The sequence below is a fragment of the Streptomyces galbus genome (assembly GCF_005280195.1).
Classification (GTDB): Bacteria; Actinomycetota; Actinomycetes; order Streptomycetales; family Streptomycetaceae; genus Streptomyces; species Streptomyces galbus.
On record NZ_SZPR01000010.1, the window covers coordinates 477,177 to 532,075 of the forward strand.

The 54,899-nt window shown below is 74.8% G+C and carries 54 protein-coding genes, 3 pseudogenes and 1 riboswitch (2 of these 58 cut by a window edge); of the genes and pseudogenes, 33 read left to right on the forward strand and 24 right to left on the reverse strand.

The window, feature by feature from the left end; translation table 11 throughout:
- Nucleotides 1-283: the 5' portion of an urease subunit gamma gene (locus tag E4U92_RS10460; RefSeq protein ID WP_137300028.1), read on the reverse strand. Its footprint begins 20 nt before the window's first position; 283 of the gene's 303 nt are visible here — the first part of the coding sequence; its start codon is at nt 281-283; the stop codon falls past the left edge of the window.
- Between the two features lie 255 nt (nt 284-538).
- Nucleotides 539-817: a type II toxin-antitoxin system Phd/YefM family antitoxin gene (locus tag E4U92_RS10465; protein WP_137300029.1), complete on the reverse strand. Its 279-nt coding sequence runs from the start codon at nt 815-817 to the stop codon at nt 539-541.
- A gap of 72 nt (nt 818-889) precedes the next feature.
- On the opposite strand from E4U92_RS10465, the gene E4U92_RS10470 reads away from it, so the two are divergent.
- The 3 genes from E4U92_RS10470 (at nt 890) to E4U92_RS10480 (ending at nt 2,847) form a co-directional block, all read left to right on the forward strand.
- Nucleotides 890-1,525: an ATP-dependent Clp protease proteolytic subunit gene (locus tag E4U92_RS10470; RefSeq protein WP_137300030.1), complete on the forward strand. Its 636-nt coding sequence runs from the start codon at nt 890-892 to the stop codon at nt 1,523-1,525.
- An 8-nt stretch (nt 1,526-1,533) separates the two neighbouring features.
- Entirely contained in the window at nt 1,534-1,842 is a 309-nt protein-coding gene (locus E4U92_RS10475) for a hypothetical protein (RefSeq protein WP_137300031.1), read from the forward strand.
- Nucleotides 1,843-2,229: 387 nt separating this feature from the next.
- Nucleotides 2,230-2,370: riboswitch (cyclic di-AMP (ydaO/yuaA leader) on the forward strand.
- Between the two features lie 3 nt (nt 2,371-2,373).
- Nucleotides 2,374-2,847, forward strand: coding sequence for a C40 family peptidase (locus E4U92_RS10480; protein ID WP_137300032.1), 474 nt, complete (start codon nt 2,374-2,376; stop codon nt 2,845-2,847).
- A 304-nt stretch (nt 2,848-3,151) separates the two neighbouring features.
- On the opposite strand, the gene E4U92_RS10485 is transcribed toward E4U92_RS10480, so the two are convergent.
- Complete coding sequence (locus E4U92_RS10485) at nt 3,152-3,655, reverse strand: ATP-binding protein (protein ID WP_137300033.1); 504 nt, start codon at nt 3,653-3,655, stop codon at nt 3,152-3,154.
- A 214-nt stretch (nt 3,656-3,869) separates the two neighbouring features.
- On the opposite strand from E4U92_RS10485, the gene E4U92_RS10490 reads away from it, so the two are divergent.
- Together E4U92_RS10490 and E4U92_RS10495 are read left to right on the forward strand one after the other, a co-directional pair.
- Complete coding sequence (locus tag E4U92_RS10490) at nt 3,870-4,730, forward strand: helix-turn-helix domain-containing protein (RefSeq protein ID WP_137300034.1); 861 nt, start codon at nt 3,870-3,872, stop codon at nt 4,728-4,730.
- A 9-nt stretch (nt 4,731-4,739) separates the two neighbouring features.
- The gene (locus E4U92_RS10495) at nt 4,740-4,964 is read left to right on the forward strand and encodes a DUF397 domain-containing protein (protein WP_137300035.1); all 225 of its coding nucleotides are present in this window, start codon (nt 4,740-4,742) and stop codon (nt 4,962-4,964) included.
- A gap of 39 nt (nt 4,965-5,003) precedes the next feature.
- On the opposite strand, the gene E4U92_RS10500 is transcribed toward E4U92_RS10495, so the two are convergent.
- Nucleotides 5,004-6,131, reverse strand: coding sequence for an 8-amino-7-oxononanoate synthase (locus E4U92_RS10500; protein WP_137300036.1), 1,128 nt, complete (start codon nt 6,129-6,131; stop codon nt 5,004-5,006).
- Between the two features lie 148 nt (nt 6,132-6,279).
- Here E4U92_RS10500 and bioB point away from each other — a divergent pair, with 148 nt between their 5' ends.
- From bioB to mug, 12 genes are all read left to right on the forward strand, one after another.
- Nucleotides 6,280-7,512 carry a biotin synthase BioB gene (gene bioB, locus E4U92_RS10505; RefSeq protein WP_137300037.1) on the forward strand — a complete coding sequence of 411 codons (1,233 nt, stop codon included), beginning with the start codon at nt 6,280-6,282 and terminating at the stop codon, nt 7,510-7,512.
- Nucleotides 7,505-8,785, forward strand: a complete 1,281-nt coding sequence (locus E4U92_RS10510; protein ID WP_137300038.1) for an adenosylmethionine--8-amino-7-oxononanoate transaminase — start codon at nt 7,505-7,507, stop codon at nt 8,783-8,785. Before bioB ends, E4U92_RS10510 begins: the two co-directional genes overlap by 8 nt.
- Nucleotides 8,786-8,787: 2 nt before the next feature.
- Nucleotides 8,788-9,504: a dethiobiotin synthase gene (gene bioD / locus E4U92_RS10515; RefSeq protein ID WP_168725083.1), complete on the forward strand. Its 717-nt coding sequence runs from the start codon at nt 8,788-8,790 to the stop codon at nt 9,502-9,504.
- Nucleotides 9,505-9,628: 124 nt separating this feature from the next.
- Nucleotides 9,629-10,291, forward strand: coding sequence for a class I SAM-dependent methyltransferase (locus E4U92_RS10520; protein ID WP_137300040.1), 663 nt, complete (start codon nt 9,629-9,631; stop codon nt 10,289-10,291).
- A 104-nt stretch (nt 10,292-10,395) separates the two neighbouring features.
- The gene (locus E4U92_RS10525; RefSeq protein WP_229862386.1) at nt 10,396-11,259 is read left to right on the forward strand and encodes an ABC transporter ATP-binding protein; all 864 of its coding nucleotides are present in this window, start codon (nt 10,396-10,398) and stop codon (nt 11,257-11,259) included.
- Between the two features lie 4 nt (nt 11,260-11,263).
- Entirely contained in the window at nt 11,264-13,831 is a 2,568-nt protein-coding gene (locus E4U92_RS10530) for an ABC transporter permease (protein ID WP_137300041.1), read from the forward strand.
- A gap of 66 nt (nt 13,832-13,897) precedes the next feature.
- Nucleotides 13,898-14,320, forward strand: coding sequence for a GNAT family N-acetyltransferase (locus E4U92_RS10535; protein WP_137300042.1), 423 nt, complete (start codon nt 13,898-13,900; stop codon nt 14,318-14,320).
- Between the two features lie 177 nt (nt 14,321-14,497).
- A complete protein-coding gene (locus tag E4U92_RS10540; RefSeq protein WP_137300043.1) occupies nt 14,498-15,832 on the forward strand; it encodes a hemolysin family protein in 1,335 nt (444 codons plus the stop codon).
- Nucleotides 15,829-16,842 carry a hemolysin family protein gene (locus tag E4U92_RS10545; protein WP_137300044.1) on the forward strand — a complete coding sequence of 338 codons (1,014 nt, stop codon included), beginning with the start codon at nt 15,829-15,831 and terminating at the stop codon, nt 16,840-16,842. Before E4U92_RS10540 ends, E4U92_RS10545 begins: the two co-directional genes overlap by 4 nt.
- Before the next feature lie 93 nt (nt 16,843-16,935).
- Nucleotides 16,936-17,757, forward strand: coding sequence for an SGNH/GDSL hydrolase family protein (locus tag E4U92_RS10550; RefSeq protein WP_137300045.1), 822 nt, complete (start codon nt 16,936-16,938; stop codon nt 17,755-17,757).
- 73 nt (nt 17,758-17,830) lie between these two features.
- A complete protein-coding gene (purB, locus tag E4U92_RS10555; protein ID WP_137300046.1) occupies nt 17,831-19,273 on the forward strand; it encodes an adenylosuccinate lyase in 1,443 nt (480 codons plus the stop codon).
- A gap of 30 nt (nt 19,274-19,303) precedes the next feature.
- On the forward strand, nt 19,304-19,930 hold the full coding sequence (mug, locus tag E4U92_RS10560) for a G/U mismatch-specific DNA glycosylase (RefSeq protein WP_229862382.1): 627 nt from the start codon (nt 19,304-19,306) through the stop codon (nt 19,928-19,930).
- On the opposite strand, the gene E4U92_RS10565 is transcribed toward mug, so the two are convergent.
- On the reverse strand, nt 19,908-20,348 hold the full coding sequence (locus tag E4U92_RS10565; RefSeq protein WP_168373698.1) for a hypothetical protein: 441 nt from the start codon (nt 20,346-20,348) through the stop codon (nt 19,908-19,910). The two genes, mug and E4U92_RS10565, sit on opposite strands and share 23 nt — an antisense overlap.
- A gap of 79 nt (nt 20,349-20,427) precedes the next feature.
- A pseudogene (locus E4U92_RS10570) lies at nt 20,428-20,790 on the reverse strand (ABC transporter permease); the annotation flags it as partial.
- A gap of 5 nt (nt 20,791-20,795) precedes the next feature.
- Here E4U92_RS10570 and E4U92_RS10575 point away from each other — a divergent pair.
- From E4U92_RS10575 to E4U92_RS10585, 3 genes and pseudogenes are all read left to right on the forward strand, one after another.
- Nucleotides 20,796-21,514 (forward strand): annotated as a pseudogene (locus E4U92_RS10575) (sensor histidine kinase).
- Nucleotides 21,515-21,609: 95 nt separating this feature from the next.
- Nucleotides 21,610-21,807 (forward strand): annotated as a pseudogene (locus E4U92_RS10580) (response regulator); the annotation flags it as partial.
- Nucleotides 21,808-21,910: 103 nt separating this feature from the next.
- The gene (locus tag E4U92_RS10585; protein WP_137300047.1) at nt 21,911-23,068 is read left to right on the forward strand and encodes an ROK family transcriptional regulator; all 1,158 of its coding nucleotides are present in this window, start codon (nt 21,911-21,913) and stop codon (nt 23,066-23,068) included.
- Between the two features lie 180 nt (nt 23,069-23,248).
- Here the strand turns inward: E4U92_RS10585 and E4U92_RS10590 are convergent, their stop codons facing one another.
- Entirely contained in the window at nt 23,249-24,010 is a 762-nt protein-coding gene (locus tag E4U92_RS10590; protein ID WP_137300048.1) for a GntR family transcriptional regulator, read from the reverse strand.
- 243 nt (nt 24,011-24,253) lie between these two features.
- Nucleotides 24,254-25,135, reverse strand: a complete 882-nt coding sequence (locus E4U92_RS10595; RefSeq protein WP_137300049.1) for an RNA polymerase sigma-70 factor — start codon at nt 25,133-25,135, stop codon at nt 24,254-24,256.
- Nucleotides 25,136-25,305: 170 nt separating this feature from the next.
- On the opposite strand from E4U92_RS10595, the gene E4U92_RS10600 reads away from it, so the two are divergent.
- From E4U92_RS10600 to E4U92_RS10615, 4 genes are all read left to right on the forward strand, one after another.
- On the forward strand, nt 25,306-25,959 hold the full coding sequence (locus tag E4U92_RS10600; protein WP_137300050.1) for an NADPH-dependent F420 reductase: 654 nt from the start codon (nt 25,306-25,308) through the stop codon (nt 25,957-25,959).
- Between the two features lie 181 nt (nt 25,960-26,140).
- Complete coding sequence (locus E4U92_RS10605; protein ID WP_137300051.1) at nt 26,141-26,971, forward strand: alpha/beta fold hydrolase; 831 nt, start codon at nt 26,141-26,143, stop codon at nt 26,969-26,971.
- A 163-nt stretch (nt 26,972-27,134) separates the two neighbouring features.
- Nucleotides 27,135-28,721: an alkaline phosphatase D family protein gene (locus E4U92_RS10610; RefSeq protein ID WP_137300052.1), complete on the forward strand. Its 1,587-nt coding sequence runs from the start codon at nt 27,135-27,137 to the stop codon at nt 28,719-28,721.
- 140 nt (nt 28,722-28,861) lie between these two features.
- Nucleotides 28,862-30,271: a GNAT family N-acetyltransferase gene (locus E4U92_RS10615; RefSeq protein WP_174863777.1), complete on the forward strand. Its 1,410-nt coding sequence runs from the start codon at nt 28,862-28,864 to the stop codon at nt 30,269-30,271.
- 67 nt (nt 30,272-30,338) lie between these two features.
- Here E4U92_RS10615 and E4U92_RS10620 read toward each other — a convergent pair whose 3' ends face one another.
- Complete coding sequence (locus tag E4U92_RS10620) at nt 30,339-31,559, reverse strand: trans-sulfuration enzyme family protein (RefSeq protein ID WP_137300053.1); 1,221 nt, start codon at nt 31,557-31,559, stop codon at nt 30,339-30,341.
- A 60-nt stretch (nt 31,560-31,619) separates the two neighbouring features.
- Between E4U92_RS10620 and E4U92_RS10625 the strand changes: the two genes are divergently transcribed.
- Complete coding sequence (locus E4U92_RS10625) at nt 31,620-32,114, forward strand: Lrp/AsnC family transcriptional regulator (protein WP_137300054.1); 495 nt, start codon at nt 31,620-31,622, stop codon at nt 32,112-32,114.
- 47 nt (nt 32,115-32,161) lie between these two features.
- Nucleotides 32,162-33,856 (forward strand): DUF885 domain-containing protein, encoded by a 1,695-nt coding sequence (locus E4U92_RS10630; protein WP_137300055.1) that lies wholly within the window; start codon nt 32,162-32,164, stop codon nt 33,854-33,856.
- 69 nt (nt 33,857-33,925) lie between these two features.
- On the opposite strand, the gene E4U92_RS10635 is transcribed toward E4U92_RS10630, so the two are convergent.
- Complete coding sequence (locus tag E4U92_RS10635; RefSeq protein ID WP_137300056.1) at nt 33,926-34,453, reverse strand: rhodanese-like domain-containing protein; 528 nt, start codon at nt 34,451-34,453, stop codon at nt 33,926-33,928.
- Between the two features lie 169 nt (nt 34,454-34,622).
- Here E4U92_RS10635 and E4U92_RS10640 point away from each other — a divergent pair, with 169 nt between their 5' ends.
- The gene (locus tag E4U92_RS10640) at nt 34,623-35,069 is read left to right on the forward strand and encodes an Lrp/AsnC family transcriptional regulator (protein WP_137300057.1); all 447 of its coding nucleotides are present in this window, start codon (nt 34,623-34,625) and stop codon (nt 35,067-35,069) included.
- 10 nt (nt 35,070-35,079) lie between these two features.
- Here the strand turns inward: E4U92_RS10640 and E4U92_RS10645 are convergent, their stop codons facing one another.
- From E4U92_RS10645 to E4U92_RS10665, 5 genes are all read right to left on the reverse strand, one after another.
- Nucleotides 35,080-38,070, reverse strand: coding sequence for an AAA family ATPase (locus tag E4U92_RS10645; RefSeq protein ID WP_137300058.1), 2,991 nt, complete (start codon nt 38,068-38,070; stop codon nt 35,080-35,082).
- A complete protein-coding gene (locus E4U92_RS10650; RefSeq protein ID WP_137300059.1) occupies nt 38,067-39,230 on the reverse strand; it encodes an exonuclease SbcCD subunit D in 1,164 nt (387 codons plus the stop codon). The genes E4U92_RS10645 and E4U92_RS10650 overlap by 4 nt, the downstream gene beginning before the upstream one ends.
- Before the next feature lie 130 nt (nt 39,231-39,360).
- A complete protein-coding gene (locus tag E4U92_RS10655) occupies nt 39,361-39,987 on the reverse strand; it encodes a YigZ family protein (RefSeq protein ID WP_137300060.1) in 627 nt (208 codons plus the stop codon).
- A 9-nt stretch (nt 39,988-39,996) separates the two neighbouring features.
- The gene (locus tag E4U92_RS10660) at nt 39,997-40,566 is read right to left on the reverse strand and encodes a SixA phosphatase family protein (RefSeq protein WP_137300061.1); all 570 of its coding nucleotides are present in this window, start codon (nt 40,564-40,566) and stop codon (nt 39,997-39,999) included.
- Nucleotides 40,567-40,623: 57 nt separating this feature from the next.
- Nucleotides 40,624-41,406, reverse strand: coding sequence for a hypothetical protein (locus E4U92_RS10665; protein ID WP_137300062.1), 783 nt, complete (start codon nt 41,404-41,406; stop codon nt 40,624-40,626).
- Nucleotides 41,407-41,598: 192 nt separating this feature from the next.
- Here E4U92_RS10665 and E4U92_RS10670 point away from each other — a divergent pair, with 192 nt between their 5' ends.
- Nucleotides 41,599-42,009, forward strand: a complete 411-nt coding sequence (locus E4U92_RS10670; RefSeq protein ID WP_137300063.1) for a CoA-binding protein — start codon at nt 41,599-41,601, stop codon at nt 42,007-42,009.
- A 16-nt stretch (nt 42,010-42,025) separates the two neighbouring features.
- On the opposite strand, the gene E4U92_RS10675 is transcribed toward E4U92_RS10670, so the two are convergent.
- Nucleotides 42,026-42,385, reverse strand: a complete 360-nt coding sequence (locus tag E4U92_RS10675) for an ArsR/SmtB family transcription factor (RefSeq protein WP_137300064.1) — start codon at nt 42,383-42,385, stop codon at nt 42,026-42,028.
- A gap of 64 nt (nt 42,386-42,449) precedes the next feature.
- Between E4U92_RS10675 and E4U92_RS10680 the strand changes: the two genes are divergently transcribed.
- Nucleotides 42,450-43,544: a cation diffusion facilitator family transporter gene (locus E4U92_RS10680; RefSeq protein ID WP_137300065.1), complete on the forward strand. Its 1,095-nt coding sequence runs from the start codon at nt 42,450-42,452 to the stop codon at nt 43,542-43,544.
- Between the two features lie 32 nt (nt 43,545-43,576).
- Here the strand turns inward: E4U92_RS10680 and E4U92_RS10685 are convergent, their stop codons facing one another.
- Nucleotides 43,577-44,137 (reverse strand): YbaK/EbsC family protein, encoded by a 561-nt coding sequence (locus E4U92_RS10685; protein WP_137300066.1) that lies wholly within the window; start codon nt 44,135-44,137, stop codon nt 43,577-43,579.
- Nucleotides 44,138-44,206: 69 nt separating this feature from the next.
- Nucleotides 44,207-44,779: a helix-turn-helix domain-containing protein gene (locus E4U92_RS10690; RefSeq protein ID WP_137300067.1), complete on the reverse strand. Its 573-nt coding sequence runs from the start codon at nt 44,777-44,779 to the stop codon at nt 44,207-44,209.
- A 106-nt stretch (nt 44,780-44,885) separates the two neighbouring features.
- Here E4U92_RS10690 and E4U92_RS10695 point away from each other — a divergent pair, with 106 nt between their 5' ends.
- A complete protein-coding gene (locus E4U92_RS10695) occupies nt 44,886-45,743 on the forward strand; it encodes a DMT family transporter (protein ID WP_137300068.1) in 858 nt (285 codons plus the stop codon).
- Nucleotides 45,744-45,826: 83 nt separating this feature from the next.
- On the opposite strand, the gene E4U92_RS10700 is transcribed toward E4U92_RS10695, so the two are convergent.
- On the reverse strand, nt 45,827-46,711 hold the full coding sequence (locus E4U92_RS10700; protein WP_229862377.1) for an acyltransferase: 885 nt from the start codon (nt 46,709-46,711) through the stop codon (nt 45,827-45,829).
- Nucleotides 46,712-46,819: 108 nt separating this feature from the next.
- Between E4U92_RS10700 and E4U92_RS10705 the strand changes: the two genes are divergently transcribed.
- Nucleotides 46,820-47,347, forward strand: coding sequence for a gamma carbonic anhydrase family protein (locus E4U92_RS10705; RefSeq protein ID WP_137300069.1), 528 nt, complete (start codon nt 46,820-46,822; stop codon nt 47,345-47,347).
- A gap of 28 nt (nt 47,348-47,375) precedes the next feature.
- Here the strand turns inward: E4U92_RS10705 and E4U92_RS10710 are convergent, their stop codons facing one another.
- The 3 genes from E4U92_RS10710 to E4U92_RS10720 form a co-directional block, all read right to left on the reverse strand.
- Nucleotides 47,376-48,035: a DedA family protein gene (locus E4U92_RS10710; RefSeq protein ID WP_137300070.1), complete on the reverse strand. Its 660-nt coding sequence runs from the start codon at nt 48,033-48,035 to the stop codon at nt 47,376-47,378.
- A 137-nt stretch (nt 48,036-48,172) separates the two neighbouring features.
- Nucleotides 48,173-50,137 carry an RICIN domain-containing protein gene (locus E4U92_RS10715; RefSeq protein WP_137300071.1) on the reverse strand — a complete coding sequence of 655 codons (1,965 nt, stop codon included), beginning with the start codon at nt 50,135-50,137 and terminating at the stop codon, nt 48,173-48,175.
- A 235-nt stretch (nt 50,138-50,372) separates the two neighbouring features.
- A complete protein-coding gene (locus E4U92_RS10720) occupies nt 50,373-50,810 on the reverse strand; it encodes a DUF4442 domain-containing protein (protein ID WP_137300156.1) in 438 nt (145 codons plus the stop codon).
- 158 nt (nt 50,811-50,968) lie between these two features.
- Between E4U92_RS10720 and E4U92_RS10725 the strand changes: the two genes are divergently transcribed.
- Nucleotides 50,969-52,027, forward strand: a complete 1,059-nt coding sequence (locus tag E4U92_RS10725) for a DUF8017 domain-containing protein (protein ID WP_137300072.1) — start codon at nt 50,969-50,971, stop codon at nt 52,025-52,027.
- 126 nt (nt 52,028-52,153) lie between these two features.
- A complete protein-coding gene (locus E4U92_RS10730; RefSeq protein WP_137300073.1) occupies nt 52,154-53,533 on the forward strand; it encodes an MFS transporter in 1,380 nt (459 codons plus the stop codon).
- Here E4U92_RS10730 and E4U92_RS10735 read toward each other — a convergent pair.
- Both E4U92_RS10735 and E4U92_RS10740 read right to left on the reverse strand, forming a co-directional pair.
- Nucleotides 53,495-54,340: a spermidine synthase gene (locus tag E4U92_RS10735; protein ID WP_137300074.1), complete on the reverse strand. Its 846-nt coding sequence runs from the start codon at nt 54,338-54,340 to the stop codon at nt 53,495-53,497. The genes E4U92_RS10730 and E4U92_RS10735 overlap by 39 nt on opposite strands.
- A gap of 43 nt (nt 54,341-54,383) precedes the next feature.
- On the reverse strand, nt 54,384-54,899 hold the 3' portion of the coding sequence (locus E4U92_RS10740) for a DNA alkylation repair protein (protein WP_137300075.1). 225 nt of this gene lie beyond the right edge of the window; the window shows 516 of its 741 coding nt (coding positions 226-741); the start codon falls outside the window, past its right edge; the stop codon is at nt 54,384-54,386.

A 54,899-nucleotide genomic window follows, 5' to 3' on the forward strand; every position in this document is an offset into this window, starting at 1 on the left:
CGGTGACGAGCTTGGTGCCGTCCGGGAAGGTCGCCTCGACCTGCACGTCGGGGATCATCTCGGGCACGCCCTCCATGACGTCGTCCCGGCTGAGCAGCGTGCGCCCCGAGGCCATCAGCTCCGCGACGCTGCGCCCGTCACGGGCGCCCTCGAGGAGGTGCGAGGTGATGAGGGCCACGGCCTCCGGGTGGTTCAGCCTGAGTCCCCGGGCCCGGCGCTTCTCGGCGACGTCGGCCGCCACGTGGATGAGCAGCCTCTCCTGCTCGTGCGGGGTCAGTTGCACGTCCCACCTCACCTCCTCGCGGCGGGCCGTGCGGGGCCCGCCTGCCGCGGTCACCGGGAAAACGCCCTGGTGACGTGGAGGGGCAGGCTAGTTGGGACGCGTTTCCGGCGCGTTAACCGGCGGCGCCGGCGCGCGGGCCGCACCCGCTCACCGGCGCCCGCGGCCCGCGCTCCAGGACGCCGTCGGGAACGGGGCCCGGGACCGCGGCCGGGACCGCCGCGGCGTCCGGCGCCGACGTGCGGGCGCTCGCCGGGGCTAGCGGGGCTCCGGGCCCCGGTGTTCCGCCGCGATGCCGAAGCGGCCGCGTTCGCGGGGAGCGGACGCGGCCTCGTGGACGCGGGAGACGGCGCTGATCACCCGCTCGTCGTCCGGGGCGTCGAGGGCGTCGAGTCGCTCCAGGTCAGCGGCGGAGACCAGGGCGACGAGGGGCTTGCCGTGCCGCGTCACGACGACGCGCTCACCGCCGTAGACCACGCGGTTGATCAGCTCGGCGAGTTCAGCCCTGGCTTGCGTCACCGGAATCTCGTAGGCCATGCTCCCCACATTACGTCATGTACGTCCTGTACATTTTTTACAGCGGCAGTCCTGCCCAGGGAGGCGTGAGCCATGACCCGACCGACCGCCCGTCATGTCCTGCCGGAGTTCACCGAGCGCACGAGCTCCGGTCACCGGTCGACGGACCCGTACTCCAAGCTGCTGGAGGAGCGGATCGTGTTCCTCGGCACCCCGGTGGACGACACGTCCGCCAACGACGTGATGGCCCAGCTCCTGCACCTCGAGCACCAGGACCCCGACCGGGAGATCTCGCTGTACATCAACTCCCCCGGCGGCTCCTTCACCGCAATGGCGGCCGTCCACGACACGATGGACTACGTCGGCTGCGACGTGGAGACCATCTGCCTGGGCCAGGCCGGCACGGTCGCGGCGGTACTGCTCGCGGCGGGCACGCCGGGCAGGCGGCTCGTGCTGCCGGGGGCCCGCGTGGTGCTGCACCAGCCGGCACTGCCCGAGCCGGTGGAAGGACAGGCCAGTGATCTCGCCGTCCAGGCCGAGGAGCTGTCCAGGACGCGGGCCCGCCTGGAGGAGATGCTCGCCCGGCACACCGGCCGCCCACGCGAACAGGTGGGCGAGGACCTGGAGCGGCACCGGTTCCTGGACGCCCGGGCGGCGGTGGAGTACGGCCTCGCGGACGGGATCGTCCCCGCCCGCCGGGCCGGCCGGCCCCCGCTCGCCGGGAAGTGAGGCGGCCGATGCTGCCTCCCGAGCTGCCGCCGCTGCCCGCGCTGACGCGCGCCGAGGCCGAGCTGATCGACCGTTACCTGGAGGTGGTCGACCTCCTCGGCCGGATCAACCCCGCCCACGACGGGGACACCTACCGCGGACTGCGCGCCGCCCAGGCCCTGGTCGGCCGGGCGACCGCGCTGCGGGACGCGCTGGTCCTGATGCACCAGCGGGGCGAGAGCGAACTGCACGCGCCGACGCTCGCGCGGGCCCTGCGCGTGCTGGACGGCGAGCGCCGCACGGCACGGGTCACCGTCCCGCCGCCCGCCGAGAGTTGAGCCACGCCGGCGCGGCGCGCGGCGGGCCCCGGACGGACCAAACGGGGTACCGCCGTTCGATGTAGACGCGACTGCCGTTACTGGCGGGTTCGGGTTGCGCATCCGGCGTGGACAGGACGTGGAATCGGGTGTTCCCTGCCTGGTCCGGGGGCATTTCCGGGGGTGGACGGCTGACCGGACATCAGCCCGGCCACTCGAACGGGTGAGTGGTGAGTAACAACACAAATCCCAGGTTCCGTTGGGATTTTCGGACATGTGTGAGCCAAGATCCCTGTCTGACGACAAGACCCCGCCGAAGCGGCGGGGCGATCCGGGCGGACGCCGAGTCCTGCCGCCGCCCGGGTGACCGGTCGACAGGAGTGGATCGGCAGGAGTGGAGGACCCAAGCACGACGGGTCGCCGGACCGAGGTCTCCGCACGGAGGCACCGGACCGAGCAGCCCTTGGGGTGAAGCCGCGTCAGCGGCCGGGCAACTTCGCCAGCCCGAATCCGACAGGTCATCCTTCACAGGCGGCTGACGAAGGGTTGCGCATGACTGCGCTCAATCGTGTCCCGTCGCTCATGGCCAGGGCCGGTACGGCCTCGGCCTTCGCCATCGCCGCCGTCGGCGGCTCGATCGTGGTCCCGGGCGTCGCCACCGACGCCGCGGCCGCGACACCGGCGACGAAGGCATTGCAGGTCGCGGCGTCCAAGAAGGGCTCGCCCTACCGGTACGGCGCCACCGGGCCGCGCCGGTTCGACTGCTCCGGACTGACGCTGTACTCGTTCAAGAAGGCGGGCAAGAAGCTGCCCCGCACGGCGGCCCAGCAGTACAACAAGACCAAGCACATCTCGTCGAAGAGCCGCAAGGCCGGTGACCTGGTGTTCTTCCACTCGGGGTCGAGCGTCTACCACGTGGGCATCTACGCGGGTAAAGGCAAGATATGGCACGCCCCGAAGACCGGGGACGTCGTCCGGCTGCAGAAGATCTGGACGAAGAGCGTCTGGTACGGCCGGGTGAAGTGACGCTCCCGGAGCGGCCGCGGCGCCCCTGACACGCCGCCGGCCGCTCCGGAACCTTCCCGGACCTCCTGGACCTCAGGGGCGGCGCAGGGGGCGTCCCTCGGGGCCCAGGGAGTCCCGGGGGGTCCTGCAGCGCCCAGGGGCCGCGCGTGGCGCCGCGCACGCCCCGCAGGCCCGTACGGGCCCGTCCGCGCCGGGAGGGCCCCTCCGGACGCCCGGGGCCCTGTCCGCGCCCTCGGGCAGGGCCGCTCCGGGGCCCCGAGGCCCTGTCCGCACCCCGGCTCCCACTCGCCCCCGCCGCGCCCCCTCAGGGTTCCTGACGCCGGAGTCCGCCCCCGCCGCCCACCGGCGGCCACGCCTCCTGCTGCCCCGCCGTCGGCACCGGCTCCGCCGGGAGCGTCCAGGGCAGCTCGATGGCGACCGTCTTGCCGCCCTCCCGGGTGGGCCGCACCCGCAGCCGCCCGCCGTACTCGGCGGTCAGCCAGCGAATGATCACCATGCCACGGCCGTTGTCCTGCTGGACGGCGGCCGGCAGTCGTCTGGGGAACCGCGGATGGCTGTCGGTGACGCCGACGCTCAGCCGCTCGTCGTGGCGCAGGGCCAGGTCCAGGGTGAAGGTGGGTGACTGGCCGAGGGTGTGCTGCACCGCGTTGGTGGCCAGTTCGGAAACGATGAGACGGACGGTGTCGACCAGGTCCGCGTCCGTCGGCAGGCCCCACTCCGCCAGGACGCCGCTCGCGAAGGCGCGCGCGGTGGAGACCGAGGCGGGATCGCTCGGCAGAGTGACGGATGCTTCCAGCTGGTCTGCCATGGCGACGTCGTCCCTTTCTCACGGGACCGCGGCCCGACACGGGGCGGAAGGTTCGAGTACGGTCCCGGACTGGTGCTTCGTCGCCAGACTGCCATTGCCGCGCGGGTCCCGGACGGCGATCCACCAAGATATGCATATATCTGTCGCTCGAAGCGGTGAACTCTGCCACGGCAGAGCGTTTTCGGGCGGCTCGGCAGGAGTAAGGAGCGGCTCCATGCAGCACGGTCCCGCGGTGCGCCGCCGGAAACTGGGCGCGGAACTGCGGGCGTTGCGCGCCCGCACGGGGCTCACCAGCGGTGAGGCGGCCCGGCTGGTCGGCTGGCACCAGTCCAAGGTGAGCAGGATCGAGACGGGCACGAGCGGCGCGAAACCGGCCGACGTGCGGTTACTCCTCGACGCCTACGGCGTGGACGACCCCCAACTGCGCGAGATGATGCTGCTGTTGGCGGGCTCCGACGACGGCGCCGGGCGGGACCACTGGTGGCACGCCTACCGGGGGGTGCTGCCGCCGGCCTACCGCGACTTCATCAGCCTGGAGTCGCAGGCCACCGCGATGCGGACGCTGGAGACGACCGTGGTCCCGGGGCTGCTGCAGACGGCCGAGTACGCCCGTGCGGTGACCCGGGCGGCCGTGGAGGGGGTGGACGAGGACCGGCTGGACACGCTGGTGGAGGTGCGGCTGGCCCGGCAGGACGTGCTGCGCGCGGATCCGCCGCTGGTGCTGAGCGCGGTCCTGGACGAGGCGGTGCTGCGCCGGGAGGTGGGCGGCCCGGAGGTGATGGCGCGTCAGCTCCGACGGCTCGTGGAGGCCGGGCGACTGCCCCAAGTGCGGCTGCAGGTGCTGCCGTTCGCGGCCGGGGCGCACATCGGTGTCACGGGGCCTTTCGTCATCTTCTCCTTTTCGAACACTTCAGATCTGGACGTCGTTGTTCTCGACCATTTGACGAGTAGCCTCCATCTCGAACGGAAAGAAGACCTTGAGGCCTATACCGAGGCCTTCAACGCCCTTCGCATCCATGCCCTTTCACCCGAGGAATCGCTGGAATACATCGCCGCGACAGGTGACGGCGCGTAAGGAGGCACCATGACCGCACTGCCTCGGAACGTACCTTCCTCCACCACCCTGACCGGGGTGCGGTGGCTGCGCAGCAGCCGCAGCACCGGAGCCAACAACTGCGTCGAGACAGCCCGGCTGGCCGCGGGGCCGTACGCCGGACTGCTCGCCGTGCGCGACTCCAAGGACCCGGCCGGGCCCGCGCTGCTCTTCTCCCCCGAGAGCTGGGCGGGCTTCACGGCCGCGTTCCGCTGACCCCCCGCATCGGACGGACCACGGCCGTGTCACGCCGACTCATGGTCGTGTTTCGCCGATCACCCGTACGGCGCCGTCGATCTGGGCCTCCGTGAGGTCCGCACGGGCGGTCAGCCTGAGCCGGGAGATGCCGTCGGGCACGGAAGGAGGACGGAAGCACCCCACGGCCAGGCCCGCCGTACGGCAGTCCGCCGCCCACTGGACGGCCTGCCCCGGGGAGGGGGCCCGCACGGAGACGACCGCGGCGTCCGGACGCACCGCGTCCAGGCCCGCGGCCGTCAGCCCGGCGTGCAGGGCGCCCGCCACCGCGCGGGCGCGTGCCGCCCGCTCCGGCTCGCGGCGCAGCAGCCGCAGCGCCGCCAGGGCCGCGCCCGCCGCCGCGGGGGCGAGTCCGGTGTCGAAGATGAACGTCCGGGCCGCGTTGACCAGGTGGTCGATCACCCGCGCGGGCCCGAGCACCGCGCCGCCCTGGCTGCCCAGGGACTTGGACAGCGTCACCGTGGCCACCACGTCCTCGGCGCCCGCCAGCCCGGCCGCGTGCGGCGCGCCCCGGCCGCCCTCGCCCAGCACCCCGAGCCCGTGCGCGTCGTCCACCACGAGACCGGCGCCGTGCTCCCGGCAGGCCGCCGCGAGGGCGTCGAGCGGCGCCGCGTCGCCGTCCACGGAGAACACGCTGTCGGACACGACGACCGCCGCGCCCCGGTGCGTGCCCAGGGCCTTGCCCACCGCCTCCGGGTCCGCGTGCCCGACCACCTGGGTGGTCCCGCGGGCCAGCCGGCAGCCGTCGATGAGCGAGGCGTGGTTGCCCGCGTCGGACACGATCAGGGAACCGTGCGGGGCGAGCGCGGTGACCGCGGCCAGGTTGGCCGCGTACCCGGAGGAGAACACCAGCGCCGCCTCGAAGCCGCAGAACGCGGCCAGTTCCCGCTCCAGCTCGGTGTGCAGCTCGGTCGTGCCGGTCACCAGGCGCGAGCCGGTCGCGCCGCCGCCCCAGGTGCGGGCCGCCGCCGCGGCGCCCTCGACGACCTCGGGGTGGTGGGCCAGGCCCAGGTAGTCGTTGCCCGCCAGGTCCAGCAGCGGCGAGTCGGCGGGGCGCGGCCGCAGGGTCCGTACGAGTCCGGCGCGGCGGCGCTGCTCCGCCTGCGCGTCGATCCAGCCGAACGCCATGGCCCCTCCGGTGCTTTTGTAGGTAGCGGACAGACACTAGCGGTACGACCGGCCACACACGGTGTGGCGATACCCACACGTCGATCCGGGTGTGTTGTGCGATCCCTACCTTGGCCCGGAGCGGGTGATTAGGACAGGATCGGCTCTTATGGACCTGCTGAACACGCTGGTGGACAAGGGGCTTCGGCGCGAGCTGCCGACCCGCGAGGAGGCGCTGGCCGTACTGGCCACGTCCGACGACGACCTGCTCGACGTGGTGGCCGCGGCCGGAAAGGTGCGCCGCCACTGGTTCGGACGGCGGGTGAAACTCAACTACCTGGTCAACCTCAAGTCGGGCCTGTGCCCCGAGGACTGCTCCTACTGCTCCCAGCGGCTCGGCTCGAAGGCCGACATCCTCAAGTACACCTGGCTCAAGCCCGACGAGGCGTCCCAGGCGGCGGCCGCCGGACTGGCGGGAGGTGCCAAGCGGGTGTGCCTGGTGGCGTCCGGGCGCGGCCCGACCGACCGGGACGTGGACCGGGTCTCGCAGACCATCCGGGCCATCAAGGAGCAGAACGAGGGCGTCGAGGTGTGCGCCTGTCTCGGGCTGCTCTCCGACGGCCAGGCCGAACGGCTGCGCGAGGCGGGCGCGGACGCGTACAACCACAACCTGAACACCTCCGAGAGCACCTACGGCGACATCACGACCACGCACTCGTACGCCGACCGGGTGGACACGGTGCAGAAGGCGCACGCGGCCGGCCTGTCGGCCTGCTCGGGGCTGATCGCCGGCATGGGCGAGAGCGACGAGGACCTGGTCGACGTGGTGTTCTCGCTGCGCGCGCTGGACCCGGACTCGGTGCCGGTCAACTTCCTCATCCCGTTCGAGGGCACCCCGCTGGCCAAGGAGTGGAACCTCACCCCGCAGCGCTGCCTGCGGATCCTGGCGATGGTCCGGTTCGTCTGCCCGGACGTGGAGGTGCGCATCGCGGGCGGCCGTGAGGTCCACCTGCGCACGATGCAGCCGCTCGCGCTGAACCTGGCGAACTCCATCTTCCTCGGCGACTACCTCACCAGTGAGGGCCAGGCCGGCAAGGCGGACCTGGACATGATCGCCGACGCCGGCTTCGAGGTGGAGGGCGCCGACCAGGTGACGCTGCCGCAGCACCGGGCGGACGTCGCCGGCGGGTGCGGCTCGCACGCCGCGGCCGGGTGCGGCTCCGGCGCCGAGGCGGGCTGCGGCTCCCACGAGGGCGGCGGCTGCGGCTCGCACGCCGAGGCGGGCGGCGGTGTCTGCGGTACGGCCGCGGCCGCGCCGGTGCCCTCGGCCGCCGAGCCGCGCACCGACCTGGTCGCCGTCCGCCGCCGGGGCGCCGGGACGGACCTCGCGCCCAATGCCTGAGCTGGACGTCCCCGGGCTGCTGGACCTCGACCGGCGGCACGTGTGGCACCCCTACGGTCCGATGCCGGGCAGGGCGGAGCCGCTCGTCGTGGAGTCGGCGAGCGGGGTCCGGCTGCGTCTGGCGGACGGCTCCGGGGAGCTGGTCGACGGCATGTCGTCCTGGTGGTCGGCGATCCACGGCTACAACCACCCGGTGCTCAACGAGGCCGCCCGCGACCAGCTGGGCCGGATGAGCCACGTCATGTTCGGCGGGCTCACCCACGAGCCCGCCGTCCGCCTGGCGAAGCTCCTGGTCGACATCACCCCCGACGGGCTGGAGCACGTCTTCCTCGCCGACTCCGGGTCGGTGTCGGTCGAGGTCGCGGTCAAGATGTGCCTGCAGTACTGGCGTTCCCTCGGCCGTCCCGGCAAGCAGCGGCTGCTGACCTGGCGGGGCGGCTACCACGGGGACACCTGGCAGCCCATGTCGGTGTGCGACCCCGAGGGCGGGATGCACGAGCTGTGGGCCGGGGTGCTGCCGCGCCAGCTCTTCGCGGACCCGCCCCCGGCCGCGTACGAGGAGTCGTACGCGGACCACCTGCGGTCGATGGTCGAGCGGCACGCCGACGAACTGGCCGCGGTGATCGTCGAGCCGGTGGTGCAGGGCGCGGGCGGGATGCGCTTCCACTCCCCCGCGTACCTGCGGGTGCTGCGCGAGGCGTGCGACGCGCACGACGTGCTGCTGGTGTTCGACGAGATCGCCACCGGCTTCGGCCGCACCGGTGCGCTGTTCGCGGCGGACCACGCGGCGGTGACCCCGGACGTGATGTGCGTGGGCAAGGCGCTGACCGGCGGCTACCTGACGATGGCGGCCGCGCTGTGCACCGCGCGCGTGGCCGACGGGATCTCCCGCGGTGAGGTGCCGGTGCTGGCGCACGGGCCGACGTTCATGGGCAACCCGCTGGCGGCCTCCGTGGCCTGCGCCTCGATCGGGCTGCTGCTCGGCCAGGACTGGCGGGCCGAGGTGAAGCGGATCGAAGCCGGGCTGGTCGAGGGGCTGGCGCCGGCCGCGGAGCTACCCGGGGTGCGGGACGTGCGCGTCCTGGGCGCGATCGGGGTGGTCCAGCTCGACCACCCGGTCGACATGGCGGCGGCCACCCGGGCCGCCGTGGCCGAGGGCGTGTGGCTGCGGCCGTTCCGCGACCTGGTCTACACGATGCCGCCGTACGTCACCGGGGACGAGGACGTGGCACGGATCGCGCGCGCGGTGTGCGCCGCGGCGCGGGAGGGATGAACATGCCGATCCTGGTGATCACGGGTACCGGCACGGAGGTCGGCAAGACGGTCACGACGGCGGCGGTCGCCGCCGCCGCGCTCGCGGCCGGCCGGACCGTCGCGGTGCTGAAGGCCGCGCAGACCGGAGTGGGGCCCGACGAGCGCGGGGACGCCGACGAGGTCGCGCGGCTGGCGGGTCCGGTCACGGTGGCCGAGGTGGCCCGCTACCCCGAGCCGCTGGCCCCGGCGACGGCGGCCCGGCGGGCCGGGCGGGAGCCGGTGCGGCCGGCCGACGTGGCGGAGGCGGCGCAGAAGCTCGCCACCGAGCACGACCTGGTGCTGGTGGAGGGCGCGGGCGGCCTGCTCGTCCGGTTCGACGAGGCGGGCGGCACGCTGGCCGACGTGGCGGAGCTGCTGCGCGCGCCGGTGCTGCTGGTGGCGTCGGCGGGCCTGGGCACGCTGAACACCACCGAGCTGACGGCCCGTGAACTGCGGTCGCGCGGGCTGGAGTTGCTGGGGGTGGTGATCGGGAGCTGGCCGGGGGCACCCGACCTGGCGATGCGGTGCAACGTCACGGACCTGCCGGAGGTGTCCGGAGCACCGCTGCTGGGCGCGCTGCCCGAGGGCGCCGGGGCCCGGAACCCGGCCGACTTCCGCGCGACGGCGCCCGGTTGGGTGGCTCCGCGCCTGGACGGGACGTGGCACGCGGAGGCGTTCCGCGAGGCGGCGGACGCCTGAGCACCCGCTCTGCGGGCCGCTGCGCCGCTCGCACCTCCTCCGCTTCCGCCCGCTGCGGTGCGCGGGGGTGCGGGCGGCGCCCACGGGGGACAATCGACGTAACGGCTACCGGAGGAGGTCAGCCATGTCGTCGCGCTCCGTCACCCAGGACGCCGTCCACCACCCCCTCTTCGCCCGCTTCTACGCCCGTCTGAGCCTGAAGCTGGAGGCCGGCGTCGGCCCGCACCGGGCCGAGCTGCTGGACGGGCTCACGGGAAGGGTCATCGAGATCGGCGCGGGCAACGGGCTGAACTTCGCCCACTACCCGCCCGCGGTGTCCGAGGTCGTCGCCATCGAACCCGAGCGCACCCTGCGCCAGTTGGCCCGTACGGCGGCGCTGCGCGCGGAGGTGCCGGTGGACGTGGTGCCGGGCGCCGCGGAGGCGCTGCCGGTCAAGAGCGAGGCGTTCGACGCGGCCGTGCTGTCCCTGGTGCTGTGCAGCGTCCGGGACGTCGGACGGGCGCTCGGGGAGGTGCGGCGCGTGCTGCGGCCGGGCGGCGAGGTGCGGTTCTTCGAGCACGGCGCGGGCGGCGGGCGGGTGATGCGGCTGAGCCAGCGGGCGCTGGACCGCACGGTGTGGCCGCTGCTGTTCGGCGGCTGCCACCTGCACCGGGACCCGCTCGACGCGATCCGGACGGCGGGCTTCGCGCTGGGCCCGCACCGCGACCTGCTGGTACCGGACACGGGCCCGAGGACGCCCAGCTCGTTCTGCGTGCTCGGCAGGGCGTACCGGCCAGAGCCGGTCTGAGCCGGGGGCGGACTCGGTCGCGGGGAGGATGTCCCCGGTCGGGGCGGTCACATTAGGCTCGGCGCCAGTGCGTCGCCCTGTTCCCCGCGCGCGAGGAGGCCGCCTTGTCCACACCTGCTGCGGAGCACGCCCCCGGCCTGGCCCCGGCCGACGGGATCGCGGCCCGGGCCCGCGGTCTGACCAAGGCGTACGGCACGGGCGAGACGGCCGTGCTGGCGCTGGACTCGGTCGACGTGGACGTCGTGCGCGGCCGCTTCACCGCCGTGATGGGCCCCTCCGGGTCCGGCAAGTCCACCCTGATGCACTGCCTGGCGGGCCTGGACACCGTCTCGGCGGGGCGGGTCTGGCTCGGCGACACGGAGATCACGGGGCTGCGGGAGCGGGAGCTGACCCGGTTGCGGCGCGACCGGATCGGGTTCATGTTCCAGTCGTTCAACCTGATCCCCACGCTCAGCGCCGCCGAGAACATCACCTTGCCCATGGACATCGCCGGCCGCAGGCCGGACCCCGCGTGGCTGGACCAGGTGATCGACGCGCTCGGGCTGCGCGACCGGCTCCGCCACCGGCCCGCCCAGTTGTCCGGCGGCCAGCAGCAGCGGGTGGCCTGCGCCCGGGCGCTGCTCTCCCGGCCCGAGCTGATCTTCGCGGACGAGCCGACGGGCAACCTGGACTCGCGGGCGGGCCTGGAGGTGCTCGGGTTCCTGCGGCGGGCGGTGGACGAGCTGGGGCAGACGGTCGTCATGGTGACCCACGACCCCGGTGCGGCGGCCCACTCGGACCTGGTGCTGTTCCTCGCGGACGGCCGGATCGTGGACGAGATGGCGCGGCCCACGGCGGAGGCGGTGCTGGAGCGGATGAAACGGTTCGACGTGATCCGCGCGGCGGTCGACGAGACGGGGCGCGGGGCGGACGGGACCGGTCGCGACCCCGGCGACGGGGGCGGCGCCGGCGGGGAACGGCGGGGCTGAGCCGGTGCTCAGGGCGACACTGAGGAGCTTCCTCGCGCACAAGGGCCGTCTGCTGCTGTCGGCCCTGGCCGTGGTGCTGTCCGTCGCGTTCGTCGCGGGCAGTCTGATCTTCTCCGACACGGTCTCGCGCACCTTCGACCGGCTCTTCGCGTCGACCGCGGCGGACGTGACCGTGGCGCCGAAGGACGACCTGGGCTCCCGGGTCGCGACCGGCGCGGTGCAGACCGTGCCCGCCGCGCTGGCCGACCGGCTGGCCCGGGTCCCGGGCGCCGCCTCCGCCCACGCGGACGTCCGCGCGAACAACGTGACGGTGGTGGACGGCCGGCGCCGGTCGCTCGGCTCGACCACCGGCGCGCCCACCATCGCCACCGACTGGCACGTCACCGACCGCAGCCCGGTCGAGCTGACCTCCGGGCACGCCCCGCGCGGCGCCGGTGAGGCCCTGCTCGACGCGGACACCGCCGACCGCAAGCACGTGCGGATCGGCGACACGCTCACGGTGATGGCCCAGCCCGGGTCGCTGCGGGTCCGGATCGTCGGCATCGCCACGTTCACCACGACCAATCCGGGCGCGTCCCTGGTCTACCTCGACCCGCGCGTGGCCGCCGCGGAGCTGCTGGGCTCCCCCGCGCGCGCCACGAGCATCTCGGTGCAGGCGGCACCCGGCGTGTCCGACGCCCTCCTCGCGCGGCGGGTCGAGGCCGCGGTGGGCCCCGGCGCGTACGACGTGAAGACCGCGGCCGAGCACGCCAAGTCCTCCGCGGAGCAACTGGGCACGTTCCTCGACGTCATCAAGTACGTGATGCTCGGTTTCGCCGGGGTCGCCGTCCTGGTCGGGATCTTCCTCATCGTCAACACCTTCTCGATGCTCGTCGCCCAGCGCACCCGTGAGCTGGGACTGCTGCGCGCCCTGGGCGCCGACCGCCGCCAGGTGCGCCGCTCGGTGCTCACCGAGGCGGTGCTGCTGGGGCTGGTCGGCTCGACGCTGGGCCTCGGGGCCGGGATCGGGCTCGCGGCCGGGCTGATCCGGCTGATGGGCGCGTTCGGCATGAACCTGAGGGCCGCCGACATGGTCGTCGGTTGGCCGACCCCGGTGGCGGCGTACGTCGTCGGCGTCGGCGTCACGTTCGTCGCCGCGTACCTCCCGGCCCGGCGCGCGGCCGGCGTCTCCCCGATGGCGGCGCTGGCGGACGCCGACGTGGCGGGCGTGGGGCGGCCGCTGCGGGTGCGCGCGGTGGCCGGCGCCGTCGTCGGGGCGCTGGGCGCGGCCGCGCTGGCCGGCTGTGCGGCGGCCTCGCGGACGGCGTCGGCGGCCTCGCTGCTGGGGCTCGGGGTGGTGCTCACGCTCGTCGCGACGGTGGTCGCCGGTCCGCTGCTGGTGCGGCCGGTGATCCGGGTGCTGGGCGGCGCGTTCCCGGCGCTGTTCGGCCCGGTGGGGCGGATGAGCCAGCGCAACGCCCTGCGCAACCCGCGCCGGACCGGGGCCACGGCGGCCGCGCTGATGGTGGGCCTGGCGCTGGTGGGCGGCATGTCGGTGGCGAGCGCGTCCATGTCGGCGTCGTTCGACCAGCAGATCGACCGCACGCTCGGCGCGGACTTCGTGGTGCAGAACGCCAACTTCACCCCGTTCTCCCGGGAGGTCACCGACCGGGTGCGCGGCACCGAGGGCGTCGGTCTCGTCGTTCGGCAGCGGTTCGCGCCGGTCGCGCTGCGGCTGCCGGACGGCCGTCGGGTGACGACGACCGCCTCCGGGTACGACCCGCGGGTCGACGACGTCGCCCACGTCACGTACGTCGGGGGCGGCTCGGCCGCGGCCCTCGCGGACGGCGGCATCGGCATGGACGCCGGCTTCGCGCGCGACCACCACGTGCGGCTCGGCAGCGTGCTCCCGGCGGAGTTCCCGGGCGGCCGGCGCGCCGCGCTGAGGGTCGGAGCGCTCACCGACCAGGACGCCGCCGAGGGCTTCGGCATGCAGGGCGGCGTCTTCCTGGGCCTGGCCACCGTGGAGCGGTACATCCCGGGCGGCCAGGACACGGCGCTGTACGTCAACGCCGCCGCCGGCACGGACGCGGACCGGCTGCGGCCGCGGCTGGAGCGGGCCCTGGACGCCTACCCGCAGGTGCAGGTGCGCGACCAGGCGGACTACAAGGAGCTCGTGCACGACCAGATCGCGGTGCTGCTCTACCTGGTCTACGCGCTGCTCGGGCTGGCCATCGTGATCGCGGTGCTCGGGGTGGTGAACACCCTCGCCCTGTCGGTGGTGGAGCGCACCCGCGAGATCGGCCTGCTGCGCGCCATCGGGCTGGCCCGGCGCCAGCTCCGGCGGATGATCCGGCTGGAGTCGGTGGTGATCGCGGTGTTCGGCGCGGTGCTGGGGCTCGCGCTGGGCCTGGTGTGGGGCGTGTGCACCCAGCGGGTGCTGGCCCTGCAGGGCATGAAGGCGCTGGCGGTGCCGTGGGGCACGATCGTCGCGGTGGTGGTCGGCTCGGCGGTGGTCGGGGTGGTGGCGGCCCTGCTCCCGGCGCTGCGGGCCTCGCGGATGAACGTGCTGGCGGCGATCGCGCACGAGTGACAGGGGCGGGGCGTCCGGATGCTGGAATTGCGGGTGTCGCCCCCTGGACCGTGATGGGATCCGTCCATGTCGGAACTGCGCATACGGGCCGCCGTGCCCGGTGATCTGGACGCCGTGCTCGCCTTCTGGAGGACCGCCGCGGAGGGCACGAGCATCAGTGACGACCGCGACGGCGTGGAGCGGCTGCTCGCCCGCGACCCGGAGGCGCTGCTGCTCGCGGAGAGCGCGGGTGACCTGGTCGGCACGGTGATCGCCGGGTTCGACGGCTGGCGCTGCCACCTGTACCGGCTCGCGGTGCACCCCGGGTCCCGGCGCCGGGGCGTCGGCTCGGCCCTGCTGGCGGCGGCCGAGGAGCGCTTCGTACGGCTCGGCGGGCGGCGCGGGGACGCGATGGTGCTGACCCGCAACGAGACCGCGCACCATGCCTGGCGCGCCGCGGGGTACACGGCGCAGGAGCAGTGGCGCCGGTGGGTCAAGCCGCTCACCTGACCGTTCCCCGGGCGGACGAGGCCCATCCCACCGGCTCCTTTGCTCATCCTTTACCATTGACGGGACACTCGGTCCCTCGATGAAAGGTTGTGAGCGTCCGCCCATGGGCGAGCCTCCCAGTCCGCGCCCTCGCGCGCCCCGCCCTGCCCCGTCCGACCATGGGACGGAGGTGACCCGATGACCGAAGTGCTCCTGCTGCTGGTGGCGGTCCTGCTGTCGCTGGCCTGCGGCGCCTTCGTGGCCGCCGAGTTCTCGCTGACCACGGTCGAGCGCAGCGAGCTGGAACGCGCGGTGGAACGCGGTGAGCGCGGCGCCGCCGGCGCCCTCAAGGCCGCGCGCAACCTCACCTTCCAGCTCTCCGGCGCGCAGCTCGGCATCACCGTCACCAACCTCGTGGTCGGCATGCTGTCCGAGCCCTCGATCGCCAAGCTGATCGCCGGTCCGCTGGAGTCGCTCGGCCTGTCGTCGTCCACGTCGAGTTCGGTCGCGCTCGTGCTGGGCACGGCCCTGTCGACGGTGTTCCTGATGGTCGTCGGCGAGCTGGTGCCCAAGAACTGGGCGATCTCCTCGCCGCTGGCGGTGGCCAAGCGGGTCGGCACCCCGCAGCGCTGGTTCAGCGCGGCCTTCCGCCCGTTCATCACCCACCTGAACAACACCGCCAACCGCTTCGTGCGGCGCCTGGGCATCGAGCCCGCCGAGGAGCTGGCCTCCGCGCGCGGACCCCAGGAGCTGGCCGCCCTCGCCCGGCACTCCGCCAAGGAGGGCGCCCTGGAGCCCGACACCGCCGAGCTGTTCGTGCGGACCCTGAACCTGGCCGACCTGACCGCGGAGAACGTGATGACCCCGCGCGTCCAGGTCATCGCCCTGGACGCCCAGGCGACCTGCGAGGACGTGGCCAACGCGACCCGCGCCACGGGCCTGTCCCGCTTCCCCGTCTACCGCGGCAGCCTCGACTCCGTCGTCGGCACCGCCCACGTCAAGGACGTGCTGGCCGTCCCCGCCTCCCGCCGCACCCGCGTGCCGGTCGCCGAGATCATGCGCGAACCGCTGCTGGTCCCCGAGTCGCTGACCGTCGACCGGCTCCTGGACCGGCTGTCCGGCAGGCGCACGATGGCCGTCGTCATCGACGAGTACGGCGGCACGGCGGGCGTGGCGACCCTGGAGGACATCGTCGAGGAGGTCGTCGGCGAGGTGCGCGACGAGCACGACCCGCACGAGACGCCCGACCTGGCCCCCGCGGGCACGGACGACACGGGCCACGCCCTGTTCTCCGCCGACGGGGCCGCCCGCATCGACCAGCTCGCGCGCGTGGGCCTGCGCGCCCCGGACGGGCCGTACGAGACCCTGGCCGGGCTCGTGGCCGCGGAGCTGGGCCGCATACCGGACGTGGGTGACACCGTCGAGGTCGGCGGCTGGCGCCTGGACGTGGTGGACGCGTCCGGCCGCCGGGCCGCGCGCGTGCTGCTGCACGCGCCGCTCGACGACCAGAGCGAGCAGGAGGTCGGGAAGTGACCGCGGTCCAGTTGCTGATCGGGCTGGCGACGCTGGTCGTCAACGCCTTCTTCGTCGGCGCGGAGTTCGCGCTGATCTCCGTGCGCCGCTCGCAGGTCGAACCGCACGCCGAGGCGGGCGACCGGCGCGCGCGCAGCGTGCTGTGGGGCCTGCAGCACGTCTCGGCGCTGATGGCCGCCGCGCAGCTCGGCATCACGCTGTGCACCCTGATCCTCGGCGTGGTCGCCGAGCCGGCGATCGCGCACCTGCTGGAGCCGGTGTTCCACGCGGTGGGCGTGCCGGCGGGCGCGGGCCACGCGGTGTCCTTCGTGATCGCGCTGACGCTGGCGACGTACCTGCACATGCTGCTCGGCGAGATGGTGCCGAAGAACGTCGCGCTCGCCGAGCCGGTGCGCAGCGCGCTGCTCCTGGGGCCGCCGCTGGTGGCCCTGTCCCGGGCGCTGCGGCCGGTGATCTTCGCGATCAACGCCTTCGCGAACGGGCTGCTGAAGCTGTTGCGGATCGAGACCAAGGACGAGGTCACGGCGACGTTCTCGGACGCCGAGCTGGCCCAGATCGTCAAGGACGCCGGTGAGGCGGGCCTGATCGACGAGGCCGCCCAGGAGCGCCTGCACGACGCGCTGGAGCTGGGCCGGCGCCCGGTGCGGGACGTCGTCCTGCCGCTGGAGCGGGTGGTGTACGCCCGGGTGGGCGTCACGCCGGAGGAGCTGGAGGGGCTGGCCGCCGCGTCGGGGTTCTCCCGCTTCCCGGTCGTGGACGAGGGGCGGCGCATCGTGGGCTACCTCCACGTCAAGGACGCGCTGGACGCCTCGCCGCGGGACGTGCCGTTCCGGCTGCGGGACATGCGGCCCATCGCGCGCGTGCGGGAGACGACGCCCCTGGACGACGTCCTCACCGCGATGCGCGGCAGCCGCACCCACCTGGCGGCCGTCCTCGGCTCGGACGGCCGCCTGGCCGGCCTGGTCACCATGGAGGACGTGCTGCAGGAGCTGTTCGGGCAGCGGGTGTAGCGCCGCGCAGGACACCGGGGTCGGCCCGCGGCCACCGCGTCGCACGGGCCGACCGACCGGCGGGTATGGAGCCGGGATACGATCGCTGACGCCATGCAGACGAACCCCCCTTCCCCGGCTCCCCCGTACTCCAGCCTGGTCGCGGTCGGCGACTCGTTCACGGAGGGCATGTCGGACCTGTTGCCCGACGGCACCTACCGCGGCTGGGCCGACCTGCTGGCCGGCCGGATGGCCGCGCAGGCGCCCGGCTTCCGCTACGCCAACCTCGCCGTGCGCGGCAAGCTCATCGGGCAGATCGTCCACGAGCAGGTGGACGTGGCGGCGGCCATGGGCGCCGACGTGATCACCCTGGTCGGCGGCCTGAACGACACCCTGCGCCCCAAGTGCGACATGGGCCGGGTCACGGGCCTGCTCACCGAGGCCGTGGAGCGCCTGGCGCCGCACTGCAAGCAGCTCGTGCTGATGCGCAGCCCGGGCCGGCAGGGGCCGGTCCTGGAGCGGTTCCGGCCGCGCATGGAGGAGCTGTTCGCCTGCGTCGACGACCTGGCCGCCCGGCACGGCGCCGTCGTCGTCGACCTGTACGGCGCGCCCTCGCTCGCCGACCCGCGGCTGTGGGACGTCGACCGGCTGCACCTGACGGCCGAGGGGCACCGCCGGGTCGCGGAGGCCGTCTGGCAGGCGCTCGGCTACGACCCCGAGGACACCGAGTGGCGCACGCCGCTCGCGGCCACCCCGCCGCCCCGCTGGGTGGCCCGCCGCATCGCCGACGCCCGCTTCGCCCGCGAGCACCTGCTGCCGTGGATAGGCCGCCGGCTGACCGGCCGCTCCTCGGGCGACGGCCGCCCCGCCAAGCGCCCCGACCTGCTGCCCTACGACCATTCCCGCACACCGGGCGGCGGAGCCGACGCCCCGTGACGGAGGTCTCGTAGGTTCCGCCGAACCCGGCCGTGGCGCTGGCCTGCACGAATCGCCAGTAGAATCCGTACACGTGACTTCTGCGCCCGCCAAGCCCCGCATCCCGAACGTCCTCGCCGGACGCTACGCCTCCGCCGAGCTCGCCACGCTCTGGTCGCCCGAGCACAAGGTCAAGCTGGAGCGCCGGCTCTGGCTCGCCGTGCTGCGTGCCCAGAAGGACCTCGGGATCGAGGTGCCGGACGCGGCGATCGCCGACTACGAGCGTGTCCTGGACACCGTCGACCTGGCCTCCGTCGCCGAGCGCGAGAAGGTCACCCGGCACGACGTGAAGGCGCGGATCGAGGAGTTCAACGACCTCGCCGGGCACGAGCAGGTCCACAAGGGCATGACCTCCCGCGACCTGACGGAGAACGTCGAGCAGCTGCAGATCCGGCTCTCCCTTGAGCTGGTCCGTGACCGCACCGTGGCCGTCCTCGCGCGGCTCGGCAAGCTGGCCGCCGAGTACGGCGAGCTGGTCATGGCCGGCCGCTCCCACAACGTGGCCGCCCAGGCCACCACCCTCGGCAAGCGTTTCGCGACCGCCGCCGACGAGCTGCTGGTGGCCTACGGCCGCGTCGAGGAGCTGCTCGGCCGTTACCCGCTGCGCGGCATCAAGGGCCCGGTCGGCACCGCCCAGGACATGCTGGACCTGCTCGGCGGGGACGCGGCGAAGCTGGCCGACCTGGAGCAGCGCATCGCCGACCACCTCGGCTTCGGGCAGGCGTTCACCTCGGTCGGCCAGGTCTACCCGCGCTCGCTGGACTACGAGGTCGTCACCGCCCTGGTGCAGCTGGCGGCGGCGCCGTCCTCGCTGGCGAAGACGATCCGCCTGATGGCGGGGCACGAGCTGGTCACCGAGGGCTTCAAGCCGGGCCAGGTCGGCTCGTCGGCGATGCCGCACAAGATGAACACCCGCTCCTGCGAGCGCGTCAACGGCCTCATGGTGATCCTGCGCGGCTACGCCTCCATGACCGGCGAGCTGGCGGGCGACCAGTGGAACGAGGGCGACGTGTCCTGCTCGGTGGTGCGCCGCGTCGCGCTGCCGGACGCGTTCTTCGCGCTGGACGGCCTGCTGGAGACGTTCCTGACCGTGCTCGACGAGTTCGGCGCCTTCCCGGCCGTGGTGGCCCGCGAGCTGGACCGCTACCTGCCGTTCCTGGCCACCACCAAGGTGCTGATGGCGTCGGTGCGCGCCGGGGTGGGCCGCGAGGAGGCGCACGAGGCGATCAAGGAGAACGCCGTGGCGTGCGCGCTGGCGATGCGCGAGCAGGGCGCCGAGCGCAACGAGCTGCTCGACCGGCTGGCCGCGGACGCGCGCATCCCGCTGGACCGGCGGGGGCTGGACGCGCTGATGGCCGACAAGCTGTCCTTCACGGGCGCGGCCGCCGACCAGGTCGGCACGGTCGTCGCGCGGATCGACGAGATCGTGAAGCAGCGTCCGGAGGCCGCGGGGTACTCGCCGGGGGCGATCCTCTGATCCACCCCGACCGCTGAACTGGAGGGACCCGTGCCCCGTTTCACCCCGGCGCAACTGGAGGCCGCCCGCGACCGGCTCGTCCCGGACGTCGTGGCACCGGACCTGCGCGTGCTGTTCTGCGGGATCAACCCGGGTCTGATGACCGCCGCGACGGGGCATCACTTCGCGCGGCCCGGCAACCGGTTCTGGCCGGTGCTGCACCTGTCGGGGTTCACACCGAGACTGCTCAAGCCGGCCGAGCAGCAGGAGCTGCTGTCGTACGGGCTCGGGATCACCAACGTGGTGGCCCGGGCCACGGCGCGGGCGGACGAGCTGACGGCTGAGGAATACCGCGAGGGCGGCCGGCTGCTCGCGGAGAAGACGGCCCGGCTCAGGCCCCGGTGGCTGGCGGTGGTGGGGGTGACCGCCTATCGCGCGGCGTTCGACGAACGCAAGGCCCAGGTCGGCCCGCAGGAGCGGACGATCGGCGACACGCGCGTGTGGGTGCTGCCCAACCCCAGCGGTCTGAACGCCCACTGGACGGCGGCGACGATGGCGGAGGAGTTCGCCCGGCTGCGGGTGGCGGCGGACGGCGCGGCGAGCGGGGCGGAGGCCGGCGCGCCGGGCGGCCCGGCGGACGGGGCGGCGCCGCCGGTCAGGGCAGCGGAACCTCGGTGACGACCAGCAGCAGCCGGATCTCGTCGGAGGGGTCGAGGTCGGCGACGCCCACGGCGGCCCACCGCCCGTCCGCGGAGGGCTCCCAGACGCAGGCGTGAGCGACCGCCGTGCTGAACCCGGCCCAGGGCTCCGGTATCTCCCCCTTCTCGGTGCGCAGGCGTATCCCCTGCAGACCGTGCTCGAACGGCTCCCCCCACCGCGCGGCCAGGCCGTCGACCAGGTGCTCGGACTCCGCACGGAACTCCTCGCCCCGCGCCGCCCGGACCGCGGGATCCGCGTCCCGCAGCCCCTGACTGACCCTTAACTCGGCCGTGAAGTGACCGGGTCCGCCGAAGCCGAGTTCCGCCCTGCCGTCCCGGTCGGGGAAGTCCCGGGACCGCAGCAGGTCGGCCACGGCGAGATACGTCTCGATGCCCATGCGCTCCAGTAAACCGGCCGCCACTGACAATTGGCGGGGCGTCAGCCCGCCCTCCGCGACCGCCCCCTGCTTCCCGGTCTCAGACGTCCCGGCGCCGCACGCTCCACCCGCCCGCCGCGAGCGCCGTCGCCGCCCACAGCGCGGTCACCGCGAGGCCCGTCCAGGGGCCCGGTCCGGCGTCGGTGCCCGTGTGCAGCACGGCCTGACCGGCCCGGTCCGGCAGGTAGTCCGCGACCGTGCCCGACAGGTCGCCGATCACGAAGGAGACGATCAGCAGGAACGGCACGAGGAAGCCGAGCGTGGCGACACCGCTGCGCAGCACGGCCGCCAGCCCCGCGGCCAGCAGGGCCATCAGCGTCAGGTAGACCCCGCAGCCGACGACGCCGCGCATCCCGTCCGCCCAGGTGAGCTGATCGGCCCGGGCGCCCAAGGCGGTTCGGCCGGCGAATGGCCCGTCTCCTGCGCCCGCTGTTCCGCGGGACGACGTACACCCGGCTGCTGCACCTGTGGCTGCCGATGTTCGTCGCCAGTGTGTGGATGTTCATCGATCCCTCCAGGCCGTGGGTGCCCGCCCTGGCGGCCGTGCCCGTGGGGCTGGTCCCGGCGGTGCGCACGGGCGAGGGCGTGCAGGCGCAGTGGCTGCTCGCACGCGGCGTACGCGCTCCTCGCGCTGCTCCCCCTGATCGTGCTCCACGGCGCCGTGGCGGGCCTCGGCGCGCTGGCCACGGCGACCGCCCACCGGCTGCTCGGACCCTCCGCCGCCGAACGGCTCGCCGCCCTGGAGGAGCGCACCGAGCGCCTGCTGGAACGCACGCGCATCGCGCGCGAGTTGCACGACTCCATCGGGCACGCGCTGACGGTCGCCGTGGTGCAGGCGGGGGCGGCACGGGCGGCGGGCGACCCGGATTTCACCGACCGGGCCCTGGAAGCCATCGAGGAGACCGGCCGCACGGCCCTGGAGGACCTGGAACGGGTGCTCGGCGTGCTGCGGGAGGGGGACCGCCCGGCGAGCAGCCGGCCCACGCTGGCGGACGCCGACCGGCTGCTGGAGTCGGCGCGGGCGTCCGGGGCGACGATCGACGCGCGCCGCGCTGCTCGGCGGCCGGGCGTCGACGGGGCCCGACGGGGGTGACTGGCGGGTGCGGGCGGAACTGCCGCTGGGGTGAGCCCGGCCGGCCGGGCCGCCCAGGGTGCGGAGGGACCCGGGAGCAGGGGGCGTCCGGGGGCCAAGGATGTCGGTGGGGTGATCTAGGGTGGCCGGATGGGTGTCACCGTGCTCCTCGTCGACGACGAGCCCCTGGTCCGCGCGGGGTTGCGGGCCGTGCTGGGGGCGCAGCCCGACATCGAGGTGGTCGGCGAGGCGGCCGACGGGGCGGCGGTGCTCCCCCTCGTGCGGCACCTGCGGCCCGACGTGGTCGCCATGGACGTCCGCATGCCCCTCCTTTCGTCGCGCCGGGCTGAGCCATGAGGATCTTCGACCGCGCGGCGGGGTTCGTGGTCGCCGCGGGCCCCCGCGCCGAGTACGATCCGCCCAACACGCGCACGAGCTGGGAGGACGGACGTTGGGGCGGCTGACCGGCGGGGATCCCTCGCTGTTGCGAAGGATCAATTCCGCGGTGGTGCTGCACGCGATGCGTGCCACGGACTGCGCGACGCTGACGGAGATCACCCGGGTGACCGGACTGTCCCGGCCGACGGTCGAGGGCGTCGTCGAGGACCTCATAGAGGCCGGGCTGGTCATGGAGAAGGCGGCCGAGGAGGGCGCGGCCCGGCGGCAGGGGCGGCCGGCGCGGCGGTTCCGGTTCCGCGCGGAGGCCGGTCACCTGCTGGGCCTGGAGATCGGGCCGCACCGCGTGGCGGCGCTGCTCTCCGCCCTGGACGGCCGCGTGATGGGCGCTCAGGCCAAGGACGTGGAGGAGACGGCGTCGGCCGACGAGCGGCTGGAGCGGCTGCGCACGGCGGTCGCCGAGCTGCTGCGCCGCGCCGGGGTGCCGCGCAGCTCCCTGCGGGCGGTCGGCGTGGCCACGCCCGGCATCGTCGAGGCGGACGGCACCGTACGGCTGAGCACGGCGCTGCCCGAGTGGACGGGGCTGCGGCTGGGCGAGCGGCTGAGCCGGTCCTTCAAGTGCCCGGTGCTGGTGGAGAACGACGCGAACGCGGCGGCGGTCGCCGAGCACTGGAAGGGCGCCGCGACGGAGTCCGACGACGTCGTGTTCGTGCTGGCGGGGCTGAGCCCCGGCGCCGGTTCGCTGATCGGCGGGCGGCTGCACCGCGGGTACGGCGGGGCGGCCGGGGAGATCGGCGCGCTGCACCTGCTGGGGCGCGGGGACACCCCCGAGACGCTGCTGTCCACGACGGACGAGCCGCTGCACCCGCTGGACGAGCAGGCCGTCGCGGCGGTGTTCGCGAAGGCGCGTGAGGGTGACCAGCGGGCCCGGGCCGCCGTGGAGCGGTTCATCCAGCGGCTCGTGCACGACGTGGCGGCGCTGGTGCTGGCGCTGGATCCCGAGCTGGTGGTGATCGGCGGCTGGGCTGCGGGGCTCGACGGGGCGCTGGAGCCGCTGCGGCGGGAGCTGGCGCGGTACTGTCTGCGGCCGCCGAAGGTGACGTTGTCCCTGCTGGGCGAGGCCGCGGTGGCCACGGGGGCGTTGCGGCTGGCGCTGGACCACGTGGAGGAGCAGTTGTTCGCGGTGGAGGGCACGGTGACCGCGAGGCGGTGACGGGGGCGTGGGCGCGGCAGGGCAGGCGTGGTCGGCGTTCACTGTGAAGGCCGGGTGGGACCGGCTCTGTGCGCGGTTCCCCGCGCCCCTGGGTGGGAATGGCCTGAGCCCGTTGCGAAGGCGCCGTGAGGCGTCCCTGTGCCCCGGGCTTGCCGGGGCACAGGGGCCTTTTCCGGTCGGTCAGGACGCCTGGCGTTCCGGGCCGTGGTAGATCTCCACGTCTCCCGTGGCGCCGAAGGTCAGGCGGCAGGTGTCGGCGCGGTACGTGGCGACGGCGAGCGCGGCGGTGCGGCCCTCGGCGACGAAGCGGGTGGTGACGACCAGGACCGGGGCGCCGGGCAGGCGGTCGAGTTCCTTGGCGTCGTCGGCGCGCGCCGAGCCCAGCTCCACCGAGCGGTCCTGGCCCTCCAGTTCGCGCCGCTGGAGTTCGCGCAGCACCGCCCGCGCGCGTGCGGCGCCGGACGGGGCGTCGATGGCGCTCAGCTCGGGCACCGAGGACTGCGGGACGTAGAGCAGTTCGGCCGCGACGGGCTGGCCGTGGGTCACGCGCGAGCGGCGCACGACGTGCACGGGCTCGTCCCGTCCGGTCTCCAGGGCCTCGGCGACCGCGGCGGGGGGCGGCGCGAGGTCGCAGTCCACGGGCTGCCAGCCGTCGTCGGCCGTGCCCGGCCACACCTGGCCGCCCGTGCCCACGGCGACCCCCATGCGCGGCGGCGCCACCGTCGTGCCGACCCCCCGTCGGCGCTGCAGGCGGCCCTCCAGCTCGAGTTGCTCCAGCGCCTGCCGGAGCGTGGCGCGGGCCACGCCGAAACGGGCCGCCAGCTCACGCTCGTTGGGCAGGATTTCCCCTACCGCGAACTCCGAGTCGAGTGCTTCGCTGAGCACGGTCTTGAGGTGCCAGTACTTTGGCTCCGGCACCGATTCCAGTTGCGTGGTCCCCACCCTGTCCTCCGCAATCGCCGTGTCCCGGCGGCGTTTTCGCGCCCTTGTTTATTAAAGGTTGTTGCACTTGTCTGCGACCATAGGGCGGCCCCCACCCTTGGTCAAGACCAATCCTGGAACCCTTGGGAAGCCCACAGGTCATGGGCCGGAAAGCGTTCACGGGGCGTTCGTACGGCAGCGTTCCCGTGACACGACGGCAAAGCCCCCGTCGTAGGACGGGGGCCGGGTGCCGCGGCGCGGGCGCTACGCGGGCAGGGCGCGCAGCTTGTCGGGGTTGCGGACGGCGTAGACGGCCTGGATCCGGCCGTCCGCCACGTCGAGCTGGAAGACGCAGTCGGGGCGGTCCCCGGACAGCACCAGCAGGGCCGGGCCGCCGTTGAGCTCCAGGAAGCGGTACGACGCGTCCTCGACGCCCTTGCGGGCGACGCCGAGCAGGAAGCGGCCGACGGAGTCGGCGCCCTCCAGGACCCGCAGCGGGGCCTTGGCCTTGCCGCCGCTGTCGCCGACGAGACGGACGTCGGGGGCGAGCAGCTCCAGCAGGGCGTCCAGGTCGCCGCCGGAGGCCGCGGCGAGGAAGCGTTCGGTCAGTTCGCGGCGCAGGGCCGGGTCGACCTCGTAGCGCGGGCGCCGCTCCGCCGCGTGCCGCCGCGCACGGCCGGCGAGCTGGCGCACCGCGGTCTCGCTGCGGTCGAGCATCGCGGCGATGTCGGCGAACGGGAAGCCGAACGCCTCGCGCAGGACGAACACCGCGCGTTCCAGGGGCGAGAGCGACTCCAGGACGACGAGGACGGCCAGGGACACGGTGTCCGCGAGCACCGCGCGCTCGGCGCCGTCCGGCGCGGTGTCCCCGAAGTCGGTGACCCAGGGTTCGGGCAGCCAGGGGCCGACGTAAGCCTCGTTGCGCGACTTGATCCGGGCGAGCCGGTCGATGGCCAGCCGGGTGGTGACGCGGACCAGGTAGGGGCGGGGTTCGCGCACGGTGGAGCGGTCCACGCCGGACCAGCGCAGCCAGGCGTCCTGCACCACGTCCTCGGCGTCGGCCACCCGGCCGAGCATGCGGTAGGCGACCCCCATGAGGAGGGGCCGCTGCTCTTCGAAGACGTCGGTCGCGGTGTCGGCTGGCACAGGACCATCCCAACCGACCGGGCCCCGCCGTGTCCAGCAGGTACCCGGCGGGTCGTCGCTCGCCCGTTCGCCTCGGGTCCGGGCGACGGCGCGGGCCCGGCGGCGCAGAATGGCGGGCGTCGGTGACGGGCCGCACGCCTCCGGGCGTGGGGCGGGAACGGGAGGCGGGCATGCGGTACGCGGTACTGGGCACGGGCGTGGTCGGGCGGACCTTGGGCACGAAGCTGGTCGAGCTGGGGCACGAGGTGACCCTCGGCTCGCGCTCCGCGGACAACCCGGCGGCCCTGGAGTGGGTGCGCGCGGCGGGCGGGGGTGCGGCGGCCGGTACCTTCGCGGAGGCGGCCGCGGCCGGCGAGGTGGTCGTCAACGCCGTGGGCGGCCGGGTGGCCCTCCCCGCGCTGGAGGCGGCCGGCGCGCGGCACCTCGACGGGAAGGTGCTGATCGACGTCTCCAACCCGCTGGCGTTCGAGGACGGCCTGGTGCGGCTGTCGCCGGTCGAGTCGGACAGCGTGGGCGAGCAGATCCAGCGGGCGTTCCCGGCCGCGCGCGTGGTGAAGACCCTGAACACCGTCAACTGCGAGGTGATGGTGGAGCCTTCGCTGGTGCCGGGTGAGCACCAGCTCTTCGTGTGCGGGGACGACGCGGGCGCCAAGGAGCAGGTGACCGGGCTGCTGGGCGAGTTCGGCTGGCCGGCGCGGCGGGTGCTGGACCTGGGCGGCATCACGGCGTCGCGCGCCATGGAGATGTACCTGCCGCTGTGGCTGACCCTGATGGGCCGGTTCGGGCACGCGCACTTCAACCTGGAGCTGCGCAGCGCGCAGTGAGCGGGCGCTCCGGACGGCCCGCCGCGCCCCCGGGCCCGGGGGCCACCCGCGCTCCGGACGGCCCGCGGCGCCCCGGACGGCCCACCGCACCCCGGGGGCTACCCGCCGGTAGTAATTGCTGACAAGCTGTCTACGGCGCTCGGCCCGGCGCCCCAGGCGATCCCAGACGAGGAGCACCCCCATGTCCGCCACCGTCTCCTTCAAGGTTCCCTCCCCGCACGGCCCGCAGCCGGTCACCGTGTCCTACGCGCGCGTGGGCAGGGGTGAGCCGCTGCTCCTGCTGCACGGCATCGGGCACCACCGGCAGGCCTGGGACCCGGTGGTGGACATCCTGGCCGCCGACCGGGACGTGATCGCCGTGGACCTGCCGGGCTTCGGCGCCTCCCCGGGGCTGCCCGACGGGCTGGCGTACGACCTGCCGACGACGAACGCCGTGCTCGGCGCGCTGTGCGAGGCGCTGGAGCTGGACCGTCCGCACGTGGCGGGCAACTCCCTGGGCGGGCTGCTCGCCCTGGAGCTGGGCCGGGCCCGGCTGGTGCGGTCCGTGACCGCCCTGTCCCCGGCGGGGTTCTGGTCACCCGCCGAACGGCGGTACGCGTTCGGCGTCCTGCTCGCCATGCGGCACATCGCGCGACGGCTGCCGCTGCCGCTGGTCGAGCAGTTGTCCCGCACGGCGGCCGGCCGGACCGCGCTGACCAGCACCATCTACGCCCGCCCCGCCCGCCGTTCGCCCGAGGCGGTGGTCGCCGAGACGCTCGCGCTGGCCCGGGCGACCGGCTTCGAGCAGATCCTCCGCTCCGGCGCCACCGTCCAGTTCGTGGAGGACGTCCCGCAGGTCCCGGTGACGGTGGCCTGGGGCACCCGCGACATGATCCTGGTCCGGCGCCAGGGCGTCCGGGCCAAGCAGATCGTGCCCCGGGCCCGGTTGGTGCGGCTGCCCGGCTGCGGGCACTGCCCGATGAACGACGACCCGGCGCTGGTGGCCCGCGTCATCCTGGACGGGAGCCGCTGAGACCGGGCGCGGCGAGGGGCGTTGAGCGGGGGCCGGGGTCTCGACGGCGGCCCGCGGGGCCAGTTGTTCACCTGTGGTTTCCGTGCGCGCTGCGGCGTCCGAGTAGTCCTGGCACTGCACTCGGCACCCACGCCGGCCGGATCCCGTCCCTGGAGGTCCCTCCATGTCCGCACGCCCGTTCCCGGGGCGCCGCAGCGTCCTGCGCGGCTCGCTGGCCGCATCCGCGGCCCTCACCCTGCCCGCCGCCGTCGGCGCGGCCCCCGCCCTCGCCCTGTCCGGACGGCCCCGGGCGGACTGGGGCGTGCAGGCCGGTGACATCACCTCCGACTCCGGGCTCGTGTGGGTCCGCTCCGACCGGCCGGCCCGGATGATCGTCGAGACGTCGGCCACGGAGTCGTTCCGCAGGGTGCGCCGCCTGCACGGCCCGCTCCTCGGCGCGGGCACGGACTTCACCGGGACCACCCGGCTGCACGGTCTGCCCTCCGGGGAGCAGATCCACTACCGGGTGCTGCTGGCCGACCCCGACGACCCGCGCCGCACGGGCGAGCCGGTGACCGGCACGTTCCGCACGGTGCCGGCCCGGCGCCGGCGGGGTGTGCGGTTCCTGTGGTCCGGCGACCTGGCCGGACAGGGCTGGGGCATCAACCCGGACCTCGGCGGCTACCGCATCTACGACGCGATGGCGAAGCTGGACCCCGACTTCTTCCTGTGCAGCGGCGACAACATCTACGCCGACGGCCCCATCGCGGCCACCCAGGCGCTGCCCGACGGCCGCACCTACCGCAACCTCACGACCGTGGAGAAGTCCAAGGTCGCCGAGACGCTGGCCGAGTTCCGCGGGAACTTCCGCTACAACCTGCTCGACGACAACCTGCGGCGCTTCAACGCCCGGGTGCCGTCGATCATCCAGTGGGACGACCACGAGGTCCGCAACAACTGGTACCCCGGCGAGGTCGTCGCCGCCTCCGACACCCGGTACACGGAGAAGAGCGTGGACGTCCTCGCGGCGCGCGCCCGGCGGGCGTTCAGCGAGTACTTCCCCATATCCACGCTGCGCCCGGGCGCCGCGGAGGGCCGGGTGCACCGGGTCGTGCGCCACGGTCCGCTGCTGGACGTGTTCGTGCTGGACATGCGCACCTACCGCAACGCCAACTCGCCCGACGACCAGGCCGTGGACCCGCAGGGCATCCTGGGCCGCGAGCAACTGGAATGGCTCAAGCGCGAGTTGTCGCGCTCGCGGGCGGTGTGGAAGGTGATCGCCGCCGACATGCCGATCGGGCTGGTCGTACCCGACACGACCGAGGGGCGGCCGAACTACGAGGCCGTCGCGCAGGGCGACCCGGGTGCCCCGCTGGGCCGCGAGCTGCAGATCGCCGAGCTGCTGCGGTTCGTCAAGCACCGCCGGATCACGGGCACGGTGTGGCTGACGGCCGACGTCCACCACACCTCCGCGCAGCACTACCAGCCGTCGCGGGCGGCGTTCACCGACTTCGAGCCGTTCTGGGAGTTCGTCTCCGGCCCCCTCAACGCGGGCGCGTTCCCGGCCAGCGCGCTGGACGGCACGTTCGGCCCGGAGCGGGTCTTCGTGAAGGCACCGACCGCGTCCAACGTCTCGCCCGCCGAGGGCTACCAGTTCTTCGGCGAGGTCGACATCGACGGCGACAGCGGCGAGCTGACGGTCCGGCTGCGCGAGCAGGACGGCACCGTACTGTTCACGCAGGTGCTCCAGCCGGGGCGGGTCGGCCAGTAGCCCGCTGCCGTCGACGGCCGTTCACCGGCGTTCGGGGCGGTGCTTCACTTCACTACAAAACAAAAGGGACATTGCCGGTCTTTACTCCCCGGTCACAAACCGTTCGTGATCACGCAACACCGTTCCTTCACAGTGGATGCATGACTCGAGACCTGTCTGGCGTGACACGGGCCCGCAACGGCCGCCCCGTGCACCACTGGCGGCGCGACGCCGTCGAACTCGCCGCCCTCTTCACGGCCGTCGCCGTCGCCGACGTCGTGGCGAACCTGGTCGGCCACGGCCCCGACGGACCGATGACCCTCACGGTGTCGGCGGCCGCCCTGCTCGGCACGGCGGCCTTCCACCTGTGGTGGTCACGCCGCCACGGCCACGCACCGCCGACGAGCGATACCGGTGCCCGGCCGCCCTCCTCGGAGCGGCAGGCCGGGCCGTCCGCCCCGTCCCCGGCCGACGGCGTGACCGGGGCGAGCGCCCTGTGGCGCATGCGGACGACGGTGCGGGACGCGCCGGGCGCGCTGGCCTCCCTGTGCGCGGCGCTCGCCGCCCACGAGGTCGACATCCTCAGCCTCCAGACGCACCCGCTGGGCACGCACACGGTGGACGAGTTCCTGCTGCGCGCCCCCGGCGACCTGTCCTGCGCCGACCTCACCCGGGCGGTGTCGCGAGCGGGCGGTGCCGACACCTGGATCGAGCGGGCCGACGCCCACGACCTGGTCGACGCCCCCACCCGAGTGCTCGGCCTGGCCACCCGCACCGCCCTGGACGCGGCCGAACTGCCGCTGGCGCTGCGTCAGTTGCTGGGCCGCTGCACCATCCGCTCGCTGCCCGCCAGGACGCACGGCGGGGCGGGGCAGGTGCCCGCGGAGGGTGTCCTGGAGGAGACCGTGCTGCGCCTGCGGGCGCCCGAGGGCGGAGTGATCACCGTGGAGCGGCCGTACCTGCCGTTCACCCCGACGGAGTTCGCCCGCGCCCGGGCCCTGGTCGAGCTGGACACCCGGCTCGGCCCGCGCGTCCCGCTGGGCCAGGACGTCCTCACCCTGCCCGAGGGCAGGGACATCACGGTGCGCCGGGCCGACACGAGCGACCTGGAGGCCGCGAAGGCCATGCAGGAGCGCTGCTCGCCGCACACGCTGAGCATGCGCTACCACGGCCCGGTGGGCGACGCCGACCGCTACCTCAACCACCTGCTCAGCCCCCGGTTCGGCCGCACCCTCGCCGTGCAGACCGCCTCGGGCCGCATCGTCGGCCTCGGCCACCTGCTGTGGGACGGCGACGAGACCGAGGTGGCGCTGCTCGTCGAGGACCAGTGGCAGCGGCGGGGCATCGGCGGCGAACTCCTCGGCCGGCTCGTGGCGATGGCCGCCGAGGCGGGCTGCGAGAGCGTGTACGCGGTGACGCAGGCGTCCAACACGGGCATGATCGCGGCGATGCGGGGGCTGGGCCTGCCGCTCGACTACCAGGTCGAGGAGGGCACGCTGGTCATCACGGCCCGGCTGGACCCCTCGCTGGTCCCCACGGGCACGCCGACGACGGACGCGCCGCGGCCGTGACTCCCGGATGAGGGCGGGGCGGTGACGGAAGGGGTGGGGCGCCGAGCTGCCCCACCCCTTCCGGGCGTTAGACGCCGCTGCTCACGGTGTGCCGCGCGCGACTGCCGTCCGGCGTCGTGGCCCCGAGCGCCGCGTCCAGGTCGGCCCACAGGTCCTCGACGTCCTCCAGGCCCACCGACATCCGCAGCAGCCGGTCGCTCACCCCGGCGCCCCTGCGGTCGTCGGCGTCGACGATGCGGTGGCTGATCGACGCCGGGTGCTGGATGAGCGTGTCGACGCTGCCGAGACTGACCGCCGGGGTGATCAGCCGGACGCCGGCGATCACCTCGTGCGGGTCGCCGTGCACCTCGAAGGCGACCATCGCCCCGCCGATGCGCGGGTAGTGCACCCGGGCCACCCGCGGGTCGGCGGCCAGCCGCCCGGCGAGGTCCGCGGCGGTCGCGGAGGCCGCGCGCACCCGCACCGGCAGCGTGGACAGGCCCCGCAGCAGCAGGTATCCGGCCAGCGGGTGCAGCACGCCGCCGGTGGCGAACCGGACCTGGCGCAGCCGGCCGGCGAACTCCTCGTCGCAGGCGACCACTCCGGCGAGCACGTCGCCGTGACCGCCCAGGTACTTGGTGGCGCTGTGCAGCACCAGGCGCGCGCCCGAGGCCGCCGGGCGCTGCAGCACGGGCGTGGCGAAGGTGTTGTCCACGAGCAGCGGCACGGAGCCGCAGGCGTGGGCGACGGCCCGCAGGTCGACCTCGGCGAGCGTCGGGTTGGCCGGCGACTCGACGAGGACCAGCCCGGTGTCGGGGCGCAGCGCGTCGGTGATCCCGGCCGGGTCGGTCCAGGTGACCTCGGTGCCCAGCAGCCCCGCCGTCAGCAGGTGGTCGCTGCACCCGTACAGCGGGCGCACGGCGACCACGTGCCGCAGGCCCTGCGCGGCGCGGACCAGCAGGACGGCGCTGAGCGCGGCCATGCCGCTGGCGAAGGCGACGGCGCTCCCGGTGCCCTCCAGCCGGGCGAGGGCCGTCTCGAAGCGGGCCACGGTCGGGTTGCCGAGGCGGCCGTAGACCGGCGGGCCGTCCGGTTCGGCGCCGGTCGTGGCGAACGCGTCGATGCGCTCCGCCTCACCGCGGCTGTCGTAGGAGGGGTAGGTGGTGGACAGGTCGATCGGCGGGGCGTGCAGGCCCTGGCGGGCCAGGTCGTCCCGGCCGGCGTGCACGGCCTCGGTGGCCAGTGCGCGGGGCGCTCGTGGGGCGGGGCGCCGTACGTCGTCGTACGCGTGCGTGCTCGCTGTGTCCATGGGCGAGAGGGTGAACACCGAGCGGGTTCCCGGGGTGGAATCCCGTGTTACGTTCGGCACATGGGCGCATCCGTCGTACTGGACCCGGTGGACCTGCATCTGCTGCGGCTGCTGCAGAACGACGCCCGGGCGACCTACCGGGACCTCGCCGCGCAGGTGGGCATCGCGGCGTCGACCTGCCTGGACCGGGTGGCGCGGCTGCGGCGCTCGGGCGTGATCCTCGGGCACCAGCTCCGGCTGGATCCGGCCAAACTCGGGCGCGGGCTCCAGGCGTTGCTGTCGGTGCAGGTCAGACCGCACCGGCGGGAGCTGGTGGGGCCGTTCGTGGAGCGGGTGCGGGCACTGCCCGAGGCGCTGACGGTGTTCCACCTGACCGGCCCCGACGACTACCTGGTGCACGTCGCGGTGGCGGACATGGCCGACCTGCAGCGGCTCGTCCTCGACGAGTTCACCTCCCGGCGGGAGGTCGCGCGGGTGGAGACCCGGCTGATCTTCCAACGGTGGGACTGCGGCCCGCTGCTGCCGCCCGGGACGCCCGGAGCCCCGCCGGGCTGACCGAGGCACTGCTGACGCGGCACCGGTATCCGTACGAGGATGTCCGCATGCCAGAGACGAAGAGCAGCCCGCTGCCCCGAGAGGTCGCCGACGCCTACGTCGACGAGCTCGTCGCCCTCGATCCGATCACCGGCACCTACCTCGGCGTGGCCGGGTCCGCGCGCCGCCTGCCCGACTTCTCCCCCGAGGGCCAGGCCGCGCTCGCCCGGCTGGCGCGCGACACCCTGGCCCGGCTCGACGAGGCGGAGCGGCGGCCCGGCGCGGACAGCGACGTGGAACGCCGGTGCGCCCGTCTGCTGCGCGAACGGCTCACCGCCGAACTCGCCGTGCACGACGCCGAGGAGGGCCTGCGCTCGGTCGGCAACATGTCGACGCCGGCGCACCACGTGCGCGAGGTGTTCACGGTGACGCCGACGGCGAGCGACGGGGACTGGGCGGCGGTCGCCGAGCGGCTGCGCGCGGTCCCGGAGGCCCTCGCGGGCTACCGCGCCTCCCTCACGCTCGGGCTGGAGCGCAAGCTGTACGGTCCGCCCCGGCCGACCGCGACCCTCGTGGCGCAGCTGACCGAGTGGGCGGACACGGACGGCTCGGGCCGCGGCTGGTTCGAGGACTTCGTGGCCGGCGGCCCAAAGGCGCTGCGCGCCGAGCTGGACGAGGCGGCCCGCGGCGCCACCGCGGCGGTCGCCGGCCTGCGGGACTGGGTGCGCGAGGTCTACGCCCCGGCGGTCGAGGACGCGCCGGACGCCGTCGGCCGCGAGCGGTACGCCCGCTGGTCGCGCTACTTCAACGGCACGGACCTCGACCTGGACGAGGCGTACGCCTACGGCTGGTCCGAGTACCACCGGCTGCTCGCCGAGATGGAGAAGGAGGCCGAGAAGATCCTGCCGGGCGCCGCGACCCCGTGGGCGGCGCTCGCGCACCTCGACGAGCACGGCCGGCACATCGAGGGGGTCGACGAGGTCCGGCAGTGGCTGCAGGGCCTGATGGACGAGGCGATCGAGAAGCTGGACGGCACGCACTTCGAACTCGCCGAGCGGGTCCGCCGGGTGGAGTCGCGCATCGCTCCCCCGGGCAGCGCCGCGGCGCCGTACTACACGGGTCCGTCGGAGGACTTCTCCCGGCCGGGGCGCACCTGGCTGCCCACCATGGGCGCGACCCGCTTCCCGGTCTACGACCTGGTGTCGACCTGGTACCACGAGGGTGTCCCCGGCCACCACCTGCAGCTCGCGCAGTGGGTGCACGTCGCCCAGGACCTCTCGCGCTACCAGGCCACCGTCGGCATCGTCAGCGCCAACGCGGAGGGGTGGGCGCTGTACGCGGAGCGGCTGATGGACGAACTGGGCTTCCTCACGGACGCGGAGCAGCGGCTCGGCTACCTCGACGCGCAGATGATGCGCGCGCTGCGGGTGATCGTCGACATCGGCATGCACCTGGAGCTGGCGATACCGGCGGACTCGCCGTTCCACCCGGGCGAGCGGTGGACGCCGGAGCTGGCGGAGGAATTCTTCGGGGCGCACAGCAGCCGCCCGGCGGACTTCGTGACGAGCGAGCTGACCCGGTACCTGTCCATCCCGGGTCAGGCGATCGGCTACAAGCTGGGCGAACGCGCCTGGCTGCTGGGCCGGGAGAAGGCCCGCGCCCGCCACGGCGACGCCTTCGACCTCAAGGCGTGGCACATGGCGGCCCTGTCCCAGGGCTCGCTGGGCCTGGACGACCTGGTGGACGAACTGGCCCGGCTGTGAGGCCCTTCGCGGCCCCCGGGTGAGTGTCCCTCTGCCCCCGTCCGCGGTTGCGGGCGGGGGCGGTCCGGTTCAGCATCCGCAGTCGTCGGCGCCCACCGGCGCGGTCAGCGGGTCGGCGGGGCGCTGCTCGTCGCCCTGCCAGGTCTCGTAGGCGAAGCCCTCGCGCACCCAGTACTCGAAGCCGCCGAGCATCTCCTTGACGTGGAAGCCGCGTTCGGCGAGGGCGAGGGCGGCGCGCGTGGCGCCGTTGCAGCCGGGGCCCCAGCAGTACGTCACGACCGGCACCGACCGGTCGAGCACCTGTTCCGCCTGTTCGGCGATGAGCGCGGTGGGCAGGTGGACGGCGCCGGGGACGTGGCCCTGCTCCCACGCCTGGGTGGAGCGGGAGTCGAGGACGACGAAGCCGGGGTCGCCGTCGGCGGCGAGGGCGGCGGCCACGTCGGAGACGTCGGCGTGGAAGGCGAGCATCGCCCGGAAGTGGGCGGCGGCCTCGGCGGGCGCGGCCGGGGGCACGCGCAGCACGGGGTGGTCGGTCGCGGGGACTCCAGAGATGGGGGCGAGGGGGGCGAGGGCGGAGGAGGCGGAGGAGGCGGTCATGGCGAGTCCTTCGTCGGGGAGGGGCCGGGGGCCGGGCGTCGAGGTCGGCCGCCGGTCGCGGGGGTGGTGGCCGATGACCGGAAATCTACGGTTCGCGGCGGCCGCCAGGAAGGCACGTCCCCCGGCCCACGCCTTGATCCGCCGTGGATTCCCCTGCTATTCCTGGCGCATGACCGCGTATTCCCCGGACGCCACCGACTGGCGCATCCTCGACGTCCTCCAGCGCGACGGACGGGTCAGCTTCGCCGACCTGGCGCGCGCGGTGTCCATGTCCGCGAGCGCGGTCACCGAGCGGGTGCGGCGGCTGGAGGAGGCCGGCGTCGTCCAGGGGTACGCGGCGGTCGTCGACCCTGAGCGGATCGGCCTGCCCATCCTGGCGTTCGTACGGCTGCGCTACCCCCACGGCAACTACAAGCCCTTCCACGACCTGGTCGCCGTCACGCCGGAGATCCTGGAGGCGCACCACGTCACGGGCGACGACTGCTTCGTCATCAAGGTCGCCACCCGCTCGATGCGCCACCTGGAGGAGGTGTCCGGGAAGATCGGCGCCCTGGGGTCGGTGACGACCAGCGTCGTCTACTCCTCGCCCCTGCCCCGGCGCGCGATCGGCCAGTGACCGCGCCGGGTCAACGACCGCGCTGGCGCAGCACCGAACCCGTGCGTCCCTTGACCACCTCGAGCTGGGCGTGGACCCGGCGCCGCAGGTCGGCCACGTGGCTGACGATGCCGACGCTGCGGTCGCGTTCGCGCAGCGCGTCGAGGACGTCGAGCACGTCGTCCAGCGTCTGGTCGTCGAGGCTGCCGAACCCCTCGTCGATGAACAGCGTGTCCAGCCGCACCCCGCCCGCCTCGTCGGTGACCACGTCGGCGAGGCCCAGCGCGAGGGCGAGGGACACGAAGAACGTCTCCCCGCCGGACAGGGTGGCGGTGTCCCGCTCCCGCCCGGTCCAGGCGTCCACCACGTGCAGTCCCAGGCCGCTGCGGCCGCGGCCGGTGCGGTCGTCGGAGTGGACGAGCGTGTAGCGGCCCGCCGACATGCGGTGCAGCCGCGCGGTGGCGGCGGCCGCCACCTGCTCCAGGCGGGCGGCGAGGACGTACGACTCCAGCCGCATCTTCCGCTCGTTGTCGGCGGAGGTGCCCGCGGTGAGCCCGGCCAGGCGGGCCACCCGGTCGTACTCCTCGCGCAGCGGCGCCAGCCGCTGCGCACCGGTCGCCGCGCGCGCGGACAGGCGGTCGAGCTCGGCGCAGCGGCGGGCGGCGGCGTCCTGGGCGGAGGCGGCCCGGCGCAGCCGCTCGCCGGCGGCCCGGGCGGCGTCCTCGGCCGCGGCGAGGTCGGCGGGCGGGCGCTGGGCGGCGGCCGTGGTGTCGGCCTCGGCGAGCACGGCCCGCACCGCGGCCTCCTCGGCCTGCCAGGCGTCCAGGCGGCGTTGCAGCTCGCGGTGGGCGGCGTCGTCGAGGAGGGCGTCGGCGGCGGCCTGCGGGGTGTCGAACCCGGCCCGGAAGGCCGCCTCGTCGAGGCGGCCGTCGGCGGCCTTGAGGCGCTCGGCGGCCTCCTCCGCGGCCCGGGCGGCGTCAGCGGCCTCGGTGAGCCGTGCCGCCCGGCGCTCCAGGTGCGCGGCCCGGGCGGCCACGCTCTCCGCGTCGCCGCGGGCCTGGGCCAGCTCGGACTCCAGGGCCGTGCGCTCCTCGTCGAGCGCCTCGCGCCGGGAGCCGCGGGACGCGGAGCGCACGGCCGCCTCCTGCCGCAGTGCGGTGCGCCGTTCGCGCTCCTGCTCGGCGCGGCGCAGCTCCTCGCTCGCGGTGTGCAGGTCGGCGGCCGCGTCCCGGGCCCGGGCGTACCGCGACTGCAGTTCCTCGACGGCGGACGCCAGCCGGTCGGTGGGCTCGTCGCCCGCCTCGGCCTCGGCGGCGGCCAGCGCGCGCTGGACGGTGGAGAGGTGCTGCTCGGCCTCGTCGTGCGCGGCCTCGGCCTCTTGGTGGGCGGCGAGCGCCTGCTCCTCGGCCTCCCGGTCGACGTGTCCGGCGTCCTTGCGGGCGGGGGCGGGGTGTTCGGTCGCGCCGCAGACCGCGCAGGGCTCGCCGTCCTGCAGGCGGGCGGCGAGCTCGGCGGCGATGCCGTTGAGCCGGAGCTCCCGCACCCGGAGCCAGTGCTCCTTGGCCTCCAGCACCCGCTCCCGCGCGTGGCGCTCCCGCGCGGCGGTGTCCTCGGTGTCGCGGGCGAGCTGGTCGCGCAGCCGGGCGGCGGCCAGGCGCCGCTGTGCGGGCTCGCGCTGGGCGGCGTGCTGCTCGGCCCGGGTCGCCGCCTCCTGGGCGACCGCGATCCGGTCCTGGAGGGCGGCCCGGGTCTCCTCCCACCCGGCGAGCCAGGCGTCCGCCTCCTCCACGACCTCCTGGTCGGCCCGCTCCTGCCGCTCCAGGTCGGCGCGCTCGGCGGACAGGTCGGCGAGCCGGCGCTCGGCGCGGCGGGCCGCCTCCAGTGCGCCCAGCTCCTCGGCGGCCCGGCGGGCGGCGGCGGCGAGCCCGGCGGCGCCCGCGTCCGCGAACCGTTCGGGCAGCCGGGCCCGCGCGCGGGCGTCCGCCTCGGCGGCGCGGCGGTGCTCCGCGTCGGCGGCCTGGCGCAGCTCCAGCGCCGGGGCCACCGCCTCCGCCTTGCGGGCCCGCCGCATGCGCTCCTGCGCCTCCTCGTGGGCGCCCGCGCGGTCCTGGAGCCGGGCGGCCCGCTCCCGCGCCTCGCCGAACCGGCGTTGCAGCCGGGCCAGTTCGCGGGCCTCGGCCAGCTCCCGCTCGGCGGCGGCCTGGGCGGACTCGGCGGCCAGGCGCCCGCAGTGGGCGACGGTGAGCTGCTCGCGCGCGGTGCTGCGGGCGATCGCGGCGGCGGTCAGCACGGCCTCGGCCAGGCCGGGTTCGCCGGGCGCGAGGTCGGGCAGCTCCATGGCGTGGCCGGCCGCCTGCTGCATGCGGTGCGCGTCGGCGAGGAGGTCGGCGTCGCCCTCCCGCACGCGTGCCTCGGTGGTGCGGCGGCGCTCGGCGAGGCGCTTCTCCACCTCGGCGAAGCGCTGGGTGTCGAACAGGCGGCCGAGGAGGCGTCCGCGGGCCTCGGCGTCGGCGCGCAGGAACCGCGCGAAGTCGCCCTGCGGCAACAGGACGACCTGGCAGAACTGCTCGCGGCTCATGCCGAGGAGCTGGGTGATCTCCTCGGCGACCTCCTGGTGGGAGCGGCTGAGGTCCTTCCAGGCGCCGGCCACCGGGTCGTACTCGCGCAGCCAGGTCTGGGCCTTGTCGAGGGTGGTGCCGGTGCCGCGCTTCTTGGGGCGCTCCCAGGGCGGCTGCCGGGTGATCTCCAGCCGGCGTCCGGCGACGGTCAGGTCGAGGGTGACCTCGGTGCGGGTGCCGGGGGCGGCGTGGTCGCTGCGCAGGGCGAGCCCCTGGCCGCTCTGGCGGGCGCCGGGCACCGAGCCGTACAGCGCGTAGCACACGGCGTCGAGCACGGAGGTCTTGCCGGCGCCGGTGGGGCCGTGCAGCAGGAAGAGCCCGGCGGCGGACAGCTCGGCGAAGTCGACGCTCTGGGCGGCCCCGAAGGGCCCGAAGGCGGTCAGGTCGAGGCGGTGGAGTCTCACCGGGCCACCTCCCGCACGGCCGTGTCCGCGCGCACGGCGTCGAACGCCTCGCGCAGCACCGCGCGTTCGTCGTCGTCGGGTCCGCTGCCGCGGACGTGGGCGACGAAGTCCTCGGCGACCTGCTGGTCGTCGCGGTCGGCGAGGCGGCCGGCGTAGCTGCCGCCGGGGTCGTCGGGGGCGCGCTCCGGGGCGAAGGCGAGGCTGAGGGCGTGCGGGAAGCGCTCGGTGAGGCGGGCCATGGGGTCGGCCGGGCGCACGGCGTCGGTGAGGGTCGCCTCGACCCACGCGTCCTCGTGGCGCGCCAGGCCGGGGTCGGCGAGCAGGTCCTCCAGCGTCCCGCGCAGCCGGGCCAGCGGGCGCGGCACCGGGCAGTCGACGCGCTCGGCGGTGACCGCGCCGTCGGCGGCCAGGTCGACCAGCCACATGCTCTTGCGGTGGTCGGCCTCGGAGAAGGAGTACGCGAGCGGGGAGCCGGAGTAGCGCACGCGCTCGGTGAGCGTCTGGCAGCCGTGCAGGTGGCCCAGCGCCACGTAGTCCACGCCGTCGAAGACCCCGGCGGGGACGGACGCCACGCCGCCGACGGTGATGTCCCGTTCGCTGTCGCTGGCCTCGCCGCCGGTGACGAAGGCGTGGGCGAGGACGACGGAGCGGGTGCCGGGGGCGCGGGCGGCGAGGTCGGCGCGCACCCGGTCCATGGCGGCGGCGAGCACCGCCTCGTGGCTCGGCCGTTCGACGCCGAACTCGTCCTTGACCAGGGCGGGTTCGAGGTAGGGCAGGCCGTAGAAGGCGACGTCGCCGTGGGCGTCGGCGAGCACCACGGGGGTGCCGGCCGCGGCGGGGTCGGTGCGCAGGTGGATGCCGGCGCGGTCGATGAGGCCCGCGCCCACGCCGAGGCGGCGGGCCGAGTCGTGGTTGCCGGAGATCATCACCGTGGGCACACCGAGGTCCGCGAGGCGGTGCAGGGCGTCGTCGAACAGCTCGACCGCGGCGAGCGGCGGGACGGCGCGGTCGTACACGTCTCCCGACACGACCACCGCGTCGACCTCGCGCTCGCGCGCGGTCGCGACGAGGTGACCGATGAACTCGGCCTGGGCCCCGAGCAGGTTCACCCGGTGGAACGCCCGGCCGAGATGCCAGTCAGAAGTGTGCAGCAGCCTCATGATCCCCGAGACTAACGGCCGGGTCTGACAGCACGGGTGGTTACTCCCGTTTCGGACCGTCATCACCGGTGACCACCGGGCCGGTTGAGCCTGGTTCGCCCCATCAAGACGGTTTGTCCGACCTGTCCGTTCAGGCGTCCCCGTACGCCTCCCCGCCCAGGTCGAGGCGGGCCGTCCCGGCGGTCGCGTCGGCGAGCCAGGCACGGAAGGCGTCCACGTCCGCGTCGGGCAGGCCGATCTCGATGGTCACGGCCTCGCCGTAGCGCACGTCCCGCACGGCGCGGCCGGTGGCGCGCAGGTCGTTCTGCACCTTCCCGGCGCGCTGGTGGTCGACGGTGACGGTGGCCAGCCGGAAGCGCCGGCGGGTGACGGTGCCGAGCGCGTCGACGGCCTCGCCGACGGCGCCGCCGTAGGCACGGATCAGGCCGCCCGCGCCCAGCTTGACCCCGCCGAAGTACCGGGTGACCACGGCGACGACGTACCGCATGTCACGGCGCAGCAGCATCTGCAGCATGGGCACGCCCGCGGTGCCGCCCGGTTCGCCGTCGTCGCTCGCCTTCTGCACCGACGCGTGGGCGCCGATGACGTAGGCCCAGCAGTTGTGGTTGGCGTCCGGATGCTCCTTGCGGACCGCGGCGACGAACTCCTGCGCCTCCCGCTCGGTGGCGGCGGGGGCGAGCGCGCACAGGAAGCGCGAACGGTTCACCTCGGTCTCGTGCACGCCCGCGTGGGCGACCGTGCGGTACTGGTCCTGCATCGGACCAGCCTATGCGGTGCCCCCGCCCTCCCCCGCCCCGCCCTTCCCGCCGCGCGGCACGGCCGTCCAGGTCAGCAGGGCCGTGCCCGGCGCCAGGGACCGCCAGGTGGGGGCGGGCCGGGTCAGCACCGCGAGCGCCGAGGTGGGGAACTCGGCGCGGATCCTGGGCAGCGTGTCGTCGAGGGCGTCACCGGCGAGGGCGTGGACCAGGTCCTCCAGGCCCGGGTTGTGGCCGACCAGGAGCAGGGTCTCCACCTCCGGCGGGGCCTCGTGCACCACCCGCAGCAGCGCGGGGACGCCGGCCGCGTACAGGCGCTCGTCGTAGCGGACCGGCGGCGGGCTGCCCCACTGCGCCGAGGCCAGCTCCCACGTCGCGCGGGCCCGCCGCGCGGTGGAGCACAGGGCGAGGTCCGGCAGGCAGCCGGCGCCGGCCAGGGCACGTCCCGCCGCGGGGGCGTCGCGCCGTCCCCGGGGGGCGAGCGGCCGCTCGTGGTCGGGCACGCCCTCGGGCCAGGCCGACTTGGCGTGCCGCAGCACGACCAGCCGCCGCAGGGGCCCCTCACCCGGGTCACCGGTCACGTACGGCCCCCTCCCTCACGCGTGCGTGCCGCGTCCTCACGCGTGCGTGCCGCGTCCTCACGCGTGCGTGCCGATCTCCCGGGTGAGTTCGAGCCCGAGGAGACGGTCGGCGTAGGCGTACGTCTCGAAGCGGGCGCCGGGCGGCAGGTCCGGGTCCTCCTCGACCTCGCGCAGGACACGCAGCACCTCCGGCACGTCCAGGTCGTCCTCCCAGGCCGCGCGCAGCCGTCCGCGCAGCGCTTCGGGGACCGGCCGTGAGGGCAGCCGCGCCCAGTCGGCCACCGCCCGCCGCCAGCGCCCGAGGGTGTCGCCCGCCGCGCCGAGGGCCGCGGCGTCGAGCCGGACGGGCCCGTCACGGCGCCCGGACAGCAGGGCGAGCCGCAGGGTGGCGGGGTCGTCGCCGTCGACCACTCCGGCCCGCGCCCCGTCTTGCACGTCGACACCGGCCCCTCCTACCGGCGTCCCGTCCGGCACGTCGACACCGGCCACCTCCACCAGGACCCCGTCCGGTACGTCCGCGCCGGCCGGTGCCACGTGCAGGGCCCGGGCCCCGCCGAGGCCTGCCGCGGCGTCCCCGGCGCCCCCGGTGTCCTCGAAGGGGCGGATGCCGAGGGCCGCCGCGGCGGCGCGCAGGCCGGCCCGCTCGTGGTCCCCCGCGAGCAGCGTCCACACGGGTGTCCCGTCGAGTTCCAGCGCCCGGACGAGCACGTCGGCGACGAGCAGCACGCGCAGCGCGTCGGCGCCCTGGCCCGGGGCGTGGACCTCGACGCGGGTCAGGCCGCGGCGGACGGGGGCGGCGGGAACGGGGTGCCCGGTGCGGGCGTCAGTGATGCGGAGCACGGCCCGAGCGTAGGCGCGCGGGCGTCGTCGCGCAGGTGGGGGCGAGCGTTCCGGACACGTGCACCGGCGCGAGCCGACGGAATCAGGGCCGCTCGAGCACGGTTGAGCGGGTAGGGGCGAAGAGATCTCTTCCCCCCACGGGCCGCGCACCGCGGGCCCGTGGTCCACCCGACGACCGACAGGAGGCCGGCCGTGCACCGCGACGACGACGCGACGGTCCGCAAGATCCTCACCGACCTCGGCGACACCTGGGCCGTGGTCGGCCTGTCCACCAACCGCTCACGGGCCGCCTACGGCGTCGCCGAGGTGCTCCAGCGCCACGGCAAGCGGGTCGTGCCCGTCCACCCCAAGGCGGAGCCGGCCCACGGCGAGCAGGGGTACGCCTCCCTCGCCGACATCCCCTTCGACGTGGACGTCGTCGACGTGTTCGTCAACAGCGAGCTGGCAGGCGCCGTCGCGGACGAGGCGGTCGCCAAGGGCGCGAAGGCGGTGTGGTTCCAGCTCGGCGTCGTGGACGACGAGGCGTACGAGCGCACCCGCGCCGCGGGCCTGGACATGGTCATGGACCGCTGCCCGGCGATCGAGATCCCCCGGCTGGGCTGATCGACGAGACACCCCCCTAGTCGTGCACCGGACTGTCCCCGAGCCGGTGGTCGGCGACGTTCAGTGCCTCGTCGACCAGCCTGCGCAGGTGTCCGTCGTGCAGTGCGTACACCACCCGGCGCCCCTCCTTGCGCGTGCTCACCAGGCCCGCGAGCCGCAGCCGGGCCAGGTGCTGGCTGACCGCAGGCCGGGCCGCCCCGCACACCTCCGTGAGCGTCGTGACGTCGGCCTCGCCCCCGGCCAGGGCGTGCAGCAGGGTGAGGCGGGTGCGGTCGCCGAGCAGGGCGAGGATCTCCGCGGCGAGGGCGAAGTGCTCCTCGCCGGGAGTGGGTGGGTGCGCATCCGACGCGGTTGACGGGTGCGTGTGTGCGCTCATACGCACATAATGGCGCCGTGGACGGGAAGCCGGCCACCACGGCGCGCACCGGAAGGGGACGGACGTGAGCGAGCACCCCACCCATCGCCACGGCGACGGCGGACACCACGGGCACCCTCACGGGCCGCACCACCGGTCGCACCACCACGAGCCGCACGGGCGTCCCTCCTCACGGCCGGGCGCCCTCCACCGCCTCCGGCACCTGCTCACCCCGCACTCGCACGACACGGCCGACAAGGTCGACGCCGCGCTGGAGTCCTCGGCCCGCGGGATGCGCGCGCTGTGGGTTTCGCTGGCCGTGCTGGGCGTGACCGCGCTGGCGCAGGCCGCCGTCGTGGCGGTGTCCGGGTCGGTGGCGCTGCTCGGCGACACGGTGCACAACGCAGCGGACGCGCTGACCGCCCTACCGCTGGGCATCGCGTTCGTACTGGGCCGGCGGGCGGCCACGCGCCGTTTCACCTACGGCTACGGGCGGGCCGAGGACCTGGCCGGGATCGTGATCGTGCTGACGATCGCCGCGTCGGCGCTCTTCGCCGGGTGGACGGCCGTCGAACGGCTCCTCGACCCGCGCCCGGTGGCGCACGTCGGGGCGGTCGCGGTGGCCGCGCTGGTCGGCTTCGCGGGCAACGAGTGGGTGGCCCGGCACCGGATCCGGGTGGGCCGGGAGATCGGTTCGGCGGCGCTGGTCGCCGACGGACTGCACGCCCGCACCGACGGGTTCACCTCGCTCGCGGTGCTGGTGGGCGCGGGCGGCTCAGCGCTCGGCTGGCAACTCGCCGACCCGCTGGTGGGGTTGGCGATCACGGCGGCGATCGCCCTGGTGCTGCGGGACGCGGCGCGCGAGGTGGTCCGGCGGGTGATGGACGCGGTGGACCCGGCGCTCACGGAACGCGCCGAGCAGGCCCTGCGGGAGGTCCCCGGCGTGCGGGAGGTGGCCGAGCTGCGGCTGCGCTGGATCGGGCACCGGCTGCGCGCCGAGGTGGCGGTCGTGGTGGACGGCGAGGTGACGGTGCGTCAGGCGCACGCGGTCGCGGTGGACGCCGAACACGCCCTGCTGCACGCGGTACCGCGCCTGACGGCCGCCCTGGTGCACGCGGACCCCGCGCCGGTGCCGGGCGAGCGGGATCCCCACCACACCTTGGCGCACCACACCCCCTAGAACGCCCCCGGACGGTACCGGAGGAACGGACCTCAGACCGGCGTGCCGAGTCCGTCCAGCACCACCGCGCCGGGCAGCGCGGCGAGGACCTTGCCGGGGACGAGGAGCTTGCCGCGGCGGCGTCCGCTGCCGACCAGGACCCACGGCAGGTCGACGACGGCCGGGTCCACCAGCAGGGGCCACGCCTCGGGCAGCCCGACGGGCGTGATGCCGCCGTACTCCATGCCGCTCTCGCCGGTCGCCACGTCCATCGGCGCGAACGACGCCTTGCGGGCCCCGAGATGGCGGCGCACCACGCCGTTCACGTCGACCCGCGTGGTGGACAGTGCCAGACAGGCGGCGAGCGTGGACTCGCCGCCGCGCTTGCCGGCGACGACGACGCAGTTCGCGGACTGCTCCAGCAGCTCGCGCCCGTAGTGCTCCACGAAGACGGCCGTGTCGGCCCACTGCGGGTCGGTCTCCACGTAGAGGATCTGCTCGACGGGGACGCTGCCGCTCCAGCGGCGTACGGCGTCGGCGACCGGGGCGGTCAGCTCGTCGAGGCAGTCGGGAGCGGGAGTGGCGGTGTCGAAGTCTCCGATCGGTGCGCGCATGGGCGCACGGTAACAGCCGTTCCCGCGTGGCCGGACCGACGTCTCGAAGGCCGGAACCGGGGCCTGGCCTCAGGGAACGGGCGGGACGGAGACGGCCATGACCATCACCATCGGCACGTCCCCGGTATTGCCGTAGGTGTGCGCGGTGTTGGCCTCGAAGGAGGCGGTCGCACCGGCCGGGACGCGGTACGCGACGCCGTCCACGGTCAGCGTCAGCTCGCCCTCGATCACGTGCACCAGCTCGGCCGTGCCGGTGGGGTGCGGGTCGGAGGAGCTGCCCTCGCCCGGCATCAGCCGCCACTCCCACATCTCCAGCGGGCCGGGCGCCTCGGTGCCGGCGAGCAGCAGGTTGTAGCTGCCGGCGTCGGTGTGCCACAGCCGTACGGTCTGGTCGGCGGGGACGACGCGGACCTTCGGCCCCTGTTCGTAGTCGAGCAGCGTGGTGATGCTGACGCCGAGCGCGTCACCGATCTTGACGACGGTGCCGAGGCTCGGGTTGGTGCGGGCCTGCTCGATCTGGATGAGCATGCCGCGGCTGACCCCGGCCCGCGCGGCCAGCACGTCCAGGGTGAAGCCGCGCACCGCGCGCCAGTGCTTGACGTTGCGCGCCAGCGACTGGGTCAGCAGGTCGAGGTCCGACACGATTCATCCCATTCCGGAGTCCAATATTCTGGATGACAGGGTTCACCACTGTGCACTACGGTGTGGTGTACCTGATCGTGCACCGAACTGTACTGCGAGGCGAGCGGTGACAGCATTCTTCGCCCTGGCCACCAGCCTGCTCTGGGGTCTGGCCGACTTCGGCGGCGGGCTGCTGACCCGGCGCATCCCGGCGCTCACGGTGGTCGTGCTCTCCCAGGGCGCGGCGGCCGTCGTGCTCGGCGCGGTCGTGGTCGCCACCGGCGGGTGGAGCGAGGCCGGGCCCCGCCTGTGGTTCGCCGTGGCGGCGGGACTGGCCGGACCGGTCGCCCTGCTCTCCTTCTACAAGGCGCTCGCGCTCGGCCCGATGGGCGTGGTCTCCCCGCTGGCCACCCTGAGCGTGGCCGTGCCGGTGTCCGTCGGACTGTTCCTCGGCGAGCGGCCGGGACTGGTCCAGGTCGCGGGCATCGCGGTCGCCGTGGCGGGCGTCGCCCTGGCGGGCGGGCCGCACCTGCGCGGGGCGGCGGTGCAGCGCACGGCCGTGCTGCTCACGCTGGTCGCCGCGCTGGGCTTCGGCACGGTGTTCGTCCTGATCGCCGAGGCGTCGACGTCCGTCACCGGTCTCTTCCTCGCCCTGTGCGTGCAGCGGCTGGTGAGCGTGGCGGTGGGCGGTGCCGCGCTGTCGGTCAGCGTGCGGCGCGGGGCGTCCGCGCTCCCCGACGGGACCTTCCCCTGGGCCTCGCTGCCGCCGCTCGCCTTCGTGGGCCTGGCCGACGTGGCGGCGAACGGCACCTACACGGTCGCCGCCCAGCACGGCCCGGTCACCGTGGCCGCGGTGCTCGCCTCGCTCTACCCGGTGGTGACCGCGCTGGCCGCCCGCGGCATCCTGCGGGAACGCCTGCGTGCCGTCCAGGCGGCGGGCGCGGGGCTGGCCCTGGTCGGCACGGTGCTGCTGGCGGCGGGCTGAGCGGGTGGGCACCGTGCTGCCGTCGGCATGCGTGCTGCCGGCGGCGGGCTGACGCGGATCGAACGGGTCCGTCGGCCGTCCGCTCAGCCGTCGCTGTCCAGTGCCGCCAGCCTCGCCGCGGGTTCCCCTCCGCCCGGTGCGGCCGGGCCGAGCACCCGCGCACGGGCCCCCGTCCCCTCGTCGGCCTCGGCCCCGTCCTCATCGCCCTGCCCGTGCTCGTCCAGCTCCGCGAGCCGGGCCACCGTCTCGTCGTCGAGACCGGAGAGGGCGACGAGCTGATCGGGGGTGACGCCGTCCGGGATCGGCACCGGCGCGGGCGTGCGCAACGGCGGCTGCCAGCCGTCGGCCGGAGTCCAGCGCCGTACGACCTTGGCGGGGGCGCCCGCCACCACCGCGTGGTCGGGGACCTGACCGCGCACCACCGCACCCGCGGCGACCACGACGTTCCGCCCGATCCGCGCGCCCGGCAGGATCACCGCGCCGGTGCCGATCCAACAGCCGGGCCCGATCTCCACGGGCTCCATGCGCGGCCACTGCTTGCCGATGGGCTGGTGGGGGTCGTCGTAGGAGTGGTTGGTGGACGTGACGTAGACGTACGGCCCGAAGTAGCAGTCGCTGCCGATGGTGACCGTGGTGTCCGCGATGACGTGGCTGCCGCGGCCGAGGACGACCCCGTCGCCGATGCGCAGGATCGGGTCCGGGCCGAGGTCCAGGTCGGGCATCAGCCCGGCCGTGAGGGTGACCTGCTCGCCGACGATGCAGTGGGCGCCGAGGTGGATCCACGGTTCGCCGAAGACGGTGCCCAGCGGGAACGCCAGGCGCGTGCCGGTGCCCAGGGAGCCGAAGCGGAAGCGGCCGGGCCGCTCGGCCGTGACCGAGCCGGTGCGCTGCGCCCAGGCCCAGGCACCGTGGACGGCGCGCTGCGCGAGGCGGCCCCGCCAGGATGAGAACGTGTTCTGCTTCGGCACGACCTCACGGTACTCAGCGGGTCCGGGCCCCACCCGACCGAGGGCCTGTGATCTTCACCCCACCGGGTGGGCTACCGTGCCGGGGAGGACGACCAGCAGGAGGCGACGATGACGGACCAGCCGCTGATCAAGGGCATCGCGGGCCGGGAGCCGAGAATCGACCCGGAGGCGTTCGTGGCGCCGACGTCCACGGTGATCGGCGACGTGACGCTCGGGGCGGGGGCGAGCGTCTGGTACGGCGCGGTCCTGCGCGGCGACGTCGAGCGGATCTCCGTCGGCGCGCACAGCAACATCCAGGACAACTGCACCCTGCACGCCGACCCCGGCTTCCCGGTGACCGTCGGGGAGCGCGTGTCGGTCGGCCACAACGCCGTGGTGCACGGGGCGACCGTGGAGGACGACTGCCTCGTCGGCATGGGCGCGACCGTCCTGAACGGCGCGGTGATCGGCGCCGGTTCGCTGGTCGCGGCCCAGGCGCTGGTCCCACAGGGCATGCGGGTGCCGCCGGGGTCCCTGGTCGCGGGCGTGCCCGCGAAGGTCAAGCGGGAGCTGACCGAGGAGGAGCGCCAGGGCGTGACCCTGAACGGCACGATGTACGCGGAGCTGGCGAAGACCCACAAGGAGGTCCACGCCTAGGAGACCGGCCCGGGGACGGCCGGTTCCGTCACTCGCCGGCGGTCACCGGCTCGGGCTCGGTCGCCGGCTCGGTCGCCGTCGTCGCCTGGGCCTTCTTCGCCTTGCGCTTGATCACCAGCATCGACGTCAGGCCGATCAGCACGGCGAGCACCAGGCCCAGCCACGAGAAGCGCTTCAGCCAGGACTCGGCGACGACGCCCACGGAGTAGATGACCGCCGTCGTACCGCCGGCCCAGACGATGCCGCCCAGCACGTTGGCGATGAGGAACTTCCAGTACGGCATGTGCAGGACGCCCGCGAGCGGGCCGGCGAAGATGCGCAGCAGGGCGATGAACCGGCCGAAGAAGACGGCCCACATGCCCCACTTCTCGAAGGACCGCTCGGCCGTGGCGACGTGTCCCTCACCGAAGTGCCGGGGGAACTTGCGGCCCAGCCAGGCCAGCAGGGGCCGGCCGCCCTTGCGGCCGATGGCGTAGCCGATGGAGTCGCCGACCACGGCACCGACCGTGGCGCAGGCGCCGAGGATGAACGGGTTGATGCCGCCGTGCTGCGAGGCCATCAGGGCGGCCGACACCAGGATGATCTCGCCCGGCAGCGGGATGCCCAGGCTCTCCAGGCCGATGACCAGCCCCACGACCGCGTAGACGGCGACCGCGGGCACCGTGTCGAGCCATTCCTGGACGTGCACCCGGTTCCTCCCGTTTCCCTGCGCTGTGCGTGGTGTCGACGTGGGCAGCCGTGCCCCCGGACGACGCCCCTGGGCAGCCTACCGGGTCGCGGTGGACCCGCCACGGCCCGCGGCCGCGCCCTTCGCCGCCCGGAGAGTCAACGTCCGAGGCGCGCCCTGTGTTCCGGACCGGGCGGCGGACGCTGCGGAAGTCCGGACGCCGAGCCCTGTTCCGTGCCGGACGCCGCACGCAGTGGCAGGCCGGACGCGGCACGCAGTTGCAGGCCGGGCACCGGTTTCAGTACGGCGCCGACGGCTCCCGGCGACCCCACGGGCTCGGGCACCGGGGCCGGCCGCGGGGTGTCCTGGCAGCAGGAGATCTGCGCGACCCGCGTCTCGTCATGGGGAGCGGGGACCCGGCCGGGCTGCCGGAAGGACGGTGGGGACGGTGGGGACGCCGAGTGCGGCCGGGCGGGAGGCGCCGCGGAGCGCGGCGCGCTGCGCGGGTTCGGGACGGGAGCACCGCCGGTCGACGGGGACGTGGGGCTGAGGGACGGGAGTCCGGGCAGTATCGGCGCCGGGCCGTCGCCGGGGCCGGTCGGTCCGGGGGCCGTGTCGAACTGCCACCGCTGCCCTGCGGAGCCGTCCCGTTCCCGCACAGCCACCCCGCGGCCCGAACCGCCCGCTGCCGGGGCGACGACCAGGCCGTCCCCGTGGCGCAGCAGCACCTCGCCGCGCACGGTGACGTCGTAGGCGACCTCCCCGACGGGTGTCACGCACCTGTCGAGCGTCACGTCCCGGCGCACGGGGTCGGCGGTCAGGCAGAGGGCGGGTGCGGCGAGGCTGCGCAGCAGGCCGTCGCTCCCGTACGACCACTGCTGCGAGGCGCCGCCCGCGCAGTCCGCGAGGACCGCCCGTGCGCCGGCCCGGACCCGCCGGTCCTCGACGTCGAGGCACAGCCCGCCGCCCCGGACGCGCAGCCTGCCGCGGGCGATCTCGGCGCGGTGCCCCGCGGGGTCGGCCGAGGTGGGCCGGCCGCCCGAGGCGCCCGTGGGCGCGGTGGTGCCGGCGACGGGCGCGCCCCAGGTGGCCCCCGGTACGGGCACTCCGTGGTCGTCGGCCCAGCCGCGGGCCACGAGGGCCGTGACGAGCAGGGCGAGGGAGGTCAGACCGACCCCCAGGAGCACGCCCCTTCCGCCGCGGCCCTGGGCGGCCTGCGGTGCGGCGGGGTTGCTGCGGTGCCGGCCCAGGGGCGCCCGTGGGGACGTACGGCGCCGCCGGGTTCCGGGGGCCGTGGCGCGGCCGGGGCGGGAGTCGAGGTAGCGGCGGGCGCCCCAGCCGAGCACGGTCTCGGCGAGCAGGACGTCCAGGGCGCCGTCGAAGTGGCTGAGTTGTTCGGCCGCGTGCCGGCAGTAACGGCACTCCGCGAGGTGCGCGCGCACGTCGGGCAGGAGCCCGGCGCCGCGCCGCAGAGGGATGTCGACGAGGCGGTTGTGGAAACGGCATTCCCGGGTGGGAGCGAGGTCCCGGTGGGCGCGGACGCACAGCGCGCGGAATTGCTCGCGGGCCTGTTCCAGACCGGCGGTCGCGGTGATGCCGTCCACGCCCAGCAGGGCGGCCGGTACGGATATCGGCTCGGCCTCCACCTCGCTGTGCCACAACAGGCATTGCGCGGCGGGCGAAAGGGACTGGAATGCGCGCTCGGCGAGTTGCCGTCTTTCCGGGGTGCCGGTCCGGGCGGCGCGCAGTCCGCGGCCGCCGGTGGTCCGGCCCACCTCGGGCAGGACCGCGGGAACGCCCTCGGCGCCCGCCCATTCCCGGACGGTGTCGCGGACGGCCACGAGGAGCTGGGGCCGCAGCGCGCCGCCCGGCCGGCCGCGTTCCAGGCGGCCGAGCACCTGGTGGAAGGCGGTGGCGGCGACGAGTTCCGCGGTGGTGCCGTCCGAGGCCAGGCAGACGGCGGCGTAGTCGCGGGCCGGGTGCCAGTGCCGGGCGAGCAGCAGCGGGACGGCCCGGGCGGGGCGCCCGGCCGCGATCTCGGCGGCGAGTGCGCGGTCGGAGTCGCCCGGGGGCCGGCCCGGACGTGGGGGGTAGGGCGGGCGTGGCGGGTGGGGGGAGGGCACGGGACCTTTTCCTTCCGAGGGTGGCTCACCTTCGCACAAGCGCCTCAGAAGAAACAAGGAGTTCGAGCGGCCCGAGTTCAATACTCGGGAATTCCCCTTTAGTTACCGGCGGTATCCGCACCGGCTTTCGACAATGCACCCGAGAGGGCCGCCGAGTTGTGCGCGAACAAAGGGGAATGACACACAGAACCTCCCGATCCCCGCGCACTTCCGGACCTTCGCCCCCCTCCCCCACTCAGCCGTTGGGGCGCAGCGTCCACACCACGGTCATCTCCCCCGTCACCGCCCCGTCGGCGCGGCGGATCTCGATCGCGACGGGGAACTCGGGCCGCTCGCCCGCGTCGAGAGCGGCGACGACCTCGGCGGCCGGGCGGCCCAGCGTCGCGGTCGCGGTGACGGGGCCCATGGCCAGCTTCTTGTAGGCGATCTCGGCGCGGACGGCGAGCGGCACGGCGCGCGCGAGCTGGTCCCCGAAGGCGGCGAGGACGATCGCGCCGCTCGCGGACTCACCGAGCGTGAACATCGCACCGGCGTGCGGGCCGCCCACGTGGTTGTGGAACGCGCCCTGGTCCGGCAGGGCGACCACGGCCCGCTCCGGGCCGGTCTCCAGGAACTCGAGGTTCAGGGTCCGGGCCATGGGCACCGTGGCGGCGAGCATCTCGCCGATGGACATCTGGTCTGCGCTCATACCGGCGATGTTACCCACGAGTAGCGTGCGACCGCCAGACGCGTGCCGCGATCGCCGTGCGCCGTGATCGCCGTACGGCTGCCACCGCACTGACGAGGGGCCGTGACCCATTCGTTTCCCGGGCGGCACTAGGGTGCTGCACCATGTGGCCAGGACAGCAGCAGCCCGGGGGAGAGCAGAACCCGCAGGCACAGAACACCCCGCAGGGGCAGGACAACCCGTACCAGCAGCCGGGTTACCAGCAGTCGGGGTACCAGCAGCCCAATCCGTACCAGCAGCCCGGGTTCCAGCAGCCCAACCCGTACGCGCAGCAGCCGCAGTGGGGCGCGCCGACGGTTCCGCTCGCACCGCAGCCCCAGCCGGGCGGCGGAGGCGGAGGCGGCAACCGCACCAAGGTCGTGGCGATCGTCGCCGCCACCGCGGTCGTGGTGGCGGCCGGTGTGACCGCCTTCCTGGTGCTGGGCGGCAAGGACGACGACACGGAGGCGAAGGGCGGCGGGAGCGCGTCCCCGACGTCCAAGGCGACCGCCGGGCCGAGCGACACGGCCACCACCGGCTCCGGCGACAACCCGCGCAACGGCGAGACGGAGAAGCCGACCGTCACGGGCTGGAAGGTCGTCGTGAACCCCAAGTGGGGCACCGCCTTCGACGTGCCGGCCGACTGGGAGGTGCAGAACCCCGGCACCAGCTACGGCTTCGAGTGGGAGGACAAGAAGGAGCAGGACGGCTACGGCCGGATCCTGATGGGCGGCACCGCCAAGTACAAGTCGAAGTGGTGCACCGAGGACGACGACAAGGACGGCAAGACCGACGACACCGCGCTCGCCGTGGTCGGCACCAAGGGCGCGCAGGGCGCGAAGAACACCGACGAGATCGCGATCAACACGCCCGCCTGGTGGGTCTTCGGCGGCTACACGCAGCCCGACAAGAAGAGCCTCAGCTTCGACAAGAAGGCCACGCCCTTCACGACCGCCTCCGGCGTCCAGGGCAGTTACGCCTGGGCCCAGTCGACGAACACGCCGCAGAAGGGGACGTGCGCGAGCGACGGCAAGGCGATCACCTTCGGCTTCAAGAACTCCAACGGCGACTACGTGTCCTGGAACCTGTACACGGCCAAGGGCGTCAAGGACGAGGTGCCCAAGGAGACGATCATGAAGATCCTGAGCACGGTCCGGCTGCACGGGACGCCGACGCAGAACTGATCGGGACGGCGGCAGCCGACCGGGGCGGCGGCGCGGCGCGGCTCCGCCGGCCTCGTCCCGCGTGGTCCGCGCTAAGGGCGTGCCCTCGGTTTGGCACATCGGGGTCGCGGCGGCGATAGTCGGCCGGTGACCACAGCCGCCGACCCCCGCCGCCGCCTGCGCGGACCCGCCTGGGCGGGCCGCAACTACAGCCTGCTGACGGCCGCCGCGTTCGTGACGAGCCTCGGCAGCCAGGGCGCGCTCGTCGCCGCCGCCTTCGCCGTGCTCCAGGCGGGCGGCGACGGCGGCGACGTGGGTCTGGTGGCCGCCGCGCGGACCCTGCCGCTGGTGCTGTTCCTGCTGATCGGCGGCGCGGTCGCCGACCGCCTCCCCCGCCACCGGGTGATGGTCGCGGCCAACGCGCTGAACTGCGTCTCGCAGGGCGCGTTCGCCTGTCTCGTGCTGCTGGGCGAGCCGCGGCTGTGGCAGATGATGCTGCTGGCCGCGCTCGGCGGCACCGGCCAGGCGTTCTTCGGTCCCGCCGCCGAGGGCATGCTGCTGTCCTCGGTCGAGGGCGAGCAGGCCGGGCGGGCGTTCGCCGTGTTCCGGATGGCGATGCAGGGCGCGGGGCTCGGCGGGGCGGCCCTCGGCGGGGCGTTGGCCGCCGTTGTCGGACCGGGCTGGGTCCTCGCGGCGGACGCCGTGGCCTTCGCGGTCGCCGGCGCCCTGCGCGCCGGCCTCGACGTGACCCACATCCCCGCGCGCGTGCCGGGCGGCGGGCTGCTGACCGACCTGCGCGAGGGCTGGCGGGAGTTCAGCGGCCGGCCCTGGCTGTGGGGCGTCGTCCTGCAGTTCTCGATCGCCAACGCCGTGGTGGGGGCCGCCGACGCCGTCTACGGTCCCCTGGTGGCCGACGAGCACCTCGGCGGGCCGGGCCCGTGGGGCCTCGCGCTGGGGTTCTTCGGCGCGGGCACGGTCGCGGGCGCGCTGCTGATGACGCGCTGGCGGCCGCGCCGCCTGCTGCTCGCGGGCACGCTGGGCGTCTTCCCGCTGGCCCTGCCGTCCGCGGCGCTGGCGGTTCCGGTGCCGGTCGCGGCGCTGTGCGCGGTGATGTTCCTGACCGGGGTGACCGTGGAGGTGTTCGGCGTGTCCTGGATGACCGCCCTGCACCAGGAGATCCCCGAGGAGAAGCTGTCGCGGGTCTCGGCCTACGACTGGTTCGGCTCCGTCGCCCTGGTCCCGCTGGCCACGGCGCTGGCCGGGCCGGCCGAGGGCGCGTTCGGGCGCGGCGCGGCGCTGTGGGGCTGCTCGGCCCTGGTGGTCGTGGTCACCGCGGCCGTGCTGTGCGTACCGGACGTACGCGCCCTCCAGCGACGTACGAAACGGGTGACGGAGCAGGGGACGGAGCGGGCCGTGCGGGCGGGTGCGGCGGACGCCCCGGTGGGCGCCGCGCGGGACGCGGAACGGCTCCGCGCCGCCCGGGGTCCTTCAGCCGATGCCGAAGGCGCCCTCGGGCGGCAGGGGTGACGGCACGGCGTCCTCGTCCGTCACCGGCCGCGCGTCGCCGGTGAACCGCCGGACGCCCCGCCCGTGCTCCACCCGTGCCGGGAACGCGTCCGCGGCGGTGCGCCGGGCCAGCGCCGCCGTGTCGAACGGGCGGTGCGCGGCGACGAGGACCGCGTTGCCGAACCGCCGCCCGCGCAGCACCGCCGGCTCGGCGACGAGCACCAGCTCCTCGAAGAGCGCGGCGAACGTCGCGAGTTGGGAGCGCAGGAAGGCGAAGGGCGCCGTGTCGGCGAGGTTCGCCAGGTAGACGCCGTCGGCGCGCAGAACGCGCTCGGCCTCGCGGGCGTAGGCCAGCGAGGTCAGGTGGGCGGGCACCCGGGAGCCGCCGAAGACGTCGGCGACCAGCACGTCGGCACTGTCGTCGGGGGCCGCCTCCAGCCAGGCCCGGGCGTCGGCGGTGTGCAGGGCGATCGCCGCGTCCGGGGGCAGCGGCAGGTGGTCGGCGACCAGGTCGAGCAGGCCCCGGTCGGCTTCCACGACGTCCTGCCGCGAGCCGGGCCGGGTGGCCGCCAGGTAGCGGGGCAGCGTCAGGGCGCCCCCGCCGAGGTGCAGCACGTCCAGCGGCCGGCCCTCCTCGGCGGCCAGGTCGAGCACGTGGCCGAGCCGCCGGGCGTACTCGAACTCCAGGTGGGTGGGCTCGTCGAGGTCGACGTACGACTGCGGCGCCCCGTCGACGGTGAGCAGCCAGGCCCGCTCCCGGTCGACGTCGGGCATGAGCTTGGCGACGCCGAAGTCGGTGGTGCGGCTGACGGGGAGGGACTCGGTCACCGTTCCATTGTGCGGTGACCGGGTCCGCGGGCCCGCGCCGCCCTCAGCCGCCGGTGTCCCGGGGGCCGCCGGCGTTCCTCAGCGCCTCGCGCACGGACAGCGGGGCGAACCGGTGCCCTTCGCGCGCGAGGAAGCCCCGTACGGCGTCGGGGTCGGTCCGGGCGTACTCGCGCAACGCCCAGCCGATGGCCTTGCGCACGAAGAAGTCGGGGTGCGCGCTCTGGCGCAGGCAGTAGCCGAAGAGCCGGTCCGCGTCGGTGTGTTCCTTGCGGCGCAGTTGGTGCAGCAGGGCGGTGCGGACGACCCACAGGTCGTCGTCGGCGCTCCAGGCGTCCATGGCGGCGGTGAGCCGGGGGTCGGCCGCCACGAGGGCGCCCACCACGTGCACGGCGAGCAGGTCGACGGTGTCCCACCAGGGGACGGTGGTGACGAGCCGGCGGGCCACCGGGAGGAAGCCGGAGGACAGCCGGCCCGCGTGCCGGCGCAGGAGGTCGACGGCGAAGTACTGGTACTCGCGCTCGGGCAGCCGCCAGCAGCGCAGCGCGACGGCGGTGCAGTC

Coding starts and splice junctions, on each gene's coding strand:
- E4U92_RS10475 (WP_137300031.1), top strand. CDS start 1,534: ATGCTGCCTCCCGAGCTGCCGCCGCTGCCCGCGCTGACGCGCGCCGAG.
- E4U92_RS10465 (WP_137300029.1), bottom strand. CDS start 817: ATGGCCTACGAGATTCCGGTGACGCAAGCCAGGGCTGAACTCGCCGAG.
- E4U92_RS10510 (WP_137300038.1), top strand. CDS start 7,505: ATGCCTGAGCTGGACGTCCCCGGGCTGCTGGACCTCGACCGGCGGCAC.
- E4U92_RS10540 (WP_137300043.1), top strand. CDS start 14,498: ATGACCGAAGTGCTCCTGCTGCTGGTGGCGGTCCTGCTGTCGCTGGCC.
- E4U92_RS10565 (WP_168373698.1), bottom strand. CDS start 20,348: ATGGGCATCGAGACGTATCTCGCCGTGGCCGACCTGCTGCGGTCCCGG.
- E4U92_RS10640 (WP_137300057.1), top strand. CDS start 34,623: ATGACCGCGTATTCCCCGGACGCCACCGACTGGCGCATCCTCGACGTC.
- E4U92_RS10490 (WP_137300034.1), top strand. CDS start 3,870: ATGCAGCACGGTCCCGCGGTGCGCCGCCGGAAACTGGGCGCGGAACTG.
- E4U92_RS10605 (WP_137300051.1), top strand. CDS start 26,141: ATGTCCGCCACCGTCTCCTTCAAGGTTCCCTCCCCGCACGGCCCGCAG.
- bioD (WP_168725083.1), top strand. CDS start 8,788: ATGCCGATCCTGGTGATCACGGGTACCGGCACGGAGGTCGGCAAGACG.
- E4U92_RS10720 (WP_137300156.1), bottom strand. CDS start 50,810: ATGTCCATCGGCGAGATGCTCGCCGCCACGGTGCCCATGGCCCGGACC.
- E4U92_RS10485 (WP_137300033.1), bottom strand. CDS start 3,655: ATGGCAGACCAGCTGGAAGCATCCGTCACTCTGCCGAGCGATCCCGCC.
- E4U92_RS10620 (WP_137300053.1), bottom strand. CDS start 31,559: ATGGACACAGCGAGCACGCACGCGTACGACGACGTACGGCGCCCCGCC.
- E4U92_RS10650 (WP_137300059.1), bottom strand. CDS start 39,230: ATGAGGCTGCTGCACACTTCTGACTGGCATCTCGGCCGGGCGTTCCAC.
- E4U92_RS10550 (WP_137300045.1), top strand. CDS start 16,936: ATGCAGACGAACCCCCCTTCCCCGGCTCCCCCGTACTCCAGCCTGGTC.
- E4U92_RS10470 (WP_137300030.1), top strand. CDS start 890: ATGACCCGACCGACCGCCCGTCATGTCCTGCCGGAGTTCACCGAGCGC.
- E4U92_RS10600 (WP_137300050.1), top strand. CDS start 25,306: ATGCGGTACGCGGTACTGGGCACGGGCGTGGTCGGGCGGACCTTGGGC.
- E4U92_RS10705 (WP_137300069.1), top strand. CDS start 46,820: ATGACGGACCAGCCGCTGATCAAGGGCATCGCGGGCCGGGAGCCGAGA.
- bioB (WP_137300037.1), top strand. CDS start 6,280: ATGGACCTGCTGAACACGCTGGTGGACAAGGGGCTTCGGCGCGAGCTG.
- E4U92_RS10520 (WP_137300040.1), top strand. CDS start 9,629: ATGTCGTCGCGCTCCGTCACCCAGGACGCCGTCCACCACCCCCTCTTC.
- E4U92_RS10535 (WP_137300042.1), top strand. CDS start 13,898: ATGTCGGAACTGCGCATACGGGCCGCCGTGCCCGGTGATCTGGACGCC.
- E4U92_RS10625 (WP_137300054.1), top strand. CDS start 31,620: ATGGGCGCATCCGTCGTACTGGACCCGGTGGACCTGCATCTGCTGCGG.
- E4U92_RS10635 (WP_137300056.1), bottom strand. CDS start 34,453: ATGACCGCCTCCTCCGCCTCCTCCGCCCTCGCCCCCCTCGCCCCCATC.
- E4U92_RS10495 (WP_137300035.1), top strand. CDS start 4,740: ATGACCGCACTGCCTCGGAACGTACCTTCCTCCACCACCCTGACCGGG.
- E4U92_RS10675 (WP_137300064.1), bottom strand. CDS start 42,385: ATGAGCGCACACACGCACCCGTCAACCGCGTCGGATGCGCACCCACCC.
- E4U92_RS10655 (WP_137300060.1), bottom strand. CDS start 39,987: ATGCAGGACCAGTACCGCACGGTCGCCCACGCGGGCGTGCACGAGACC.
- E4U92_RS10725 (WP_137300072.1), top strand. CDS start 50,969: ATGTGGCCAGGACAGCAGCAGCCCGGGGGAGAGCAGAACCCGCAGGCA.
- E4U92_RS10500 (WP_137300036.1), bottom strand. CDS start 6,131: ATGGCGTTCGGCTGGATCGACGCGCAGGCGGAGCAGCGCCGCCGCGCC.
- E4U92_RS10630 (WP_137300055.1), top strand. CDS start 32,162: ATGCCAGAGACGAAGAGCAGCCCGCTGCCCCGAGAGGTCGCCGACGCC.
- E4U92_RS10480 (WP_137300032.1), top strand. CDS start 2,374: ATGACTGCGCTCAATCGTGTCCCGTCGCTCATGGCCAGGGCCGGTACG.
- E4U92_RS10685 (WP_137300066.1), bottom strand. CDS start 44,137: ATGCGCGCACCGATCGGAGACTTCGACACCGCCACTCCCGCTCCCGAC.
- E4U92_RS10610 (WP_137300052.1), top strand. CDS start 27,135: ATGTCCGCACGCCCGTTCCCGGGGCGCCGCAGCGTCCTGCGCGGCTCG.
- E4U92_RS10615 (WP_174863777.1), top strand. CDS start 28,862: ATGACTCGAGACCTGTCTGGCGTGACACGGGCCCGCAACGGCCGCCCC.